Origin of the sequence: Streptomyces sp. NPDC090032 (assembly GCF_044748025.1) — a bacterium.
GTDB lineage: Bacteria > Actinomycetota > Actinomycetes > Streptomycetales > Streptomycetaceae > Streptomyces.
In genome coordinates this window covers 603,889-660,069 of record NZ_JBIVFF010000001.1, presented here as the reverse complement: position 1 = coordinate 660,069, position 56,181 = coordinate 603,889, and the positions used below count along the sequence as shown (strand labels likewise).

Sequence of the window (56,181 nt, the reverse complement as noted above, 5' to 3'; positions counted from 1 at the left end):
GGATAGTCACTGGCCGCGGCGAGCTGCCGGTAGGCGTTCACCATCACGACCGGGTCGTTGTGCTTGACCGAGATCTTGATGTCGCGGAAGCCGTGCTCCTCGAAGAGGGACGCCTCCCACAGCGCCGACTCGACGAGCGCCTCGGGCGTCGCCTTGCCGTACTTCTTCAGCAAACGGGCATCGAGCGAACCCGCGTTCACACCGATACGGATCGGGGTGCCGTGGTCCTTGGCCGCCTGCGCGATCTCCTTGACCTTGTCGTCGAACTGCTTGATGTTGCCCGGGTTCACCCGGACCGCGGCGCAGCCCGCCTCGATGGCCGCGAAGACGTACTTCGGCTGGAAGTGAATGTCAGCGATGACGGGGATCTGCGACTTCCGCGCGATCGTCGCGAGCGCGTCCGCGTCGTCCTGCGTGGGGCACGCCACCCGCACGATCTGGCAGCCGGACGCCGTCAGTTCGGCGATCTGCTGCAGCGTGGCCCCGATGTCCGAGGTCCGTGTCGTCGTCATCGACTGCACGGACACCGGCGCTCCGCCCCCCACGGCCACCGGCCCGACCTGGATCCGCCGACTCGTTCTGCGGTCGGCGATCGGTCGGACCGGCAGCGAAGGGAGCCCCAATGAGACGGGCTCTCCGGAGGTCATGAGCGGTCAGCCCCGATTCCCGGAGACGGTCTCGCGGGCGGCGCGGATGGACTCCTTGAGCGATCCCATCGTGGCGAGGACGGCCGTCGGCTCGTAGCCGCAGTGCGCCATGCAGTTGTTGCAGCGCTCGTCCTTGCCGCGCCCGTAGGCATCCCAGTCGGTCTTCTCGATGAGGTCCTTGTACGTGGTCACGTACCCGTCCGCCATCAGGTAGCAGGGCTTCTGCCAGCCGAAGAGCGAATAGTTCGGGATCGCCCACGCGGTGCACGGGAAGTCGACCTTGCCCTCGAGGAAGTCGAGGAACAGCGGCGAGTGGTTGAGGCGCCAGCGGCGCCTGTTGCCGCCCGCGAAGGCCTTCTTGAAGAGTTCCCGGGTCTGCTCGACGCCCAGGAAGTGCTCCTGGTCGGGCGCCTTCTCGTAGGCGTAGGCGGGCGAGAGCATCATCTCGTCGACCTCGAGGTCGTCATTGAGGTAGTTCAGGACCTCGATGATGTTCTGCGGGGTGTCCGTGTTGAAGAAGGTCGAGTTCGTGGTGACACGGAAGCCCCGCTTCTTGGCTTCCTTGATCGCCTCCACCGCCTCGTCGAAGACACCTTCCTTGGCGACGGATTCGTCGTGGCGCTCGCGCATCCCGTCGATGTGCACCGTGAAGGCGAAGTACGGCGAGGGCTTGAACTTGTCCATCTTCTTGCGCATGAGCAGCGCGTTCGTGCAGAGGAAGACGTACTTCTTCTTCGCCACCAACTGCCGGACGATCTCGTCGATGTGCGGGTGCATGAGCGGCTCGCCGCCGGCGATGGACACCATCGGCGCGCCGGATTCCAGGACGGCGCCCACGGCCTGCGCCACGGGCATCCGCTGCTTGAGCACTCCGGCGGGGTGCTGAATCTTTCCGCAGCCCTCGCACTTGAGGTTGCAGGCGTACAGCGGCTCCAGTTCGACAATGAGCGGGAACTTGTCGCGCTTGCGAACCTTCTGTTCAATGAGGTACGTCGCGACCTTGATGGACTGGCGAAGCGGCATGGCCATCTGGCTCACCTCCGGGGGAGCAGCAAAGAACGGTGCCATTCGAAAAATGCGGGAAGCACGGCACGAAGAACGCGGAAAGCCGATATTCCACCGCGCACCGTGCTGATACGGACGAGTTCATGTTCTGGAGCGTCAACGACCACCCGTACGGCCGCAACCGGGCGCGGGCCCCGCGCGGCCGCCGTGCGCAGCGTGGCCGCTGACTCCATGTCCACGGCGATCGCGCCCGTGGCGAGCAGGTCGCCGCGCTCGTGGCCGCGCACGACATGGTCGGAGCCGGTGAGCGGGCCGGTGTGCACGGTCCGTCCCGGTACCGCCCTGACCAGCTCCTTGACGAGGAGTTCCGTGCCGGTGCACGGCGTCGAGCCGTACGGGTCGCGGGTCTCCTCGGCGACGACCAGGTCGCCCGGGTGCATCCCGGGGGCGAGGCCGGCGCAGAAGCCGGTCGCGACGACGGCCGCGTCGAGCAGGGCGGGGTCCTCCAGGACCCGGGCCACGGCCCGCTCGGCCGCCTTGGGGCCCATGCCCGTACGCAGCACGGTCACGGGGGCCGGTGCTCCGGTGCGGGCTCCTGTGCGCAGGGCGAGGTGCTCGATGCCGAGCGCGCAGGCGACCAGCAGCGGGGCGGTGTCCGGCGGGCGCGGGGCCGCCGGTGATCGGGCCATCAGCTCCCCTTGCCCGGCAGGGACGCCTGGTCGGCGAACGGCTCGCCGTGGACGTACCGGCCCAGTGCGGTCAGCGGGAAGACATGGCGGTAGAGGTGGTAGTTGATCGAGAAGTCCCACGGGAAGCCGGTGCCCGTGAAGTACGGCTCGTCCCAGGTGCCGTCCGCGAGCTGCGTCTCGGTCAGCCAGGCGACTCCTCGCTCGACGGCCTTGGAGTCCCGCTCCCCCGCCGACAGGAGCGCCATCAGCGCCCAGCCGGTCTGCGAGGCGGTGGACACTCCGTGGCCCTTCCAGTTCTCGTCGCGGTAGGAGCGCAGGTCCTCGCCCCAGCCGCCGTCGTCGTTCTGGACGGATTGGAGCCAGGCGACGGCGCGGCGGACCGCGGGGTGCGAGGGGGGCAGCCCGGCGGCGGTCAGAGCCGGCAGCACCGACCCTGTCCCGTATACGTAGTTGACGCCCCAGCGGCCGAACCAGGCGCCGTTCGGCTCCTGTTCGGCGAGCAGCCACTCGATGCCGCGCCGGGTGCGCGGGTCGTTCGACATGCCCTCGACGGCGAGCATCTCCACCACGTGCCCGGTGACGTCCGCGGACGGGGGGTCGATGACCTCGCCGAAGTCGCAGAACGGCAGGCGGTTGGGGAACGGGCTGGTGTTGTCGACGTCGAAGGCGCCCCAGGCGCCGTTCCTCGACTGCATGCCGAGGTTCCAGCGCACGCCCCGCTGGATGGCCTTCTCCATGCGCGCGGTGTCCGGGTGCCGGACGCGGCGCAGGGCGAGGACCACCTCGGCGGTGTCGTCGATGTCGGGGTAGTTGTCGTTGTGGAACTCGAACGCCCAGCCGCCGGAGGCGAGTTGGGGCCTGCGGACGGACCAGTCGCCGGGCCGGTCGATCTGCTCCTGGAGCATCCACTCGGCGGCCTTGACGAGCCGGGGGTGGTCGGCGGGCAGGCCGGCGTCGGCGAGGGCGATGACGGCCAGACAGGTGTCCCACACGGGAGACTGGCAGGCCTCGATCATCCGGGCCCCGTCCTCGCGCCACACGGCGAACCGGTCGAGGGACTCCAACCCCGCCTTCATCACGGGGTGTTCGAGGTCGTATCCGAGCAGGTGGAGGGCGATGACGGAGTACACCGCCGGGGGCTGGATGCCGCCCCAGCAGCCGTCGTTCTCCTGGCGTTCGATGATCCAGCGGGCGGCCGAGTTCATGGCCGCCTTGCGCAGCCTGCGCGGCGCGACCTTGCGGTACAGATGCATCGCCTTGTCGAGCCGCTGGAACGCTCCGTCCCAACTCGCCACCGGAGCAAGGCACTTGGCCGGGTTGGGATTCCTCGCGTCGGTGTGCAGCTCGTCGAGCGGGAAGGGCGCGGGCCGTACCGGGCGCTTCGCGGAGACGACCGTGAGCGGCACGATGGTCTGCCGGGCCCAGCAGCCGAAGTCGTAGATGTTGAGCGGCATCCACTTCGGGAAGTAGATGAGTTCCGGGGGCAGTTCGGGCAGGTCGTCCCACTTCCACCAGCCGAACAGGGCCAGCCAGATGCGGGTGAAGACGCGGCTCGCGGCGACGCCGCCGCGCTCCCGGATCCAGGCGGAGGCCTTCGCCATGTGCGGCTCGTCGGGGGCGTCCCCGGCCAGGCGCAGGGCGACGTACGCCTCGATGGTGGTGGAGAGTTCGCCCGGGCCGCCGTGGAACGTGGCCCAGGTGCCCTCGTCGAGCTGCTCGCCGCGGATGAAGAGCGCGGCGGCGCGGGTGGTCGCCTCGTCCCGGATCCCGAGGAACTGACGCAGCAGAAGGTCCTCGGCGTCCATCGTGACGTTCGTGTCGAGGTCGCCCTTCCACCAGCCCTGTGCGTCCTGCCGGGCGAGCAGGAAGTCAGTGGCGCGCTGGACGGAACGGGTGGCGGCGTCGTGCGTCCCGGCCGCCCCGGGGCTCGTGTCGGTCGATTGGGCAGTGGTGGCCGAGGTCGCGCCGGGAGCTGCCGCTCCGCTGCTTCCGTCGGTCGTCGCTGTCATGGCTTCCCCTTCGTGCAGTGCTCGATCTCTGCTGGGTCCGCCGTCGGCCGATGCCCTGGATGGACACCGGCCGGCGACTGCGAGTCATATGCGGCCGATAGTGATCATCTCTTTCGTACGACGACGAAGTCCGCGAGCGCGACGAACTGCGCCCGCACGTGGTCCTGCATCTGGACCGAGTCCAGGGCCTCGATGGCGACGGCGTACTGCCGGCGCGCCTCCTCGGCGGTCCAGTCGCGGCCGCCGGCTTCCTCGATGAGAGCAGCGCGGGCCGCGAACTCCTCCTCGGAGAAGGTGTCGAAGTCGCTGCTCTTGGCGTCGGCGGCGAGGAGTTCACCGAGCCGCTCGGAAGCGGGTCCGCCCGCGGCGAGCGCGGCGACGACGGGCAGTGACTTCTTGCGCTGGCGCAGATCGCTCCAGGTCTGCTTGCCGGTGGCCTCCGGATCGCCCCAGATGCCGAGCAGGTCGTCGACGGCCTGGAAGGCGAGGCCGAGGTGGTAGCCGTACTTCTCCAGCTGGTCCGCGGTGCGGTCGTCGGCGCCGCCGAGCACGGCGCCGATGGAGGAGGCGCAGGCCAGGAGGGCGCCGGTCTTGTTGCCCTCCATCTCCAGGCACTCCTCGACGGTGACCCGCTCGCGGTGCTCGTAGCTGATGTCCTGCGCCTGCCCGTCGATGAGGGCGCGCGAGGCGGCGGTCAGCCGGCGCGTGGCGCGGCCGGCCTCGACGGTGCCGAGTTCGAGGAGCACCTCGTTGGCGAGGGCGAAGAGGGCGTCGCCGACGAGGATGGCCTGCGCCGGGCCGTGCACCTTCCAGACGGTGTCCCGGTGGCGGCGCTGTTCGTCGCCGTCCATCAGGTCGTCGTGCAGGAGCGAGAAGTTGTGCACCAGCTCGACGGCGACCGCTCCGGGCACACCCACCTCGGGTGCCGAACCCGGGACCTGGGCGGACAGGACGGCGAGCGCGGGCCGTACGGCCTTGCCGCCGTCGCCGTCGGCGGGGTTGCCCTGGGCGTCGATCCAGCCGAAGTGATAGGCGGCGACGGTGTTCATCGGGTGTGCGAGGCGGTCCACGGCGGCCCGCAGCACCGGGGTGGCCAGGGTCCGGCCGCGCTCGAGCAGCGCGGTCACGTCCACCGCGTCGGCGGCCGGTTCGGCCGAGGGCACAGCGGGCACAGGGTCTCCTTTTGTTGCGTCGCCGGGGGCCGGATGGTCCGCCCCCTGGAGATCGAGCTTCATGCCGCCTCCCGGAACAGATGGCCGCGTGGGCGGTCGAGTGCGGCGAGAGCGGCATCGGCGGCGCTGACACCGCTGCGTACCGCGCTTTCCATGGTCGCGGGCCACCCGGTGGCGGTCCACGCGCCGGCCAGGTACAGGCCGGGGGTGTTGGTGCGGGCCGTGGGCCGCAGCGCGCCGACGCCGGGAGCCGGCGCGAAGGTCGCCGTGCGCTCCCGGGTGACGAAGAAGTCGAGTACCTTCGCGCCCCGGGCGGCGGGCAGCAGCCGCTCGAACTCGGGCAGGTAGCGCTCGCGGAGCACGGCGACGGGCTCGTCGATCTCGTCCTGTGCGGCGGACTGGGACACGGCGAGGTACTGCCCCTCGGTGAGTCCCGAGGCTTCCGTGCGGTCGAACACCCACTGCACCGGCGAGCCGAGCGTGGTGAAGAAGGGCCGCTTGAGGACCTTGCGGTCGTAGACGACGTGCAGGTTGAGGATCGGCGCGGTCCCGATGGCGAGCAGCCGCTCGGCGTCGTCGAGCGCGCCGTCGGGCAGCAGGTCGTACGTCTCGCGCTGGGGCACGGCGAGGACGACGGTGTCCGCCACGATCCGCTCTCCGGGAACCTCCACACTCCAACGTCCGTTCTCGGTACGGGAGATGGAGGCGACGCGTGTACGGAGTTCGGTGCGTACGCCCGCGGAGTCGAGCGCCTTGCGGGCGAGGGTGTCGTGGAGTTCACCGAGGGGGACGCGTGCCCAGCCGATGTCGGCCGCGCCCGGTTCGGACAGCAGCCCGGTCTTGAACACCATGGCGGCGAGCCCGAGTGAGGACTCGCCCGCGACGGCGTTCAGAGTGGCGACGCCCACCAGGTCCCAGAGGGCCTCGATGGCGCGCGCCGACTGACCGTGTTCGGCCAGCCAGCTGCCGAAGTCCCGTTCGTCCAGGGCCGGGTCGCCCAGGTCGAGCCCCTTGAGGGCCAGCGCGGCGCGCCCCACGTTGGCGCGCTCGGCGAGCGAGAGATGCGGATACGTGGCGAGGCTCGCGGCGAGATGCAGCGGGACGGGCAGCGCGGTGCGGCGCAGTCTGCCGAGCCGGTTCCTGTCGGCATCCAGGACGGGTACGTCGAGACGTTCCTGCACGGGCGCCAGCGCCGTGCCGTCGATGCGGTCGAGGAACCAGCGGTAGGCGGTGCAGCAGCGCAGGTACACGTGCTGGCCGTTGTCGACGGTGAGGTCGCCGCGCTTGAAGGAGAACGCGAGGCCGCCCAGTCTCGGGCGCCCTTCGAGCAGGGTGACGTCGAGGCCCGCGTCGGCGAGCGCGAGTGCGGCCGTGGTCCCGGCGAGGCCGCCGCCGACGACGACTGCGCTCTGCCGTCCGGTGCCGGTGTCCGCGCCCGGCCCGTCGGGCCGCATGTTCCCGTCGCTCATGCGCCCTCCCCTCCGGCCGTTCCGTCAGTGTGCGCGCGATGGTTGAAAAGCGCACGGCAGGCCGCTGAAGTCATGGACGCCGCTTCGCCGTGGAGGGTTGCCCGCCGTTTCCCGTCGGTGCGGACCGCTCTGTCAGGCGTACTCATCAGACACGCCTCCTGAGGGTCTGCCGGGAGACGCTGCGGGCGTCGAGTCCGGACAGGCCGCGCACGGCGACGTAGGCCTTCTCGCGCCCGGGGAGCGAGACGCGGCCGCGCAGGACGGCCTCGGGCTCGCGCTCGATGCGGTCGAGCAGGCGGCGGTAGATGCCGGCCATGGCGGCGACGCAGGCGCCGCTGCGCCGGTCGAGCAGCGGAAGCAGCCGGTATCCCTCGGCGAACAGGGCGCGGGCGCGGCGCACCTCGAAGTGCACGAGGCCCGCGAAGTCCGAACCCACCGGGGGCGTCGGCGCGTCGAAGCCCGCCGAGCAGCCGAACTTGGCGAGGTCGTCGGCGGGCAGGTAGGTGCGGCCGTCCGCCGCGTCCTCCCGCACGTCGCGCAGGATGTTCGTGAGCTGGAGCGCGAGCCCGAGCGTGTCCGCGTACTCGGAGGCGCGCTCGGCGCCCCGCGCGCCCGGCTCGGTGCCGAAGATGCCGAGGGAGACCCGGCCGATGGCGCCGGCCACGCAGCGGCAGTAGACCTTGAGGTCGTCCCAGGTCTCGTACGTCTCTCCGCGCAGGTCCATCAGGACCCCGTCGATGAGTTCGTCGAGGCCGCCGAGCGGGATCGGGAACCGGTGCGCGGCATGCGCGAGGGCGACGCCCACCGGGTCGGTGTCGTCCTCCGCCACGTCGCCGTCGCGGACCCGGGCGAGCAGTGCCCGGGTGTCGTCGAGCCGCTCGGCCTTGACGTCCGGCGGCAGCGCGCCGTCGCCGATGTCGTCGACGCGGCGCGAGAACGCGTACACCGCCGACATGGCGCGCCGCTTGGCCGTCGGCAGCAGCCTGATGCCGTAGGCGAAGTTGCGTGCCTGTTGTCCGGTCACGGTCTCGCAGTAGCTGTATGCGGCGAGTACCGCTGCCGACACGTGCTGGTCTGACTCCACGGTCCGGCTCACCCCTCTCCTCGCAGAGTCGCTCCCACCTCACGCAGCAACCGGAGCTTGGTGGGCTTGGGCGGTCCAGGAAGTACGTCGTAGGAAACGGCGGCGATCGCGGTGACCGCCGCCTTCCCCCCTGCCACGAACCCGGCAAGCAGCAGCTTCAGCCTGCCGTGGACGCTACCCACGAGGGGGGTGCCTTCATTCAGGAGACCGAGGGCGCGTTCCGCCTCGAACGCGACCAGGGCGCGCACCGATGCGCCCGCCGTGGGTACGGCGAGGTCGGACTCCTGGACGTGGAACTGTTTCATGTCCTCGGCGGGCAGATAGATGCGGCCCTGCCGCAGGTCCTCGCCGACGTCCTGAAGATGTTCGACGATCTGCAGTCCGGTGCACACGGCGTCCGAGAGGCGGATGCGCTCGGGGGTCGCGGTGCCGGTGATCGCGAGGACGAGGCGGCCGACCGGGTTGGCCGAGAGCTCGCAGTAAGCCAGCAGGTCGTCGTACGTCTCGTAGCGCGTGACCAGCTGGTCCTGGCGGTTGGCCTCGATGAGGCCGAGGAAGGGTTCGGGGGTGAGGCCGCGGCGGTGCACGGTGGGCTGCAGGGCGCGCAGGAGGGGGTGACGGGGGGTAGATTCGAACACCCGGTGAAGGTCTGCCTCGAAGGCGTCGAGCAAAGCCAGGCGGTCCCCGTCAGCCCGTTCGGGTGACACGCCCAGGAGGCGGGCGTCGGCGCCGCCGGGAGCGAGGTCTCCGTCACCGATGTCGTCGACGAGGCGGGCGAAGCCGTAGACGGCCATGAGGTCGTCGCGCCAGTCCCGGGGCAGGAAGAAGGGGGCCACCGGAAAATTCTCGTCGGCGGCCTTGTCGAGTGTCGCCCCGGCCGGGGACCCGGCGGACGCTCCCGATGATCCCGTCACCACGCGCTGCCCGGTACCAGGACGGCGAAAGCATCGTGGAGCTGGAGAGTTTCCATAGCCATTGCCGTCACACCTCCCGTTCTACACTGCTGACCCAAAACATCCCATTTCGGACACGCCGCCCAGCCTGACGCGCGGCAGACCGACCCCTGAGTCAGGGTGTCGCGCATTATCGCCCCTTTGCCGCGAATCGGCACCGGTACAGCTTACGTTGTACAACCGGCCCGGCTCCGACGGGGTTTCCCGCAGATCACAACAACACACCGATCGCCCCCAAGATTCCCTGCACGCAAGGAAGTTGACCTTCACTTGACCTCAGCGGGCATCTTCGGCGGGAGTCTTGGACGGAATCAGTTGCCACCTACATGCATATCAAGGCCCCGCCGAAGAGATCCCGGCGGGGCCTTGAGACGCGAAATCGGGTGCAGAGGGTTGCCTGGTGGCCACCCGGACTACTTGCCCGTGAACTTCTCGTACTCCTTGAGTACCTCACCTGTCGGTCCGTCCATACGCAGCTCGCCGCGCTCCAGCCAGAGCACGCGGTCGCAGGTGTCGCGGATCGACTTGTTGTTGTGGCTGACGAGGAAGACCGTGCCGGCCTCCTTGCGCAGCTCGCGGATGCGGGCCTCGGAGCGCTTCTGGAACTTGCGGTCACCCGTGGCCAGGGCCTCGTCGATCATCAGGACGTCGTGGTCCTTGGCCGCCGCGATGGAGAAGCGCAGCCGCGCCGCCATGCCGGAGGAGTACGTGCGCATCGGGAGCGTGATGAAGTCGCCCTTCTCGTTGATGCCCGAGAAGTCGACGATCTCCTGGTAGCGCTCCCGGATCTGCTCGCGGGACATACCCATCGCGAGCCCGCCGAGAATGACGTTCCGCTCGCCCGTCAGGTCGTTCATGAGCGCCGCGTTCACACCGAGGAGCGAGGGCTGGCCGTCGGTGAAGACCTTGCCCTTCTCCGCCGGCAGGAGCCCGGCGATGGCGCGCAGCAGGGTCGACTTGCCGGACCCGTTCGAGCCGATCAGGCCGATCGCCTCGCCGCGGTACGCGGTGAAGGTGACGCCCTTGACGGCGTGCACCTTGCGGACTCCGCGCTCCTCGCCCCGCTTGACTATGCGGCTCAGCGCCGCGGTGGCGCTGCCCTTGCCCGTCTTCGCACCGTTGACGCGGTACACGATGTGCAGCCCGTCCGCGATCACGGTCGGGATGTGTCCCTTGCCTGCGTTCTTGCCCAGGATGTCTTCGTCAGCCACGGCCGTACCGCTCCTCTGCCTTCCAGAAGTAGACGAAGCCGCCGACGGCGACCAGCACGGACCAGCCCGCCGCTACCGCCCACACGTGCGGCGGCAGGTTCGAGGAGCCGTATCCGTCGATGAGCGCGAAGCGCATCAGGTCCATGTAGATGGCGGCCGGGTTCCACTGCAGGAGGTCTGCGACCCACGCGGGCTTGTCGGCCAGCATGATCGGGATGGAGAACATCACGCCGGACGCGTACATCCACGTACGCATCACGAACGGCATCAGCTGCGCCAGGTCCGGGGTCTTCGAGCCCATCCTCGCCATGATCAGCGCGAGTCCGGTGTTGAAGAGGAACTGGAGCGCGAGCACCGGGACGATCAGCAGCCAGGACAGACCCGGGTAGCTGCCGAAGCCGACCGCGACGATGAACAGGACGATCATCGAGAACAGCAGCTGCTGGAGCTGCTGGAGCGCGAACGAGATCGGCAGCGAGGCCCTTGGGAAGTGCAGGGCGCGCACCAGGCCCAGATTGCCCGAGATCGCCCGTACGCCCGCCATCACCGAGCTCTGCGTGAAGGTGAAGACGAAGACGCCCGTGACCAGGAACGGGATGTACACGTCCATCGACATGCCCCGGCTGGCGTGCAGGATGAGGCCGAAGATGAGGTAGTACACGGCCGCGTTCAGCAGCGGCGTCGCCACCTGCCAGAGCTGGCCGAGCTTGGCCTGGCTGTACTGGGCGGTGAGCTTCGCCTGCGAGAAGGCGAGGATGAAGTGACGCCGCCCCCACAGCTGGCCGACGTACTCGAACAGGCTCGGCCTGGCACCACTGACGGTCAGGCCGTACTTGGCGGCCAGGTCGGCCGGGGAGAGCCCCTCATCGGGCGACGGTCGCGCGGTCACCGCGACACCGCCGTCATGCGTTGTCTCACTCACTAGTGGAAACTTTCGTCTTCAAAGTGCGCAGCCGGTCGGGCATAGGCATGAGCCAGGGACCGGGGTACGGGCCGAATGCTCTCAGACACGAGCTTGTCAGATGATGGGAGGTCGGCCCAGTCGGGTCAGGCGCCATACCGTACGCCACTTCATGGGACGCCTGGGGCCGCACGGGCTCGTCCAGCCTTCCTTGAACCCGCCGAACCAGGCCTTCAGCGCAGGTCGGGAGGGGCGGCGGGCGAGCGTGAGGAGCAGCCAGACGCCGAGGTAGACGGGGACGATGAGCGCGGGCAGATTGCGGCGGGCGAGCCAGACCCGGTTCCTGGCGACCATGCGGTGGTAGACCGCGTGCCGGGAAGGAGCCGTGGTCGGGTGGTTCAGCACCATGTCCGAGCGGTAGTCGATCATCCAGCCCGCGTCGAGGGCACGCCAGGCGAGGTCGGTCTCCTCGTGGGCGTAGAAGAACTCGTCGGGCAGGCCGCCGACCTCCGCGATCACGCGGGTGCGCACCGCGTTGGCGCCGCCGAGGAACGTGGTGACGCGCGAGGAGCGCATCGGGTCGGCGGCGCGCAGGCGCGGGACGTGGCGGCGCTGGGTGACGCCGGTCTCCGGGTCGGCGATCCGGAAGCTGATGATGCCCAGCTTCCGGTCCGCCTCGAAGGCCTCGCGGCACAGCTGAGCGGTGTCGGTCTGCGGCAGGAGGCCGTCGTCGTCGAGGAAGAGCAGCACGTCAACGTCGGAGCCCGAGGGCCCGAAGGCCTCGATGCCGACGTTGCGGCCGCCCGGGATGCCGAGGTTCTCGGGCAGTTCGACGGTACGGACACCGGCGGGGACGTCCGGGACCGGGGAGCCGTTGCCGACCACGACCACCTCGACCCGGTCGCCGTCCTGCTTGGCGACGGAGTCGAGGAGGGCGCGCAGCTCCTCGGGGCGGTTGCCCATGGTGATGATCACCGCGCCGACCTTCATCCGCGTACTCACTTCAGCCTGCTCGAAGCCAGGATGGACACCAGGTGCAGCACGGTCTGGAGCAGCGCGATGCCGGCCAGGACCGCCACACCCAGGCGCGTGAAGAACAGGTCGCCGCGGATCTGGTCGACGATCGCGAGGACCAGGATCAGCAGCGACGCCTCGATCCCGAGGATGAGGCGGTGGAACTTCAGCGCGGACGCCGCCTTGCGGGCGAGCGCCATGCCGGAGGCCTTGATCTCGGAGGCGGACTCCTTGACCTGCTCCCGGCCGTTCTGCGCGCGGGCCACGGCGACCAGGTCCGTCTCGGCCTTGATCAGGATGGCGCCGAGCGCGGCAAGCGTGCCGAGGAAGGCCCACAGCCAGTCGATCCGGCCGCTGCCCCAGAGGTCGGCGGCGCGCAGACCGAAGCCGACGAGGACCGCGGCGTCGGTCAGGTACGCGCCGACGCGGTCCATCCAGACGCCGGCGAGCGAATACTGCTTGCGCCACCGGGCGATCTCGCCGTCGACGCAGTCCAGCAGCAGGTACAGCTGGACCGCGACGACGCCGAGGACGGCTCCCCAGATGCCCGGGACGAGCAGCGCGGGGGCCGCGAGGACGCCGCAGACGGTCATCAGGTAGGTCAGCTGGTTAGGCGTGACCTTGGTGTTCACGAGGTGGCGGTCGATGCGCAGCGAGATCTCGCGCATGTAGAGCCGGCCGCCCCAGTGCTCGCCGCTGCGCCGGTCCTTCACACCCGGGGGGTGGACGACCGGGCGCAGCTCAGCTACCGATGGCTTTTGCATAGTCGGCGTAGGCGTCCCTGATCTGGTCGGTGGACAGATTGAGGTGCTCGAGGATCGTGTACCGGCCCGGACGGGTCTGCGGCGCGAACTCCACGACCTGGACGAACTCGTCCACGGTGAAGCCGATCTCCTCGGGGGTCACGGGCAGGCCGTGCCTGCGCAGGACCTCGACCATGTACAGCGACTCCTCGCGCGCTCCACGGAGGAACATCGCGAAGGCCGCGCCCAGGCCGCACTGCTCGCCGTGGCTCGCGGCGCGCTTGGGGAAGAGGAGGTCGAAGGCGTGGTTGATCTCGTGGCAGGCGCCGGAGGCCGGACGGGAGTCGCCCGACACCGACATCGCGATACCGGTGAGGACCAGCCCCTCGGCCAGGACCTGGAGGAACGCGTCGTCCCCCACGCCGCCGGGGTGGCGCAGCACGGCCTCGCCGGCCTGGCGGGCCATGGCGGCGGCCAGGCCGTCGATGTCCTCGTCGCGCTCGCGGGCGGCGAGCTCCCAGTCCGCGATCGCGGAGATGTTGGACAGGGCGTCGCCGATGCCGGAGCGCACGAAGCGGACCGGGGCCTCACGGATGATGTCGAGGTCGATGACGACGGCGATCGGGTTCGGCACACCGTACGAGCCGCGTCCCGCGTCGTTGTCGAGCGTCGCGACCGGCGAGCACAGGCCGTCGTGCGACAGGTTCGTCGCTACGGCGACCAGCGGCAGGCCGACGCGCGCCGCGGCGAACTTGGCGCAGTCGATGATCTTGCCGCCGCCGAGGCCCACGACCGCGTCGTAGCGGCCCTTCTTTATGGCATCGGCGAGCTTGATCGCGTCGTCCAGCGTCCCGCCGCCGACCTCGAACCACTCCGCACGGGGCAGCTGCGGCTCAAGGCGCTTGCGCAGGACGGCGCCCGAGCCACCGCTGATCGCGATGGCCAGGCGTCCGGTGGACGACGAGATCCGCTGGTCGGCAAGGACGGTCGCCAGGTCGTCGATCGCCCCCGCCCGGATGTCGACGACAACCGGCGAGGGGATGAGCCTCGTCAGTACTGGCACGCGATCTCACGTCCCTTGGCGAGGTCGTCGTGGTTGTCGATCTCGACCCACTTCACCTCGCCGATCGGGGCGACGTCGATCCTGAAGCCACGGTTCACGAGCTCCTGGTAACCGTGCTCGTAGAACTGCTGCGGGTCCGTCTCGAAGACGGTCTTGAGCGCGTCGGCGAGCTCGTCGGCCGCCTCGCCCTCGATGAGCGTGACGCCGATGTACTCACCGGTCGCCTCGGCCGGGTCCATCAGCTTGGTGATCTTCGTCATCCCGCCCTCGGGACCGACGACGACCTTCATCTCCTCGTCGGCGAGGGACTTCACCGTGTCGAGGGCGAGGATGATCTTCTTGCCGTCGCCGCGGGCGGCGAGCAGCGTCTTCTCGACGGAGACCGGGTGCACGGTGTCGCCGTTGGCGAGGATCACCGAGTGCTTGATCGCGTCACGGCCGCACCACAGGGAGTAGGCGTTGTTCCACTCCTCGGCCTTGTCGTTGTCGATCAGGGTGATCTTGACGCCGTACTTCTGCTCGAGCGCCTCGCGACGCTCGTAGACGGCTTCCTTGCGGTACCCGACGATGATCGCGACCTCGGTCAGACCGATCTCCGCGAAGTTGCCGAGGGTCAGGTCCAGGACCGTGAGGCTCTCCTCGTCACCCTCGGGCCCGACCGGCACCAGGGCCTTGGGCAGAGTGTCGGTGTAGGGACGCAGACGCCGTCCGGCGCCGGCAGCCAGCACGAGGCCGATCATGCGGGTTCTCCTTCATCGTGTACGGCGGGTGCGCCGCGCCTGTGGGCGGTCACCCAGTAGCGGATGCTCTCGACGAGCACCACCAGTGCCACGGCCACGGCGCATACCGTGAGCGCGAGCGTGAAATCTGTGTTGGTGAGCAGTGCGGCGATCACGGTGACCACCAGCGTCCTGCCCTCGTGCCCGCCGATCGCCCGGACCAGCCAGTGCGGGGGCGCGCCGGTGCCGCCGCGGATGCGGTACACCGTGTCGTAGTGATGGTAGGCGACTGCGGCCACCAGTCCGAAAGCTGCCGGCAACGCTCCGTTTACGTCCGCTTTCGCTGCGATCAGCAGGATCGTGCCGTATTCGGCGGCGCGGAAGACGGGCGGGACAAGCCAGTCGAGGGGGCCCTTGAGAGGGCGCGAGACGGCCGCGGCGGAGGTCAGCGCGTAGACGGCGGCGCCGAGGACGGGCCACCAGCTGCCGTAGTCCGACATCGCCGTGGCGAGTACGAGGACCAGGGCGCCGAGCGCGGCGACGGCGGGGGCCGTGTGACGAGGCACACCGCGCACCACGCGCTGGAGGAGTTCGCTGAGCGGCCCGCTGTCGGAGAGCTCCGCGAGGGCCTGCGCGGCCCGGTCCGTCCGGGTGGCCCGGCGGGTCAGCGAGCGCAGGACGCGGCCGGCCGTGGTGTACGCCGCCGCGAGGGCGCAGCCGATCAGCAGCACGATGAACGTGACGCGGGGCGTCGTCAGCGCGGTGAGTACCGCGATCAGGGCCCAGCGTTCGCCGATCGGCAGCACTATCATCCGGCGCACCCAGACCGTCCACCCGACGCTGTCGAGCTTGTCCGAGAGGGCCGCGGTGGGGCTGGTGTTCGCCGTGGCGTCATGGTTCGCCTCGTTGAAGGAGAAGTCCACGACATGGCGGCAGGTCTGCAGGACCATCGCACCGAGTGCGAGCGCCCACACGTCGTCACCGCCGCGCGCCGCGCCGAGCGCGAGGCCCGCGTAATAGGCGTACTCCTTGGCCCGGTCGAAGGTCGCGTCGAGCCAGGCGCCGAGCGTCGAATACTGCAGGGAGTAACGGGCGAGCTGCCCGTCCGTGCAGTCGAGGACGAAGGAGAAGAGGAGCAGCAGCCCCGCGGCGACGAAGCCGGGGCGCGTGCCGGTGGCCGCGCAGCCCGCCGCGATCAGCGCGGTGACCAGCGAGGCGGTCGTCACCTGGTTAGGGGTGAGACCGCGCCGGGCGCACCAGCGGGCGATGTAGCGGGAGTAGGGGCTGATGCAGTAGGTCGTGAAGAAGCCGTCGCGCGCCTTGACCGCCGTGCGCAACCGGATCGCCTCGTCGTCGACGGCGGCGACCGCCTGGCGCGCTTCGTTGCGGCCTTGCGGGTCGGCGGGCACGGCGGCGACGAGTTCACCGAGATCGGGCCGGTGTACATCGGTGCCGGACGCGCTCAGGCGCTCGGCGACGCGGTCGGCGAGCACGCCGGTCAGGGTGCCGGCCCGCGTGCCGGCGTCCGCCGTGGACGGGGCTTCGGCGCTCTCACGCAGGGCGCCGGTCAGCGCCTCGCGGGCGGCGGGCTGTACGGAAACGGCGCCGGGGACGGCCGAGGCGGCGAAGCGGGGGTCGGTGAGGCCGAGGCGCAGGGCGTGGGTGTGGCCCACGAAGCCCGCGTCGACGAGCGCGACCCGCTGTCCTGCCGGGACCGCGGCGAGCGCCGTCCCTGCCTGGGCGGCGTCCGGGGCGAGCCGCACGTCGAAGCCGAGTGCCCGCAGCTCGCCCTCGAGCGACGACCCGGGTACCGGCTGACCGGTGACGATGGCGGTCGACAGACGAACTCACTCCTTGGATTACCTGCACGCCGGACCAGCGGGCACAGGCGTGGTGGGGGCGCCTCGGGCCGAGAGCGGCCGGGCGGCTCGTCGGCAGAGGCTATCGGATGATGAGAAGCCGACGTTCACCGCCCGTTTACGGCCCGATAAGAGCGGTCTGAGTGTGCGGGACCGCCCGGTCATCATTGTCGATCAAGGCCCCGACCCACAAACTGCCGTTCGCGCGAGGGCCCGGAGCGGCACCTACGGGCACGGCCTAGGGTCTTTCGTCTGGATCAGGCCGGATCAGGGAGCGGGGTCTGGTGGCGTGCATCGCAAGGCGGAGGAGGGACAACGCCGCGAGGTGCGGTGCCAGACCCCCGCGAGCCCGGCATGATCCAAACGGAAGGCCCTAGGGTTGTCGACCATGACATGGCTGATCACAGGCGGAGCGGGCTATATCGGGGCACATGTGGCGCGGGCGATGGCCGGTGCCGGGGAGGACGTGGTCGTCCTCGATGACCTCTCGACCGGGGTGGCGGACCGGCTTCCGTCCGGCATCGTGCTGGTCAGGGGCTCGGCCCTGGACTCCGAGCTGGTGAAGCGGGTGTGCGCGGAGCACGCGGTGACCGGTGTGGTGCATCTCGCGGCCCGCAAGCAGGTCGGCGAGTCGGTGGAGCGGCCCGAGGCCTACTACCGCGACAACGTGGGCGGTCTGGCGGTGCTCCTGGACACGGTCGCCGAGGCCGGTGTGCGGCGCTTCGTCTTCTCCTCGTCCGCGGCCGTGTACGGCAACCCGGATGTGGACCTCATCACGGAGTCCACCCCCTGCGCGCCGATGAGCCCCTACGGCGAGACGAAACTGGCGGGCGAGTGGCTGGTGCGGGCCGTGGGCCGGGCGCACGGCATGGCGACCGTGTGCCTGCGCTACTTCAACGTGGCGGGCGCCGCAGCCCCCGAACTCGCGGACACCGGCGTCTTCAACGTGATCCCGATGGTCTTCGACCGGCTGAGCCGAGACGAGGCCCCCCGGATCTTCGGCGACGACTACCCGACGCCGGACGGCACCTGCGTACGTGACTATCTGCACGTCGCCGATCTCGCCGAGGCTCATCTCGCGGCCGCCCGCCGGCTCACCGAGCCGGGCGCGACGGGCGACCTGACGGTGAACATCGGCTCCGGCGAGGGCGTCTCCGTACGCGAACTGGTCGACGTGATCTCCGAGGTCAGCGGCGACGCGCGCGCGGCAGTCGTCGAACCGCGCCGCGCGGGTGACTCCCCACGTGCGGTGGCCTCCGCGGAACTCGCCGCGAAGGAACTGAACTGGGCGACGAGCCGCGGGGTGCGCGAGATGGTCGAGTCGGCGTGGGCGGGCTGGCTCCTCCGGCACCCCGAGACCGCCGCCAACTGATCCCCGCGACGCCCTGACCTGCATCCATTTCCGCAGGTCAGGGCACATGACAACGGTGTTCAGTGCAGTGTTTGCGGATACCCCCTACCCGTAGTTCACTGTGATCGCGGGGGCGGCCGCGGGGGCGCGCCGACGAACGGACGGAGGGCGGTTTCCATGGGGGCCGGACACGATCACGGGCACAGCCACGCGCCCACGGGCACGGTCTCGGCCGCCCATCTGGGCCGGCTGCGCATCGCGCTCGGCATCACGCTGACGGTGATGGTGGTCGAGATCGTGGGCGGAGTCCTCGCGGACTCGCTCGCCCTGGTCGCGGACGCCGCCCACATGGCGACCGATGCGCTCGGCCTCGGCATGGCGCTCCTGGCCATCCATTTCGCCAACCGCCCCGCGAGCGAACAGCGCACCTTCGGCTTCGCGCGCGCCGAGATCCTGGCCGCGCTCGCCAACTGCCTGCTGCTGCTCGGCGTCGGCGGCTATGTGCTGGTCGAGGCGATCCAGCGGTTCATGGAACCCGCAGATACCGAGGGCGGGCTGACGATCGTCTTCGGCGTGATCGGTCTCGTCGCGAACATGATCTCGCTGTCGATCCTGGTGCGCGGCCAGAAGGAGAGCCTCAATGTGCGCGGCGCCTTCCTCGAAGTGGCCGCCGACGCGCTGGGCTCGCTCGCCGTGATCATCTCGGCGACGGTCATCCTGGCCACCGGCTGGCAGGCCGCCGACCCGATCGCGTCGATCGCCATCGGCATCATGATCGTCCCGCGGACCGTGAAGCTGCTGCGGGAGACACTGAACGTGCTCCTCGAAGCGGCACCGAAGGGCGTAGACATGGCGGAGGTGCGGGCGCACATCGCGGGGCTCCCCGGCGTCCTGGACGTCCACGACCTGCACGCCTGGACGATCACGTCGGGCATGCCCGTCCTGTCCGCGCACGTGGTCGTGAGCTCGGAGGCCCTCAACGCCATCGGCCACGAGAAGATGCTGCACGAACTCCAGGGCTGCCTGGGCGTCCACTTCGACGTCGAGCACTGCACGTTCCAGCTGGAGCCGGTGGGTCACGCGGAGCACGAGGCGAAGCTCTGCCACTGAGTTCCCGCTCTCCCGCGCCGACGACGCTGCGTGCTACGTTGGCCATGGATCTTGAGGAGGTGGGTTGATGACCGTCGTCGCGGTGAGCGCTGCCCTGCGCAGCGACAGGTGCATCCCCATCTTCCGGGCCCACGCCTGACCCTTCCCTCTTGCCCAGCAGGAGTGCGCGTCGGCGAGGCCCTCTCACCCAAGGGTTCAGACCGTTGACCGACAACGCCGTACGTGACGCCTTTTTCGCCCTGCACCACGGACTTCCCCGGCAGGGCCCCGGCTCCGACCCCACCACTTCGCGGCTCCTCTCCTTCGTGGGGCCGTTGCCCGAACGCCCCCGCGTGCTCGATCTGGGCTGCGGCCCCGGCCGCTCCGCGCTGCTCCTGGCCGCCGAGACCGGCGGCGAGGTCACCGCGGTCGACCTCCACGAGCCGTTCCTCGACGAGCTGCGAGCCGCCGCGCAGGCGCGCGGCCTCGCCGACCGGATCCACCCCGTCAACGCCGACATGGGAGAACTCCCCTATCAGGATGGTTCGTTCGATCTGATCTGGGCCGAGAGCTCGGCGTACAGCATCGGCTTCGACACCGCGCTGCGGCGGTGGAAGCGGCTGCTCGCTCCGGGCGGCTCGCTCGTGCTCACCGAGTGCGAGTGGACCGCCGCCGACCCGTCCCCCGAGGCGCGCGCCTTCTGGGAGCCGCACTACGCGCTGCGGACGACCGAGGAGAACGTCCGGGCGTGCACCGGCGCCGGGTACTCCGTGCTCGGCGTCCACCGGCAGCCCGAGTCCGACTGGGAGGAGTACTACGGCCCGCTCGCGCAGCGCGCCGACGCCGCGGACCCGCAGGCACCGGGCATGGCCGAGGCTCTCGCGGGCGCGCGCGCCGAGCTGGCGATGCGGCGCGACCACGGCGAGGACTACGGCTACACCGGCTATGCGCTGCGCCCCGCGGAGTCCTGGCCCACACGGCCGGAGTCGGCCGCCGACGTCACGGCCGTACGTGCCGTGAACGCCACCGCCTTCCCGACCGAGGCGGAGGCCGACCTGGTGGACGCCCTGCGGGCGGACACCGGCGCGTGGCTGCCGGGCCTGTCGTACGTCGCCGAGGCGCCGGACGGCACCGTGGCTGCGTACGCGCTGATCACCCGCTGCCTGGTCGGCGGGGCGCCTGCGGCGGCCCTGGCACCCGTAGCGGTCCTGCCGCGATACCAGCGCGCGGGCGCCGGATCGGCCGTCGTCCGCGCGGTGCTCGACGCTGCACGCGCGCGTGGGGAACGGCTCGTCCTCGTGCTGGGGCACCCGGCGTACTACCCGAAATTCGGCTTCACCCCGGCTTCCGGGTACGGCATCCGGCCCGGGTTCGAGGTGCCGGACGAGGCGATGACGGCGCTCGTCATGGGCGCGCCGGACGGTTCCTGGCAGGTGCCGCAGGGCACGATCACCTACCCGGCCGCTTTCGGCGTCTGACCCTGTGCATGTCCCGCCCGGCTCCCCGGGCGGGACATGCGGGCGCTGCCAAGTGCCGGGACAGTCTGCCCGGTACGGCAGACTTGGGGCTCGAGGACCGAAGCGAAGGATGGGTATGCCGACCACACCTGCCACCGCGGCGAACAGTTCGTCGAACGGCACCGGAGAAGCGATCTTGCTGGAACTCGTGGACGAGGACGGCAGGACGATCGGCACGGCGGAGAAGCTCTCCGCGCATCAGGCGCCCGGAAAGCTGCACAGAGCGTTCTCCGTGTTCCTCTTCGACGAACAGGGCCGGCTGCTGCTCCAGCAGCGCGCGCTCGGCAAGTACCACTCCCCCGGCGTGTGGTCGAACACATGCTGCGGGCACCCGTATCCGGGTGAGGCGCCGTTCGCCGCGGCCGCCCGCAGGACGTTCGAGGAGCTGGGGGTCTCGCCCTCACTGCTCGCGGAGGCGGGGACGGTGCGCTACAACCACCCGGACCCGGACTCGGGCCTCGTGGAGCAGGAGTTCAACCACCTGTTCGTGGGGATGGTCCAGGCGCCGCTGCGGCCGGACCCCTCCGAGGTGGGCGAGACCGTGTTCGTGACGGCCGAGGAGCTGGCCGTGCGGCACGCTCAGGGGCCGTTCTCCGCGTGGTTCATGACCGTGCTCGACGCGGCGCGGCCGGCGATCCGGGAGCTGACGGGGCCGTCCGCCGGCTGGTGAGAGGGCCGCTCAGGCGCCGAAGGGCTTGAGGGGCAGGGCGGCCCAGATCACCTTGCCCCCGCTCGCCGTGTGCTCGACGTCGCACACCCCGCCCGCCTCGCGGGTGACCTCACGCACGAGGAGGAGGCCGCGCCCGCCCGTCTGCCCGTCGGTGGCCTCCAGGGCGGTCGGGCGGTAGGGGTGCTCGTCCTCGACGGAGACGCGCACCCACTCGGCACCGACGGCGACCTCCACCGCGAGGACGGGTGAGAGCAGGGCCGCATGCCGCACGGCGTTGGTGACCAGCTCGGAGACGATGAGCAGCAGCCCCTGAACGAGGTCGTCGGAAGCGGGTACGCCCTGACGGATCAGCAGGTCACGGACGGCGTGCCGGGCCTGCGGCACGGAAGCGTCGACGGCCTGCGCCGTGAAGCGCCAGACCCCCTCGTACGGCAGCGGACTTCCCGCCGGCTGGTCGGGGGGCACTTCCCCAGTGTCTTGAGGACGCGGGCGGGACCCCCACCCCTGGTCGCTCATCGTCCGGTCGCCGCCCTTGCGCTCGATTGTCACCACGCATCGAGTGTTGGGAATCCACTGGTCCATACCGCATGACTGACCAGAAGTCAGCGAGTATCGACGCATTTTGACCGTTGGCGTATGACAGCGTCAGGTGTGCGACTGATCCTGCCGCTCTAGTTCCCTCTTCCATGGCTATTCAGGTTGTACGTGTTTGGACTCGTCATCGGCCGTCATGAGCCCCACGACACGGCGCCCGCCGAGGCCGGTGGCGAGCAGCCCCAGGCCGTCGAAGAGGAGCGCGAGCGAGAAGAAGCAGCCGATCACGTAGCGGCTGCTGCTCGGCCAGTTGCCCAGCACGAGGACGCCGAGCAGGATGCCGAAGGCGCCCTGTACGAGCGTCCAGCCGAAGTGGGGTCCGCGCACCACGATCCCGCCGACCAGCCGGAAGACGCCGCCGGTCAGGAACAGCAGCGCCGCGAACATCGTGAGCGCCTCGGCCGAGCCGTGCGGGTGGCGGATCACCACGACGCCCGCGGCGAGGTTGAGCGCGGCGACGACGACACCCAGCCAGAAGAAGTTGGTGCCTCTCGACTGGATCGCGTGCAGGAGGCCGATGATCCCGCCGATGAGCAGCAGCCAGCCGAAGAGGATCATGGACGTCAGCGTGGCCACGCCGGTGTAGACGAGACCCACGAGCCCCGCGATCACGAGGACGCCGCCGAGTCCCGCGATCCAGCCGAATCCGCGTCGCAGCTTCTTCGGATCGGCCGCCGGGTCGGGCTCTTCGTGGTGGGAGCGTGCGTCTTTGTGGTGAGACCGTGCCATGACGCCTCCTCGCCGGTCGCCCCTTCTTGATCGTACGTTCGAGGCCTGCGGATAGCATCCGGCGCATGTCGCACACATCGCCGCAGCTCACGCACACGGTCACCGACGGCATCGCCACCGTCGTCATCGACCACACCGCCAAACGGAACGCCATGACGGACGGCATGTGGCGCTCGCTCCCGCCGCTGCTCGCCCGGCTGGAGGCTGATCCGGCGGTGCGGGTGCTGGTGCTGACCGGGGCCGGCGGGACGTTCTGCGCGGGCGCCGACATCTCCACGCTCGGCGGCTCGGGGTCGCGGGCGCAGGAGCTCGCGGTCGCGGCCGAGGAGGCGCTCGCGGCCTTCGCCAAGCCGACGCTGGCCGCGGTGCGCGGGTACTGCGTGGGCGGCGGGTGCCAGCTGGCGGCGGCCTGCGACCTGCGGTTCGCGGCCGAGGACGCGCTGTTCGGGGTCACCCCGTCGAAGCTGGGGATCGTGTACCCGGCGGGCTCGACGCACCGCCTCGCCTCCCTGGTGGGTCCCGCGACGGCCAAGTACCTCTTGTTCTCGGGCGAGTTGATCGGTACGGAGCGTGCTCTGCGGACCGGTCTCGTGGACGAGGTGCTCGCCGGGGACGAGCTGGACAAGCGCGTCGCCGAGTTCGCGCGGATCCTCGGTGAGCGCTCGCAGCTGACGCAGGCCGCGGCGAAGGAGTTCGCCGACGGGCGCATGGAGCGGGCCGCGCACTGGGCCGAGCAGGCGCACGGGAGCGGCGACACCGCCGAGGGCGTCGCCGCGTTCCTGGAGCGCAGGAAGCCGCACTTCACCTGGACCACGTCAGGATGACCCGGTTCTTCTGGACCACGTGACGTGGGCTCGGCACTCCTGGACCACGTCAGGGCGACCCGGCCCTCCTGGACCACTTCAGGGTGCAGCGGCTCTCCGGGGCTACGGGCGGGTGAAGCGGCTCTCCGCGCGGGCCTTCTCGACGAGGTGCGCGGGCGCCTTCTCGGGCGAGCCCGCGTCGTAGGGCGGCTGCGGGTCGTACTCGGTGAACAGCTGGACGGTTTGCGCGGCCTCGTCGCCCGCGATCGCGCCGACGAGGGCCAGGCCCATGTCGATGCCGGAGGAGACCCCGGCGGCGGTGACGTACTTGCCGTCGACGACGACCCGTTCGCCCGTCGGCTCGGCGCCGAACTCCTTCAGGGCGTCGAGCGCCAGCCAGTGCGACGTCGCGCGCCGGCCGTCGAGCAGACCGGCCGCGGCGAGGAGCAGGGAACCCGTGCACACGGAGGTCGTCCAGGTGCTGGTGGCGTCGGCGGCGCGCAGCCAGTCGAGCAGCACCTCGTTCTCCATCTGCCGGGTCTGGCCCGGTCCTCCGGGGACGACGACGATGTCCGGGTCGGTCAGCTCCGACAGCGCCCTGTCGGCGGTGATGGCGAGCCGGCCGGTGTCGCTGCGCACGGGTCCGGTCCGCTCGGCGACGAAGGTCAGTTCCGCGTCGGGGATCCTCCCGAGCGTCTCGTAGGGGCCGACGGCGTCGAGCGCGGTGAAGCGGTCGAAGAGGACGATGGCGATCTTCATCGGGTGCCTTTCGGTCGGGGTGTGTCAGGTTGTGCGCGGAGTCGTCCCTGATCGTGAGCGGACCTGGACCTGGGGTGAGTGGAAGCGGCGCCGGTACTCCGCCGGGGGCGCGCCGAGCGCCTTGACGAACGCGCGGCGCATCGCCTCCGGCGTGCCGTACCCACAGGTGCGGGAGATGCCCTCGACGCCGTCGGTGGTGTCCTCCAGGAGGCGCCGCGCCTGTTCCAGACGGACGCGGTCGACGTACCGGCCCGGGGTCATGCCGGTCTCCGCGTGGAAGGCGCGGGCGAAGTGGCGCGGCGAGAGGCGGGCGCGGGAGGCGAGCGACTCGACCGACAGGTCGTCGTCCGGGTGCTCGGTGATCCAGTGCTGGACCTCGCGCAGCGGCTCGCGTCGCGCGGTCTGGGCGGAGAGCTGGGCGCTGAACTGGGCCTGGTTTCCCGGGCGACGCAGGAACACGACGAGGTGCCGGGCGATGGCCAGGGCGGTCTCGCGGCCGTGGTCCTCCTCGACGAGGGCGAGGGCGAGGTCGATGCCCGCGGTGACACCGGCCGAGGTCGCCACGTTCCCGTCGCGTACGTAGATGGGGTCGGGGTCGACCTCGACGGCGGGGTGGTCACGGGCGAGCCGGTCGCAGTACGCCCAGTGGGTGGTCACCCGGCGGCCGTCGAGCAGGCCCGCCGCCGCCAGCAGGATGGCGCCCGTACAGACGGAGACCAGTCGCGGTGCACGCGGGCCGTGCTCCCGCAGCCAGGCGGTCAGGCGCGGATCCGCGCGGCGCGAGCCACGGCCGCCGGGGACGAGGAGCGTGTGCGGGGCGGGCGCGTCGGCGAGTGCGTGGTCGGGGACGAGCGTGAGCCCGCAGGACGTGCGGACCGGCCCGCCGTCGAGGGAGGCGGTGCGGATGCGGTACGCGTCCCCGGGGCGCGTGCCCTGGCAGAGCGCGGCGCCGGCGAAGACCTCTGCCGGGCCGGTCACGTCCAGGCTCTGGACCTCGTCGAACAGCAGGATGAGCACGGTGCGGGCGGCCATGCGGCCAGTCTTCGGGCACAGCACGACGGCCGCAATGACGAGTACCCCACCATTCCTGCCATCGGGCGCCTGACGTGGTGGGAGCGGTTCGGCGAATGGCCCGCGACCCGCGCGTTCCACCCGTACCAACCAGTCGGTAACGTACTCGCATGACGACCTCTCCGGACCCCCGCGCCGCCCGCCGCTGCCACAACATGGTCAACCCGTTCCACTCGATGCACTACTTCTCGCCCGACCTGGGCAAGGAGCTGGGCGCCATCGGGATCACCCACCGCAGCGGGGCGTACTTCGCGGCCCGCGCGGCGGCGATGGGGGCCGTCGGCGCCGGGACCGTGACGGCGACGTTCTACAACTTCAAGCACGAGCTCGTCGCCGAACACGTGCCCGCCGTGTGGGAGACGGCCTCCCCGGAGACGGTCCTCGCGGCACGCGCGCGTGCCGTCGACTCGACGCTGCGCAGGCTCCTGGGCGACGAGATCGTGACCTCCCCGGAGATGGCCGAGGCCGCCACTCTCGCGCTGCGGGCCACGGAGGCCTGCACCCGCCACGCCCGGCCGCTGTACGCCGCCCACGCCGACCTGCCGGTGCCCGAGGAGCCGCACCTCGCGTACTGGCACGCCACCACGCTGCTGCGTGAGCACCGCGGCGACGGGCATCTGGCCGCGCTGCTCGCCGCCGGCCTCGATCCCGTCGAGGCACTGGTGAGCCATGTCGCGACCGGTAAGGGCATGGCCCCGAAGTGGCTGCTCGCCACGCGCGGCTGGACCCGCGAGGAGTTCGACGCGGCCGCCGACCGGCTGCGGGAGCGCAAGGTGCTCGACTCACAGGGCGAGTTGACCGAGAGCGGGGTGGCGCTGCGCCACGATCTGGAGGCGCAGACCGACCGGCTCGACCGCGAGCCGTACGCGCACCTGGGCGAGGCGGGCGTGGCCCGGCTCACGGAGCTGGCGGGCGGATTCATGGGCGCCGCCCTCGCAGCGGGCGCGTTCCCGGCCGACCTGATCGGCAAGACCGCCTGAGCGGACACCCGGCGCCGACAGGTGGTGGGCTGCCCCCCGTTGTCGGCGCCACCTGCCACAATTGCCGCGCACCCTCAGTTGAGAAGGCGGTACGGCATCGTGGCAACACCCAGCGCAGGTCCCATCACGGGGTCCATCGAAGGCAGGATTGCCGAGGAGCTCGGCGTACGGGAGCGGCAGGTGAAGGCCGCCGTCGAGCTGCTCGACGGCGGTTCGACGGTCCCGTTCATCGCGCGCTACCGCAAGGAAGCGACCGAGATGCTCGACGACGCGCAGCTGCGCACGCTCGAGGAGCGGCTGCGCTACCTGCGGGAGCTGGAGGAGCGGCGCGCGGCGGTCCTCGACTCGGTCAGGGAACAGGGCAAGCTGACCGACGAGTTGGCGGCGCAGATCATGGCCGCCGAGACCAAGGCGCGCCTCGAGGACATCTATCTGCCGTTCAAGCCGAAGCGCCGCACCAAGGCGCAGATCGCGCGCGAGGCGGGGCTGGAGCCGCTGGCGGACGGACTGCTCGGGGACCCGACGGTGGAACCGGCCGCAGCAGCGGCCGCGTTCGTCGACGCCGACAAGGGCGTCGCTGACGCGCAGGCCGCGCTCGACGGCGCCCGCGCCATCCTCACCGAGCGCTTCTCCGAGGACGCCGACCTGATCGGCGAGCTGCGTGAGCGCATGTGGGGCCGGGGCCGGCTGGCCGCCAAGGTCCGCGAGGGCAAGGAGGAGGCGGGCGCGAAGTTCGCCGACTACTTCGACTTCTCGGAGCCGTTCACCGCACTGCCCTCCCACCGGATCCTCGCGATGCTCCGCGGCGAGAAGGAGGAGGTCCTCGACCTGACCCTGGAGCCGGAGGAGCCGGGCGACGTCGCCGGCGGGCCTTCCTCGTACGAGCCGATCGTCGCGGACCGGTTCGGGATCAGGAACCAGGGGCGGCCCGGGGACAAGTGGCTGTCCGACACGGTGCGCTGGGCCTGGCGGACCCGCATCCTGGTGCACCTCGGCCTCGATCTGCGGCTGCGGCTGCGCACGGCCGCGGAGGACGAGGCCGTGCAGGTCTTCGCGGCGAACCTGCGGGACCTGCTGCTCGCCGCCCCGGCGGGCACGCGCGCGACGCTGGGCCTCGACCCCGGCTTCCGTACGGGGGTGAAGGTCGCGGTCGTCGACGCGACGGGCAAGGTCGTGGCGACGGACGTCATCCACCCGCACGTGCCCGCGAACCGGTGGGACGAGGCGCTGGCCAAGCTGGCCCGGCTCGCCCAGGAGCACAAGGTCGACCTGATCGCGATCGGGAACGGCACGGCGTCGCGCGAGACCGACAAGCTCGCCGGTGAACTGATCGTCAAGCACCCGGAGTTGGACCTCACCAAGGTGATGGTGTCGGAGGCGGGCGCCTCGGTGTACTCGGCGTCGGCCTTCGCCTCGCAGGAGCTGCCCGACATGGACGTGTCGCTGCGCGGCGCCGTGTCGATCGCCCGCCGTCTCCAGGACCCGCTGGCCGAGCTGGTGAAGATCGACCCGAAGTCGATCGGTGTCGGCCAGTACCAGCACGACCTGTCCGAGGTGAAGCTGTCGCGCTCCCTGGACGCGGTCGTCGAGGACTGTGTGAACGGCGTGGGCGTGGACGTGAACACGGCGTCCGCTCCTCTGCTCGCCCGTGTGTCCGGCATCGGCTCGGGCCTAGCGGAGAACATCGTGGCGCACCGCGACGCGAACGGCCCGTTCACGTCCCGCAAGGGCCTCAAGGACGTGGCCAGGCTGGGCCCGAAGGCGTACGAGCAGTGCGCGGGCTTCCTGCGGATCCGTGGCGGCGACGACCCGCTCGACGCGTCCTCCGTGCACCCGGAGGCGTACCCCGTGGTGCGGCGCATGGTGAAGACGACCGGCGGCGAGGTCGCGTCCCTGATCGGGAACGCGGCGGCGTTGCGCGGGCTGCGGCCGGCCGAGTTCGTGGACGACAAGTTCGGTCTGCCGACGGTCTCGGACATCCTGAAGGAGCTGGAGAAGCCGGGGCGTGACCCGCGTCCCGCCTTCAAGACGGCGACCTTCATGGACGGCGTGGAGAAGATCTCCGACCTGGCCTCCGGGATGGTGCTCGAGGGCGTCGTGACGAATGTGGCGGCGTTCGGCGCGTTCGTGGACGTCGGTGTGCACCAGGACGGGCTGGTGCATGTGTCCGCGATGTCGAAGACGTTCGTGAAGGACCCGCGGGACGTCGTGAAGCCGGGTGACATCGTCAAGGTGAAGGTCCTCGACGTGGACATCCCGCGCAAGCGGATCTCGCTGACACTGCGCCTCGACGACGAGGCGGCGACGGGCGAGCCGGGTGCGGGTGGCGGAGCCGGTGCGGGTGCCGGTGGCGGCCGTCGGGAGCGTGGCGGACGCCCGCCGCAGCAGCGGGGGCAGCAGCGCCAGGGCCAGGCACAGGGAGGTCAGGGCCAGAGCCAGGGTCAGGGCGGCCAGGGCCGACGCCAGCAGGGCCAGGGGCAGCGGCGCGGTGGCGCGTCCGCGCCGGCGCCCGCGAACAGTGAGATGGCCGAGGCGCTGCGCCGCGCGGGCCTGCTCGACCCGAAGGGACGCTGACACACCCGGGGCCGGTCACCACACAGGTGATCGGCCCCGGGCGGCATGCCTGAGCGGCCGGCACCCCACGCGCCATCCGTCAGACCGACAGCTCCGTCACCTTGCCGCCCGCGACCTCGATGCGCCGCTGGGTCCTGACCGCGTCCAGCATGCGGCGGTCATGGGTGACGAGCAGGAGCGTGCCCTCGTACGAGTCGAGCGCCGACTCCAGCTGCTCGATGGCGGGGAGGTCGAGGTGGTTGGTCGGCTCGTCCAGGACGAGCAGGTTGACGCCCCGGCCCTGGAGCAGCGCCAGCGCGGCGCGGGTGCGCTCGCCCGGCGACAGCGTGGCCGCGGACCGCAGGACGTGATCGGCCTTGAGGCCGAACTTCGCGAGCAGGGTGCGCACCTCGGCCGGCTCGGTGTCCGGCACGGCAGCGCAGAACGCGTCGAGCAGCGACTCCGAGCCGTGGAACAGCGCCCGCGCCTGGTCGACCTCGCCGACGACGACACCGGAGCCGAGCGTCGCGTGCCCCGAGTCCAGCGGCACCCGGCCGAGCAACGCGCCGAGCAGCGTCGACTTCCCCGCGCCGTTGGCACCCGTGATCGCGATGCGGTCGGCCCAGTCGATCTGGAGCGAGACGGGACCGAGCGTGAAGTCGCCGCGCCGCACCTCCGCGTCGCGCAGCGTGGCGACGACGGCGCCGGAGCGCGGCGCCGCCGCGATCTCCATGCGCAGCTCCCACTCCTTGCGCGGCTCGTCCACGACGTCGAGCCGCTCGATCATGCGCTGTGTCTGCCGGGCCTTGGCCGCCTGCTTCTCGCTCGACTCGCTGCGGAACTTGCGGCCGATCTTGTCGTTGTCCGTGGCCTTGCGGCGGGCGTTCTTGACGCCCTTGTCCATCCAGCCGCGCTGCATCTGGGCGCGTCCTTCGAGGGCGGCCTTCTTGTCGGCGTACTCGTCGAACTCGTCGCGCGCGTGCCGGCGGGCGACCTCGCGCTCCTCCAGGTACGCCTCGTATCCGCCGCCGTAGAGGTTGATCTCCTGCTGGGCCAGGTCGAGCTCCAGGACCTTGGTGACCGTGCGGGTCAGGAACTCGCGGTCGTGACTGACGACGACCGTCCCGGCGCGCAGCCCGCGCACGAAGGACTCCAGGCGCTCCAGGCCGTCCAGGTCGAGGTCGTTGGTCGGCTCGTCTAGCAGGAACACGTCGTAACGGGACAGCAGCAGCGAGGCGAGGCCCGCGCGGGCGGCCTGGCCGCCGGAGAGCGAGGTCATCTCCTGGTCGAGGCCGACGCCGAGGCCGAGGGAGCCGGTGATCTCCTCGGCGCGCTCGTCGAGGTCGGCGCCGCCGAGGTCGAGCCAGCGCTCCAGGCTGACGGAGTACGCGTCGTCGGCCCCCGGCGCACCGTCGACCAGGGCCTGGGTGGCCTCGTCCATGGCGCGCTGCGCGGCGTCGACGCCGGTGCGCCGGGCGAGGAACTCGCGCACGGTCTCGCCGGGGCGGCGCTCCGGCTCCTGGGGCAGGTGCCCCACGGTCGCGCCGGGCGGCGAGAGCCGCAGCTCGCCCTGCTCGGGGGTGTCGAGGCCGGCGAGGAGCTTGAGGAGCGTGGACTTCCCCGCGCCGTTGGCGCCGACGAGCCCGATCACGTCTCCGGGCGCGACCACGAGGTCGAGCCCGGAGAACAGGGACCGGTCGCCGTGCCCGGCGGCGAGGTTCTTGGCTACGAGAGTGGCAGTCATCAGACCGCCGATTTTAGCGATCGGACGGACCGCCCACGCCCGCCGCTCCCCAGCTGCGGAAGCCCCGTCACCGGGCCATGGACGCGACCAGCACGCTCCCCGTGGTGCGGGCCACGACGAACGACTCTCCCCTGACCGCCTTCGGGTCGAGGGCGATGCAGTGGCGGCCCGGTTCGAGCACGGCGTCGAAGACGTCCTGGGCGTGGGTGCGGTAGAGCCGGTCGAGGCGGTAAGCGGTGAGACGGACCCGGCAGGTGGAGGTGACTTCGAGGCCCGCCTCCCCGTCGGCGGCGACGAGGCGCGTGAGGCGGCGTTGCTGGGCCGCTCGGCGGTCCAGGGCGCTCTCGATCTGGGCGACGAGGAGCGGAATGATCGGGGCGAGCCCGTCCACGTACGCGGTCTCGGCGCCCGCGCGCTCGAACTGTTCGCGCACCGCGGCCCGGTCGGACTCGCTCACGGCGCGGCCGAAGGCGACGGCTCCGTAGGTGCGCAGCTCTTCGGGCGGCACACCGGCCGCGTCCTGGGTGATCTCGGCGCCGATGCCGATGGTGCGCAGCGCGGCGGCGAGTCTGGCGAGGACGGCGACGCGGGCCCCGATGAGCAGGACGCGGCGGGCCGGAGCCGGCTCCGCACCGGCGTCGAGCAGCGGCCGCAGGGCCTCGCGGTAGGCGGCGCCGTGGAAGTGGAAGGGGCCGATGCCGTGGTAGCCGTTGAGTTCCAGGTCGGCGCGTTCCTCGGTCTGCCAGGCGAAGTCGCGCCAGATGACGTCGGGCCCGTCCGCCTCGATGACGGCGGTGACGGCCCCGCATTCGAGGCCCTCGCACTCCGGGCACCCGTAGATGACGTAGCGGCCGTCGGGCAGCGGCGCGTCCGCTTCGAGGAGCAGGCTGCGGACGTGGGCCGTGAAGATCGCAGGCGGGATGTCGGAGGCGAGCGGGGAGACGGCGTCGAGGTCGGAGAGCTGGAACAGCAGCGGCGAGCCGTTCACGATGAAGTCCAGGAAGTCCCGGTGGACTTGGTAGTCCCCGTTCGTGAGAACTCCACCGGCGCGCATGGCCGGTGCCAGGCCGAAGGTCGCGTACTCGGCAGACATGTCCTGAGTATTCCCACCCAAGACCTGATGTGAGCACGGCATGACGCATTCCGCTACGGTCCGCTCGTGGACAGTGACGCGAGCAACGATGTGATCGTGGTCGGCGGCGGGGTCATCGGCCTGACGACGGCTCTTGAACTCGTACGTAGGGGACGGCGCGTGCGGGTCTGGACGCGGGATCCCACCTCCCTGACGACGTCGGCGGTCGCGGGCGCGCTGTGGTGGCCGTACAGGATCGCCCCGGTGGAGCGGGTGAGCGACTGGTCGCTGCGGTCCCTGCGCGTGTACGAGGAGTTGGCGGCGCGGCCCGGTCCGGCGGGCGTGCGTATGGCGGAGGGCGTGCAGGCCGACACCTTGCTCAAGGGTCTGGGGCCGTGGGCGGACGGGGTGGCGGGGCTTCGGCCGGCGACCGCGGCGGAGTACGGGGGTGGCGCGGGCCTGTGGGCACGGGTTCCGCTGGTGGACATGCGGGTGCACCTGGAGTGGCTGAAGGAGCGCTTCGTGGCGGCGGGCGGGCGCGTGGAGACGCGGGAGGTCACGGACCTCGCGGAGGCGGGCTCACAGGCGGCTGTCGTGGTGAACTGCACGGGCATCGCCGCCCGCACGCTCGTACCGGACGATGCCGTACGCCCCCTGCGCGGGCAGCTCGTCCTCGTGGAGAACCCGGGCGTGGACACGTGGTTCGTCGGCGGCGGCGACTCCCCCGACACTTCCACGTACTTCTTTCCGCAGCCCGGCCGGCTGATCCTCGGCGGCACGGCACAGGAGGACATGTGGTCGCTCGAAACCGATCCCGCCGTGGCGGAGGCGATCGTGGCGCGGTGTGCGAGGGTGCGGCCCGAGATCGCGGGGGCGCGGGTCATCGGGCACCGGGTGGGGCTGCGTCCGACGCGGCCCGAGGTGCGGGTCGAGCGTGAACGGGCTCCGTGGGGCGGGGTGTTGGTGCACAACTACGGGCACGGCGGGGCCGGTGTGACGGTCGCGTGGGGCTGCGCTCAGGAGGCGGCCGGGCTCGCCGTCTCCTGAGCGGTTTCGACCGCGCGACAGCAGGTCAGCCGATCGGGTCGCCCTCCCGCTCCGTGCCCTGGCCCGGCCCGATCCGGATCTCGAAGTCGCCGTCGTACTGCTCGTGGCCGGCGATGACGGCGGCCTCCACGGCCTCGGTGCCCATGTCGCCGCGGACGATGAGGGGGTCGTGGCGCAGGTCCCTCATGAGGGCCACGCACATGCCGATCATGACGAGGGTGAAGGGCGCGGCGACGAGGATCGTCAGGTTCTGCAGGCCCGTCAGCGCGTTGCCCGAGCCGTTGCCGATGAGGAGCATGACGGCGGCGACGGCGCCGGTGACGACGCCCCAGAAGATGACCACGAAGCGGCCGGGTTCGAGGGCGCCCTTCTGCGAGAGCGTGCCCATCACGATGGACGCCGCGTCGGCGCCGGACACGAAGAAGATCCCCACGAGGATCATCACGAGCAGGCTCGTCGCGGTGGCGATGGGGAACTCGTGGAGCACGCCGAAGAGTTGGGCCTCGGGGGTGGTCGCGCCGCCGAGTGCGCCGCCCTCCTTCAGACTCATCGCCGTGCCGCCGAAGACCGCGAACCAGATGAGGCTGACGGTGCTCGGCACGAGGATGACGCCGCCGACGAACTGCCGGATCGTACGGCCCTTGCTGATGCGGGCGATGAACATGCCGACGAACGGCGTCCAGGAGATCCACCACGCCCAGTAGAAGACCGTCCAGCTGCCCAGCCAGGCCGCGACGCCCTTGCCGCTGGACGCCTCGGTCCTGCCGATGAGCTGCGGCAGGTCACCGAGGTAGGCGCCCAGCGAGGTGGGCACCAGGTCGAGGACGAGGATCGTCGGCCCGGCGATGAACACGAACACGACCAGGATCAGCGCCAGGACCATGTTGATGTTGGACAGCCACTGGATGCCCTTCTCGACCCCGGACACCGCCGAGGCGACGAAGGCGACGGTGAGGACCGCGATGATCGTGACGAGGAGGCCCGTGCTCGCCTTGTCCATCCAGTCGAGAACCTCGAATCCGCTGCCGATCTGCAGGGCGCCGAGGCCGAGGGACGCGGCGGAGCCGAAGAGCGTGGCGAAGATCGCGATGATGTCGATGACGCGTCCCCAGGCGCCGTTCGCGTGCCGCTCGCCGATCAGCGGTACGAAGACGGAGCTGATGGTCTGCCGGCGGCGGCGCCTGAACGTGCTGTAGGCGATGGCCAGTCCGACGACGGCGTAGATCGCCCAGGGGTGCAGCGTCCAGTGGAAGAGGGTCGTGGCCATGGAGGTCTCCATGGCCTGGGCGGAGTCGACGGGCTGGGTGCCCGGCGGGTGCCTCGTGTAGTGCGCGAGGGGCTCGCTGACTCCGTAGAACATCAGGCCGATGCCCATGCCGGCGCTGAACATCATGGCGACCCAGGAGACGGTCCTGAACTCGGGCGTCTCGCCCTCATCGCCCAGCGTGATCTTCCCGTACCGGCTGATCGCCAGCCAGAGCGCGAAGACCACGAACCCGGACGCGGCCAGCATGAACGCCCAACCGCCGTTGTGGATCAGCCCTTTGAGGAGGCGCGTCGAGACGTCCTCGAGGGAGTCGGTGGCGACGGAGCCCCAGATGACGAACGCCACGGTGAGTGCGGCTGTCACGCCGAACACCACCCGGTCGGTCGCCGGACTCCGTCGCCCCGTCGCCTCCGCGGCAGGTTTGATTTCGGGATTATTCACCCCTCAGGGCCTACCACAGATGAGGTGAATGCCCCGGGTTCAGCAGGTGGTGTCGGGCTGCCCCTCGATGAGGTGGTACGGAGCACGCGCGTCGAGGAGCAGTGTCACGAGCGCCCTTTCGGACTGGCGCAGCGGCACGAACACCCCTTCCCCTGCCCGGTCCTTGCGCACGGCGATCCCGTGCAGCGCCAGCTTGTCCTTGACGGACGCGTACTGCGCGGCGTCGAGGCGGTAGCCGCACGGCGGGTTCTGGATGATCTCCGCGGGCTCGGCCGGGTCGTTGTCCGCGCCGCCGACGTAGACGGGTCCGCGGTCGCGGTAGCCGGCCACGCGGGCGGCGCCGGTGGCCGCCTCGATCCTGCCGCGGTGCTGGTCGGTGAACGTGAACAGGCCGCCGAGCGCGGAGAGTTGGGACGAGACCCGGCGCCGGTTGTTGAGTGCGGGGTCGGCCTTCTCCGCGTCGGTCCGAGGGTCGACGCGGCTCTCGATGAGCAGTCCGACCGCGTGCTTCACGCCGGAGACGTTGCGCAGGATGCGCTCCTGCCCGTCCCCCGCGGTCTGCTTGACGGGCTCACCGGTCACCGGGTCGGTCCAGATGCCGTACGTGCCGGTGGAGTAGCCGCCCGCGTTGGCGGCGGGACGGGCGTACTCCGTGGAGAGCGTGTGCGCCTCGTCGTGGACCTGGGTGTCGGTGTTGAGGTTGCGCGGCCAGAGGTCGAAGAGGTCCTTGTCGTAGAACTTGGGTGTGGCGCCGTACTCGTGGAGGTCGTAGATCACGTCGGGCTTGCGGTCGCGGATGACGGCGGCCATGGCGCGCGCCTCGGCGGTCTCCAGGGCGATGTGGTCGCGGTTGATGTCGACGCCGTCGGAGTTGCCGCGGGTGTTCGCGGCGCGGCCGTCGGGATTGGCTGTGGGCACGACGAGCAGGGTGGTGCGGGACAGGAAGGCCCGCGTCTTGTTGTCCTTGGCGTAGGCGAGGTCGCGGATCGTGGTGAGACACGCCTCGCGGCCGGACGGTTCGTCGCCGTGCTGGCTGCAGATGAGCAGCACGGTGTTCGCGGTCCGGTGCCCGCCGATGCGGACGAGCTGGACGGGCCGGCCCTGCTTGGTGGTGCCCGCCCTTGCGACGGAGACGCGGTCACTGCCCTTGTCGACCGCCGCGAGGAAGTCCTGCTCCTCGGGCTGACCGGTCCAGTGGGCTCCGTCGCTCTGCTCGAAACCGGTCCGCGGTGGGGCGGCCGAGGCCTGGGCCGGGGCCGTGAGCAGGGGCGCGGCGAGCGCGGCCGCCGTCGCGGCCAGGGCGAGGCTGCGGATACGGGGTGTCGTCGGAAGCGGTGTCATCGAGCGCTGCCTCCCGGGACGGGGCGGAACGGACGAGGGTCGGCCAGGCGCTCGGGCGCGGACGTGCGCGGCGCGTTGGCGTGGATGCCGGCCGTGGCGGACGCGAACGCGTGGGCACCGCCGACGAGCGGGACACGCGCGGACGTCCTGGACAGGTCGACGGTGAGCGTCGGCTTGGTCGACGGCGGGTCGACGAGGTCCTTGTCGGTGCCCGCGACGATCAGCGCGAGGCGGTGACCCGCCGGCACGACGTGGTCGCTCGGGGCCAGGTCGAGGGTGATCGTGTACGGCTTGCCCGGGGTGAGCGGCTTGCCCGTACGGTCGGACGCGTAGTTGCCGAGGTCGGCCCAGCCGCGGCTGAAGACGGTCCGGTCGACGTCGGCCGTCTTGGCCTCGGTCCGCAGGAAGCAGGAGCTGTCGCCGGCCGTGCTCGCGCCCCAGCAGGTGCGGTCGGTGAGCGTGGTGATGCCCTCGCCGGCGTCGGCGTAGTCGCGGATGGTGGCCGGGCCGAGGTCGACGAGGACGGCCGAGAGGTGCGCGGTCGTGGTCGACGGGGTGGCGGTGACGGTGACCTTCGACGAGCCGGACAGGCGCAGGTCCTTGCCGAGCGGCTCGGTGATGAACCCGGCCTTGTCGGGCGTCGACTTGTCGATCTGCGCGGCCCAGTCGGTCTCGCTCAGCTTCGGGTCGTCGGTGAACGTCTCGGTGCCCGAACCCTGCTTCAGGCCGAGCGTGCCGACACCGGCGGCGCTGCCCTTGGCGGGGCTCAGACGCACGGAGTCGGTGGTGCGGGGCGGCCAGACGCGGTCGGTGGTCCAGTGGTCGGGGGTGCGCTCGATGTCGGCCATCGGCTCGCGGTCCACGCCGTTGTCGTAGCCGAGGAGTTCGTGGTCGAACCAGCGGTGGAGGGTGTCGACCCAGGCGCCGCGGCGGGAGTCGAAGGGGTCGACGTGGCCGGTCTGCGCGAGCCAGATCTTACGGTCGACGCCCGCCTTCGCGAGGGCGTCCCACCACTGGCCGAAGTGCTTGGCGCGGACGTTCAGGTCCTGCATGCCGTGCACGACGAAGACGCTGGCCTTGACCTTGTCGGCGTCGGGCACGTAGTTCCGCTCGTCCCACAGGCCGGTCCAGTCGCCGGTCCTGGGCGCTTCGTCGACAAGTCGCTTCTGCACGGCGGCGCAGCGGGCGCGGGCCTCGGGGCTCTCGACGTAGTCGGACAGCCACTCGGGTCCGCTGTCGTACAGGGGCGCGCCCTGCTGGAAGTAGTAGTCGTACCAGGAGGAGATGCCGCCGATCGGGACGATCGTCTTCAGGCCCTCGACGCCGGTCGCGGCGACGCCGTTGGCGATGGTGGCGTCGTAGCTCTTGCCGATCATGCCGGTTCTGCCGTTGGTCCAGCCGGCCTTGGCGCGTTCGGTGCCCGTGCGGGTGGTGTAGCCCTTGCCGCGGCCGTTCAGCCAGTCGACGACGGCCTTGCCGGACTGGATGTCGGAGCGGCCGCCGACGTCGACACAGCCGTCGGAGCGGTTGGTCCCGGCGAGGTCGACGGCGACGAAGGCGTAGCCGCGCGGCACGAAGTAGTTGTCGTAGTACAGCGGGAACTGGACGACGTTCCCGTGCTCGTCGTACGTCTTCAGCTGGCTCTCGTTGCCGCGGCCGCAGCAGGAGTAGTACGGGCTCGCATCCATGATCACGGGGACTTTGCGGCCCTGCTGGGCGGGTTCACGCGGCCGGATGATGTCGACGGCGACCCGGTCGGTCTTCCCGTCGCCGTCGCCGTCGAGCCGGGTGTCGACCCAGACGGATTCGCGGATGGCCTTGTCGTACGAGTAGACGGGCTTCGACTCGCGGGGCGTTGCGCTCTGGGCGGCCCCGGGAGAGACGAGGACGGCAAGGAGGGCAGCGGTGGCCGCTGTCGCGAGCGTCCTCCACAGGGGGCGCGTGCGTCTCTCTGGTATCGGCATGGGGCGGAAGTTACCCCGGTGAACTCCCTTGCAAAAGAGGGCAGTCCTCGGCAATGAAGGCGCGATGACAGGCTGGGCGACAGGCACGATGAAAGGTCCATGGGACGGATTGGCACATGTCGGCCGAATGGCGATCGTGTGACAGGTGGGGCCATGGACATGACCGGGGCGGGAGGGGCTGAATAGGGTCGGCAACAACCTTCACGGCCCTACGACTTGGAGCTTTCGTGTACCGCAGACTCATCGCCCCGGGCGCACTGGCGGCCGCTCTCATGCTGGCGATCCCGGCATCGGCGGCGGACTTCGAACCTGGGGCTCCGGGCATCGGCGACCCCTATTACCCGGACTACGGGAACGGCGGCTACGACGTCTCCCACTACGACCTGCGCCTGAAGTACCAGCCGAAGACGGACCTCCTGGAGGGCACGGCGACGATCCTCGCCACGTCCACGCAGGACCTCTCACGCTTCAACCTGGACTTCGGCCTCAAGGTCAGCGAGGTCCTCGTCAACGGCAAGAAGGCCAAGTTCGCCACGTCCGGCGTGGAGGAGCTCGAGGTCACTCCGCCCGCGGGCCTGCCCAAGGGATCGTCGTTCAACGTCGTGGTCCGCTACGCGGGCAAGCCGTCCGAGGTGAAGCTGTACGGCTTCACGTCCTGGCAGCGGACCCCGGACGGCGGCATCGGTGCCAACGAGCCGGAGTCCGCGGCCTGGTGGTTCCCGTCGAACGACCACCCGCGCGACAAGGCGACGTACGACGTGTCGGTGGCCGTGCCGGACGGGACGCAGGCGATCTCCAACGGCGTGCTCCAGTCGCAGGCGTCGAAGCTCGGCTGGACGCGCTTCAACTGGCGTTCCAACAAGCCGCAGGCGACGTATCTCACCACGCTCGCCGTCGGCAAGTTCGACATCACGACGGACAAGACGTCGGACGGCCTGCCGGTCGTGAACGCGTACAGCAAGGACCTGGGCGACAACTACGGCGCTGCGCGCGCGAGTGTCGAGCGGACCACCGAGGTCGCCGAGTGGCTGGAGACGAAGTTCGGGAAGTACCCGTTCAACGCGCTCGGCGGGTACGTCCCGAACGTGCCGTCCAGCTTCGCCCTGGAGACGCAGACGCGGCCGTTCTACAGCCCGAAGCAGTTCGCGAACGGGTCGAACGTGTCGGTGGTCGTGCACGAGCTGGCGCACCAGTGGTACGGCGACAGCGTCTCCGTCGACGGCTGGAAGGACATCTGGATCAACGAGGGTTTCGCCCGCTACAGCCAGTGGCTGTGGTCGGAGAAGGAGGGCGAGGGCACGGCGCAGGAGCTGGCGGACTACACGTACGCGCAGCACCCGGCCGACGACGCGTTCTGGCAGGTCAAGCCGGGTGACCCGGGCGCGGAGAACCAGTTCGACATCGCCGTGTACGACCGGGGGGCGCTGGCCATCCAGGCGCTGCGCAACGAGGTCGGCGAGAAGAAGTTCGCCGCGATCCTCAAGGGGTGGCCGCAGGAGCACGCGTACGGGAACGCGAAGGTCGCCGACTTCGTGAAGTTCGCCGAGAAGGTCTCGGGCAAGCCGCTCGCGGCGCTCTTCGACACGTGGCTCTACCAGCCGTCGAAGCCGGGCACGTCCGCGGCGCAGCGGGACCGGGTCGCGCGGGCGGGGGTGGCGCCGGCGCAGCCGAAGTCGTGGAAGCAGATCGCGGCGACGGACTCGGTGCACGACCACTGACGCGGCGGTCGCCTTTCAGCGGGCGCGGGCGGCTTCGGCGGCTCGCGCCCGTCTGGCCATCGGCAGATAGCGCAGGCGCTGCGGCAGGAGTGGCACCACGCGTCGCACGACCGCGCCGAACCGTCGCAGCCTGCGCTCCTGGACCGGGGTCCACGGCAGGCCGATGGCCTCGCGCGCGTCGGACGGCATGAGTCCGATCGTGAGGAAGCGGCGGAAGCGGGCGAGCGGGGGCAGCAGCAGCGGCCACAGTGCGCGCAGCGCGAGCCTGACCGGCAGCGGCCCGCGGTCGGGCGGCGGGACCGGTGCGTCGACGGCGACGAGTTCGCGTACGACGGCCGTCAGCTCGATCTCGTCGGCCAGGACCTTGCGGTAGTAGGGCCAGAACTCCTCGACGGTCTGCGGCATGTCGCGGTCGTGCAGGCCGAGGATCCGGCCGATCTGGAGCCACTCCGCGTAGAGCCGGCGTTCCTGCGCCTCGGTGAAGGGGCGGCGGCCGAGATAGCGCTGGGCCTGCTGGTAGACGGGGAAGCCGGTGGCATGGACCCATGCGTAGTTCGCGGGAGTCAGCGCGTGGTAGCCGCGGCCGCGGGTGTCGGTGCCGCGGATGGTCCGGTGGAGCTGCCGCAGGCGGCGGCCCTCCTGTGCGGCGGCGTCACCGCCGTAGACCCACAGCATCACCGAGCGCAGGGAGCGCTCGCCGCGGCCCCAGGGGTCCGTGCGGAACACGGAGTGCTCGTCGACGCCCGCGCCGACGGCCGGGTGGGCGACCTGAAGGGTGAGCGCCGCCGGGAGGGCGAGCAGGGAGCGCACCTCACCGGCGATGTCCCACAGGATCCCGCCGGGCGGAGGCGGCTCCGGATCGGGCTCGTGCTGCTTCATACGGCTCCCCAGCGTTCCCGGGCGATACGTGATCCAGTATGCGACCCCGGGCTCCTGAAGTGCTGCTCAGGGGTGTGCCATGCCGCCCTGCGACTCACTGCCCAACCGGTACGCCAGGTCGGACGCGAGCTCGGAGACACAGGTGCGCAGGTCCGTCTCGGCGGCGGCGACCGGGCCGCGCGGCCCGCCGGCGAGATCCGCGCGGGGCCGGACGGGAGCGCACTGGCAGGTCTGAGGCAGTTGCTCGCTCCCCGGGGCGGCCGCCTCCTGATCCTTGGCCCACCGCCGCGCCCGGCCTAGGACCTCCGCCGCGAACAGGGCCGCGGATGCGCCGAGTCGACCCACCTTGAGGTGGAATTCCAGGGGCAGGGGTACGAGGGCCATGCCATGGGCCTACCCGACCGCCCGCCACTCTCAACGTGCGGCTGTGTCCCCGTGGTCGTACACCGTCACCGCGATGCCCAACGGCAAGGTGGCGTCACCTCGGAGATACGTGATCTCCGACATGACGCCACCGTAGGTGCTGCCACTGACCGTGGGGGGCCGGCGTTATGCGCCGTCGGTCAGCTTGGTCAGTTCCTCGGTCTCCAGACGCGTGATGCGGCGGCGGGCGCCGAACCAGCCGGCGACGAGCAGGACCGCGATGACCGGGATCAGCATCAGGGTCTTGCGGCCCGTGTCCGGGTCGTTCCACATGAGGCCGAGCACGAGCAGCAGGAAGACGATCGTGACGATCTCGGTGACCGGGGACCAGGGCAGGCGGAACGACGGCCGCTTGATCAGGCCCTGCTTGGCCCGCCGGACGAACGCCAGGTGGGCGACCATGATCATGATCCAGGTGCCGATGATGCCGATCGAGGAGACCTCGATGACGATCTCGAAGGCGTCGTGCGGCAGGAGGTAGTTGAGGCCGACACCCAGGACGCCGACACCGGCGGTGAGCAGGATGCCGCCGTACGGCACCTGGCTGCGGTTCATGCGGGCGGTGAACTTGGGGGCCGAGCCCGACATCGCCATGGAGCGCAGGATGCGGCCCGTGGAGTAGAGGCCCGAGTTGAGGCTGGACATGGCCGCGGTGAGCACGACCAGGTTCATGATGTCGCCGATGCCGCCGACGCCCAGCTTGCTGAACAGGGTGACGAACGGGCTCTCGTTCGACGAGTACACCGAGGACGGCAGCAGCAGTGCGAGCAGCACCACCGAGCCGCAGTAGAAGAGGCCGACGCGCCACATGATCGAGTTCACCGCGCGCGGGACGACCTTCTGCGGGTCGGCGGTCTCGCCCGCCGCGACACCCACCAGCTCCAGGGCGGCGTACGCGAAGACGACACCCTGCATGACGAGGATGACCGACATCGTGCCGCTCGGCATGAACCCGCCGTGGTCCGTGATCATGCTCAGGCCCGGGGTCCGGCCGTCGACCGGGTGCTGCGTGGCGATCAGGAAGATGCCGACGAACAGGAAGGCGACGAGCGTGGCCACCTTGATGATCGCGAACCAGAACTCCATCTCGCCGAAGTACTTCACCGAGATCAGGTTCACGCCGAGCACGACCGCTAGGGCGATCAGGGCGAGCACCCACTGCGGAATCGTCGTGAAGGCGCTCCAGTACTGGGTGTACAGGGCGATCGCAGTGATGTCCGCGATGCCCGTCATCGACCAGTTCAGGAAGTACATCCAGCCGGCGACGTAGGCGCCCTTCTCGCCGAGGAACTCGCGCGCGTACGACACGAAGGAACCCGAGGACGGCCGGTACACGACCATCTCGCCGAGGGCGCGCACGACCAGGTACGCGAAGACTCCGCAGACGAGGTACGCGACGGCGAGCGCGGGGCCCGCCGAGTGGAGGCGGCCGCCCGCTCCGAGGAACAGTCCGGTACCGATCGCTCCACCGATCGCGATCATGTTGACGTGGCGGGCCTTGAGGTCCTTGCTGTAGCCGGCGTCACCCGCGTCGGCGGGCGCCTGGGACGCATCTGTGCGGGATGCGTCCAGAGCCGTGTTGGCGGCTTCCTTGCTCACGTGGGGGGATCCCTCTGTGGTGCCCGGATCGCTCCGGGGTCCGGATGTGCTGCAGCCCGCGACATCCCTGACATGGCGCGGGGCGACTGTGCACCTTCCCCCACGAGCCAGGGGGCACGCGATGGCAGAGATCACATAGCGGGACTTCTCACATGATGATCAACCCCTGTACAGCGGATTCAGCGAGGCGTATAAGCGCTCGCTCATGCCCCAACCGCCCCTTCATGCCCGCCTTTTCCGCTGCACCGCGCTTTCACAACATTGGTGTGTCAGCAATACTGTTGAACCTGCCCGGTGCGGAACCGGAGCGGGGCGGACGCGGGACCCGAGAAGCGAGGCGCAGCATGACGACGGACACCGCGGAGCCGACGCTCACGGTCGACGAACTGGCCGCGCGAGCGGGCGTCACCGTCCGTACGATCCGCTTCTACAGCACGAAGGGCCTCCTCCCGCCGCCCGTGATCGGGCCGCGCCGGGTCGGCCACTACGGCCGGGACCACCTCTCGCGGCTCGCGCTCATCGAGGAGCTCCAGCACCAGGGCATGACGCTCTCCGCGATCGAGCGGTATCTGGAGCAGCTGCCCGCGGACCTGAGCGCGCACGATCTGGCGATCCACCGCGCGCTGGTCGCGAGCTGGGCCCCGGACGCGGAGGAGGACGTCGCGCGGGCCGAGCTGGAGCGCCGGGCCGGGCGAGCCCTGTCCGGGGAGGATCTGGACCGGCTGGCCGCGATGGGGGTCGTCGCGTACCTGGAGGACCGCGACACCTTCCGCGTGGACCCCGGTCTGCTGCGGCTCGGGGTGGAGCTGCTCGGGGTGCCGATCGCGCACGAGACGATCCTCGCGGCGCGCACCGTCCTCATGGAGCACACCCGGGACGCCGCCCAGGAGCTGACACGGCTGTTCCGCGACGAGGTGTGGGGGCCCTACCGGGAGCGGGAGCCGAACCCCGAGGACCCCGCGCACGTGGCGGCGATGAAGTCCTTGTCGGCCCATATGCAGCCGATGGTGGTGCAGGCGCTGGTCACGGCGTTCCAGCGGTCGCTCAAGGAGCAGCTTCGCGAGGCGTTCCGCGCCGAGGGCTGCCCCCCGGCGCGGAACCCCGCAACCGTCAGGCGTCGGTGAAGGTCTCGCCCTTCTCCGCCTTCTCGACGAGCAGCGCGGTCGGCTGGAAGCGCTCGCCGTAGCGCTCGGCGAGCTCGCGCGCGCGGGCCACGAAGCCGGGCAGGCCTCCCTCGTAGCCGTTGATGTACTGGAGCACGCCGCCGGTCCAGCCGGGGAAGCCGATGCCGAAGATGGAGCCGATGTTGGCGTCCGCGACCGAGGTCAGGACGCCCTCCTCCAGGAGGCGCACGGTGTCGAGCGCCTCGGAGAAGAGCATGCGCTCCTGCATGTCCTTGAACGGGATCTCGTACCCGGGCTTGGTGAAGTGCTCGCGCAGGCCCGGCCACAGACCGGCGCGCTTGCCGTCCACGTACTCGTAGAAACCGGCGCCGCCGCTGCGTCCGGGGCGGTCGAACTCCTCGACCATGCGGTCGATGACGACGTCCGAGGGGTGGCCGGCCCAGGTGCCGCCCGCTTCCTCGACGGCCCGCTTGGTCTCGTTACGGATCTTGCGGGGCAGGGTCAGCGTCAGCTCGTCCATCAGGGACAGGACCTTGGCCGGGTAGCCGGCCTGGGCGGCGGCCTGCTCGACGGACGCGGGCTCGATGCCCTCGGCGACCATCGCGACGCCCTCGTTGATGAAGTGCCCGATGACACGCGAGGTGAAGAACCCGCGCGAGTCGTTCACGACGATCGGCGTCTTGCTGATCTGGCGGACCAGGTCGAAGGCGCGGGCCAGCGCCTCGTCGCCGCTGCGCTCGCCCTTGATGATCTCCACGAGCGGCATCTTGTCGACGGGCGAGAAGAAGTGCAGCCCGATGAAGTCCTCGGGCCGCTCGACGCCCTCGGCGAGGAGGGTGATCGGCAGGGTCGAGGTGTTGGAGCACAGCAGCGCGTCGGGCTCGATGACGTGCTGGATCTCCTTGAACACCTTGTGCTTGAGCGCCGGGTCCTCGAAGACGGCCTCGATCACGGCGTCGCAGCCGGCGAGGTCCTGCGGATCGGCGGTGGGCGTGATGCGGGCGAGGAGCGCGTCCGCCTTCTCCTGCGTGGTGCGGCCGCGCGAGACTGCCTTGGCGCAGAGCTTCTCGGAGTAGCCCTTGCCCAGGGCGGCGGCGTCGGCGGTCACGTCCTTGAGGACGACCTCGATGCCGGCGCGGGCGCACGAGTAGGCGATGCCCGCGCCCATCATCCCGGCGCCGAGGACGGCGACCTTGCGGACGGTGCGCTTCTCGATGCCCTTGGGCCGGTTCGCGCCCGAGTTCACCGCCTGGAGGTCGAAGAAGAACGCCTGGATCATGTTCTTCGCGATCTGGCCGGTCACCAGCTCGGTGAAGTAGCGCGCCTCGATGGTCAGCGCCGTCTCGAAGTCGACCTGGGAGCCCTCGACGGCCGCGGCGAGGATGTTGCGCGGGGCCGGGTAGGGGGCGCCGTTCGTCTGCTTCTTGAGGTTGGCCGGGAAGGCGGGCAGGTTCGCCGCGAACTTCGGGTTGGCCGGGGTGCCGCCCGGGATGCGGTAGCCGGGCTTGTCCCAGGGCTGCTGCGACTCGGGGTTGGCGTCGATGAAGGCGCGCGCCTGGGCGAGCATCTCCTCGGGGGTGGCCGCCACCTCGTGGACGAGGCCGTTCTCCAGGGCGCGCTTCGGGGTGTACTGGGTGCCCTGGAGGAGCACCTTCAGCAGGGCGTCGGTGATGCCCATGAGCCGTACGGTGCGCGTGACGCCGCCGCCCGCGGGGAGCAGGCCGAGCGTGACCTCCGGGAGGCCGATCTTGGAGCCGGGCGCGTCGAGGGCGATGCGGTGGTGGGAGGCGAGCGCGATCTCGTAACCGCCGCCCAGGGCCGCGCCGTTGATCGCCGCGACGACGGGCTTGCCGAGCGTCTCGATGCGGCGCAGGGACTTCTTGATGCCGGTGCCGGTCTCGAACGCCTGCTGGGCGTTCTTTGGGCCGACCTTCATCATGTCCTTCAGGTCACCGCCCGCGAAGAACGTCTTCTTGGCGGAGGTGTAGACGATGCCGCGGATCGAGTCCTTCTCGGCCTCGGCGCGGTCGGCGATCGCGGCGATGGAGTCCTTGAACGCCTGGTTCATCGTGTTCGCGGACTGGTTGGGGTCGTCGAGGACGAGGGTGACGATTCCGGTCTCGTCCTGTTCCCAGCGGATGGTGGTGCTCTCGGTCATTTCTGCTGCTCCGTAGATGCCAGTGCGGGAAAGGACGGGGGTCAGAGTCGCTCGACGATCGTGGCGATGCCCATGCCGCCGCCGACGCACAGCGTGGCGAGGCCGTAGCGCTTGTCCTGGCGCTCCAGTTCGTCGATGAGCGTGCCGAGGATCATCGCGCCGGTGGCGCCGAGCGGGTGGCCGAGCGCGATGGCGCCGCCGTTGACGTTGACCTTGTCGAGGGAGAGGCCCATGTCCTTGACGAAGCGCAGGACGACGGCGGCGAAGGCCTCGTTGATCTCGACGAGGTCGATGTCGTCGATGGTCAGACCCGCCTTGGCGAGGGCCTTGCGGGTGGCGGGCGCGGGACCGGTGAGCATGATGGTGGGCTCGGAACCGGAGACGGCCGCGGAGACGATCCGCGCGCGCGGGGTCAGGCCGTGCCGCTCACCGACCTCCTTGGTGCCGATGGCGACGAGGGAGGCGCCGTCGACGATGCCGGAGGAGTTGCCCGCGTGGTGGACGTGGTCGATCTTCTCGACCCAGTGGTACTTCTGCAGCGCGACGGCGTCGAAGCCGCCGAGGTCGCCGATGTCCGCGAACGACGGCTTCAGCTTGGCGAGCGAGTCGGCGGTCGTGCCGGGGCGCAGGAACTCGTCGTGGTCGAGGACGGTCAGGCCGCTGCGGTCCGTGACGGGCACGACGGAGCGGGCGAAGCGGCCGTCCTTCACGGCGGCGGCCGCGCGCTCCTGGGAGAGGGCCGCGTACTCGTCGACGTCGCGCCGCGAGAAGCCCTCGATGGTCGCGATCAGATCCGCGCCGATGCCCTGCGGCACGAAGCCCGTCTCGTAGTTGGTCATCGGGTCGGCGAACCAGGCGCCGCCGTCCGAGGCCATCGGGACGCGCGACATCGACTCGACGCCGCCCGCGAGGACGAGGTCCTCCCAGCCCGAACGGACCTTCATGGCCGCCAGGTTGACCGCTTCGAGGCCCGACGCACAGAAGCGGTTCTCCTGCACACCGGCCACCGTGTCCGGGAGCCCGGCCGCGATGGCCGCGATCCGCGCGATGTCGGAGCCCTGGTCGCCGACCGGGCCGACGACGCCGAGCACGATGTCGTCGATGGCGGCGGGGTCGAGGTCCGGGAAGCGCCGCTGGACCTCGTGGATCAGTCCGACGACGAGGTCGATCGGCTTGGTGCCGTGCAGGGCGCCGTTCGCCTTGCCGCGTCCGCGCGGGGTGCGGATCGCGTCGTACACGTACGCTTCGGTGCTCACTCGCTTGCCTTTCAATGAGGGTGGGCCGGGCAATGAGGGTGGGCCGGGCCGGGGGTTCGGTGGGCCGGCGGGTCCGTGGGGGGTCAGCCGAGCAGCGAGCGCCCGATGATCTCCTTCATGATCTCCGTCGTGCCGCCGTAGATCGTCTGGATGCGTCCGTCGGTGAAGGCCTTGGCGACGCGGTACTCCGTCATGTAGCCGTAGCCGCCGTGGAGTTGGAGGCAGCGGTCGGCCACGCGCTTCTGGAGCTCGGTGGCCCACCACTTGGCCATCGAGGCGTGCACCGCGTCGAGTTCGCCGTTCGAGTGGTCGACGATGCAGCGGTCCAGGAAGGTCCGGGTGACGGCGCACTCGGTGGCCATCTCGGCTATCTCGAACCGGATGTGCTGGAGCTTGGCGAGCGGGCGGCCGAAGGCCTCGCGCTCCTTGACGTACGTCGTGGTGATCTCCAGGAGGTGCTCCGCGGCGGCGATCCCGGCGACGGCGATGCCCATGCGCTCCTGCGCGAGGTTCGTCATCAGGTGGACGAAGGCCCCGTTGAGCTCGCCGAGGAGATTCTCCTTCGGGACGCGGACGTCGTTGAAGAAGAGCTCGGCCGTGTCCTGGGCCTTCTGGCCGATCTTGTCGAGGTTGCGGCCGCGCTCGAAGCCCTCCATGCCGCGCTCGACGACCAGGAGGGACAGGCCGTGGGCGCCGCCCTCGGGCGTCGTCTTCGCGACGACGATCACGAGGTCGGCGAGGATCCCGTTCGAGATGAACGTCTTGGAGCCGTTGAGCACCCAGTGGTCGCCGCGGTCCTCGGCCGTGGTGCGGATGCCCTGAAGGTCGGATCCGGCGCCCGGCTCGGTCATCGCGATGGCCGTGATCAGGGAGCCGTCGCAGAAACCGGGCAGCCAGCGGCGCTTCTGCTCGTCCGTGGCCAGCGAGGTCAGATACGGCCCGATGATGTCGTTGTGGAGTCCGATCGCGAGGCCGGCGGCTCCCGCGCGGGTGAACTCCTCGGCGATGACGGCGCTGTAGCGGAAGTCGGCGTTGCCGCCGCCCCCGTACTCCTCGGGCACGGCGAGCCCGAGGAGGCCCTGGCGGCCGGCCGCGAGCCAGGCCTCGCGCGAGACGATGCCGTCCTTCTCCCACTGCTCGTAGTGCGGGGTGACCTCCTTGGCGAGGAAGGTGCGGACGGTCTCGCGGAACGCGTCGTGCTCCGCGGTGAAGATCTGCCGTTCCATTGCCATCGTGATGCCCTCCCTACAGCCAGCTCTTGACGGTCTCGACCAGCCGGGCGGGCTCGGGGCCGACCGGGATGACGTTCAGCATGGTGACGCCCGCGGCGCGGAAGGCCTCGACACGCTCACGCACGTAGCTCTCGGGCCCGCACAGGCTCATCAGCTCGCAGAACTCGTCCGGGACGGCGGCCTCGGCCTCCTTCTTCTTCCCCGAGAGGTAGAGCTCCTGGATGAGCTTGGCCTCCTTCTCGTAGCCGTAGGCCACGGCGAGGTCGTTGTAGAAGTTCTTGCCGACGGCGCCCATGCCACCCACGTACAGGGCGATGTTGGGGCGGGCGAGATCACGCGCGGCCGCCGCGTCCTCACCGATGGCGAGCAGGCCGCCGGCGACGACCTGGAGCGGTCCGAGCCCGGGGTCGCGCTTCGCGGCGCCCTCGGCGAGCGAGGTGCCCCACACCTGCTGGGCCTTCTCCGGGATGAACAGGGTGGGCAGCCAGCCGTCGGCGATCTCGGCGGTCATCCGCACGTTCGCCGGGCCCAGCGAGGCGACGTACAGCGGGACTTCGGGGCGTACGGGCTTGGCGAGGATCTTCAGGGGCTTGCCGAGCCTGCCGCCCTTCTCCGCGGGCAGGGGCATGTCCGTGATGCCGTGGTGGTCGATGACCTCGCGGCGCAGGATGCGGCGGGTCAGCTCGATGGCCTCGCGGGTGCGGCCGAGCGGCTTGTCGTACGCCTTGCCGTGCCAGCCCTCGACGACCTGCGGGCCCGACGCGCCCAGGCCGATGACGGCGCGGCCCCCCGAGACCGCGTCGAGTCCGGCGGCGGTCTGGGCGATGAGAGCGGGGGTGCGCGAGTAGACGTTCAGGATCCCGGCGCCGATCTTCATGCGCTCGGTGCGGGCGGCGAGATAGCCCATGATCGTGGGCGAGTCGAAGCCGTAGGCCTCCGCGACCCAGACGGCGTCGAGTCCCGCCGACTCGAGCGCGGCGGCGTCGTCGGCCGCCTGACGGGGGTCGGCCGCGTAGGCCAGGGGTGCGGACAGCTCCATCAGTTCTCTTCCTTCGTCAGGCTCGGTACGTCCCAGTCGCGGGCCACTGCGGCGGTGTCGGCGCCCGGCTGCGCGGGGCCGCTGCGGACGGCGGTGGGGGTATCGGAGAAGCGGGGTGCGGGGGCGGGCTGGGTGATGCCGCCGTGGTCGGTGAAGGTGCCGCGCGCGGCCAGGTGGGGGTGGCCGGGCGCCTCGCGCAGGGACAGGACCGGCGCCACGCACGCGTCGGACCCCTCGAAGACGGCGGTCCACTCCTCGCGGGTACGGGTCTTGAAGCGGGCGGCGACGGCGTCGCGCAGCTCGCCCCAGCGGGCGAGGTCCTTGCGGGCGGGGGCCGTGTCCCCGATGCCGAGGAGCGCGATGAACTCGTCGTAGAACTGCTGCTCGAGGGCGCCGACCGCCATGTACTGCCCGTCGGAGGTCTCGTACGTCCCGTAGAACGGGCAGCCGCCGTCGAGGAGGTTGCTGCCGCGCCGGTCCTGCCAGCCGCCGGCCGCCAGCATGCCGTGGATCATCGCTGCCAGATGCGAGGCGCCGTCGACGATCGCGGCGTCCACGACCTGGCCCGCGCCGGTGTCGCGCGCGCGGTGGAGGGCCGCGAGGATGCCGACGACGAGGTAGAGCGAGCCGCCCGCGTAGTCCCCGACGAGGTTCACGGGGACGGTCGGCGGCTCGTCGGGCTTGCCGATCATGCCGAGGGTGCCGGTGAGGGCGATGTACGCGATGTCGTGCCCGGCGCGCTGCGCGAGGGGGCCGTCCTGGCCCCAGCCGGTCATGCGTCCGTAGATGAGGCGGGGGTTGCGGGCGTGGCAGGCGTCGGGGCCGACGCCGAGGCGCTCTGCGACCCCGGGCCGGTAGCCCTCGATGAGGACGTCCGCCTTGTCGACGAGGTCGAGGACGCGCGCGGGGCCGTCCTGCGCCTTGAGGTCGATGATCACGGAGCGTTTGTTGCGGTTGGTGATGTCGTACTCGGGGTTGACCGCGAGCCCGGCGCCTCCGGGGCGGTCCACGCGCACGACATCGGCGCCCAGGTCGGCGAGGAGCATCGCGGCGAACGGACCCGGGCCGATGCCCGCCAGTTCGACCACGCGCACCCCGGCGAGCGGGCCGCTGTCCGTCATCCCTGCCACTGCCATGGAGCCCCCAGCACTGTGACACAACTGATGTAACACCAGCGATGCTAAGAACGTGTTCCACTCAGCACAACCCCTGGCGAGCAAGCGCTTAGTAATTTACGACGCGGTGCTCCGGTGTCGCCAGGAGGCGCGTATGGATTCGGGGCACTCGGCCCAAGGAAGTTCTCCGTGGCACCCGGCGTTCCGGGAGCAGGCGGGGCCCCTGAACCTCCGTCGCCCCCTCACGCTAGCCTCGGCCACCGACAACGGCGCGGGGCACAGGGCTGAGGGGTGTCATGACCAGGCAGGACAGCGGGCACGGCAGGGAACGGGACATGCGGGACAGGCCCGGCAGAGCCGACAGGGCAGGCCGCGAGTACGACATCGTGCTCTTCGGCGCGACCGGATTCGCCGGCGCGCTGACCGCCGAGTATCTGGCGGCGCACGCGCCCGAGGGACTGCGGTGGGCCGTCGCGGGGCGCGACACGGGGAAGCTGGAGCGGCTGCGCGAGCGCCTCACGGCGATCGATCCCGCGTGCGCCGTACTACCGCTGGTCCGCGCCGACGTCGCCGACCCGGCGTCCCTGCGCGCCCTCGCGGCACGCACGCGCGTGGTGGCCACGACCGTCGGCCCGTACGTGACCTACGGCCAGGATCTGGTGGCCGCGTGCGCCGAGGAGGGCACCGACTACACGGACCTGTGCGGCGAGCCCGAGTTCGTCGACGTCACGTTCGTGCGGCACGACGCCCGCGCGCGGGAGACCGGGGCGCGCCTCGTCCACGCGTGCGGCTTCGACTCGATACCGCACGACCTGGGCGTGCGCTTCACGGTGGGGCAGCTCCCCGAGGGCGTGCCGCTGCGCATCGACGGGTTCGTACGGTCGAACGCGACGTTCTCGGGCGGCACGTTCGCGTCCGCGCTGACGCAGTTCTCGCGGGGCCGGCAGATGCTGGCCGCGCAGCAGGACCGGCGGCGCCACCAGCCCCGCCTGGTCGGCCGCAGGGCGTACGCGCCGACGGGCGCGCCCCGTTACGCGAAGGAGGTCGACGCGTGGGCGCTGCCGCTCCCGACGATCGACCCGCAGGTCGTCCAGCGGTCCGCGCGGGCGCTGGAGCGCTACGGCCCCGACTTCCGCTACCGGCACTACGCGGCGGTGCGGCACCTGCCCGTCGTGTTCGGCGGCGTCGCGGCGACGGGCGCGCTGTTCGCCGCGGCCCAACTGCCGCCCGCGCGCCGGTGGCTGTCCGGACGGCTCAAGCCGGGTGACGGTCCGGACGAGGCGCGGCGTGCGGCGAGCTGGTTCTCGGTGCGCTTCGTCGGCGAGGGCGGCGGCCGCCGGGTGTTCACGGAGGTCTCGGGCGGGGACCCCGGCTACGACGAGACGGCGAAAATGCTCGGCGAGTCCGCGATGTGCCTGGCGCTCGACGACCTGCCCGAGACCTCGGGCCAGGTCACGACGGCCGTCGCGATGGGCGACGCCCTGACGACGCGCCTGCGGGAGGCCGGCATCACGTTCCGGGTGGCCGCGACGCGGTAGCGGGGGACCACGCGCGCGTGGACACGGCACGTGACTACGCGCGCGTGGCGCCGTCCTGGGCCTCCGCCAGGGCCCGCCTGCACAGCGCGTCGGCTCTGCGGGTCGTCTCCGGCTGGCGGTACTCCGGCGTGAGGTGCAGGGTGTGGGCGCACGCGGTGTCGAGGCTCGTGCGGTGGCCGACGGAGACGTAGACGGGTTTGACGCCGTCCCGGGTGCGCAGCGCCCGGCCGACCTCCTCGTCGCCGTCCAGCAGGGAAGCCGTGCTGCCGCGCGGCGCGTCCGGTTCCTCGTGCGTGAAGGTGAACGGGTTCTTCGCGACGCCGATCGTGGGCAGCCCCGTCAGAACCCCGAGGTGGCTGGCGAGGCCGAAACGGCGCGGGTGCGCCACTCCGTACCCGTCGCAGACGACAAGCCCGGGGCGGGAGTTGAGGCCCTCCAGTGCGGCGACCACGGTAGGGATCTCACGGAAGGCCAGCAGGCCTGGCACGTACGGGAAGGAGATCCGTCCGACGGCGGTGGACTCCTCGACGACTTCGAGGGTCGCCGCGTCGAGCACGACGGCCGCCGCCGCGACGAGGTCACGCTCGTCGTCGTAGGCCACGTCGACGCCGGTGACGAGTCCGGTCCCGGGCGGGGGCCCCGGCTCGTCGAGGACGACGTGGGCGCGCAGTGCGTCCTGGACCGCGCGGGCGGAGCGCTCGTCGGCGGGCCGGTCGGCGAGGATCCGGAGGATCTGTTCGTGGCTCATGGTGGCGCCCACCATAGAGCGGGGCCGACGGGCCGCGGGTAGCCTGGCGATCATGTTTGTACTTGAGCTGACCTACACGGCCCCGGTCGAGCGCGTCGACGCGCTTCACGCAGCGCACATCGCCTGGCTCGACGAGCAGTACGAAGCCGGTGTCTTCATCGCCTCCGGCCGCAAGAACCCGCGCGACGGCGGGATCATCCTCGCCGTCGGGGACGACCGCGCGCAGATCGAGAAGATCACGGCGGCCGACCCCTTCGTCACCGGCGACGTGTGCGAGTACCGCATCACGGAGTTCATCGCGAGGAAGACGGCACCCGAACTGGAGCGCTTCCGGCAGGAGTTGGCCGGCTAGCTGGATCCGGCCCGGGTCACCGTTCGAGCCGGGCGATGCGTCCCTTCTCGCCCGAGGCCCAGCAGGCGCCGTCGTGGGTGCAGTCCGCCGTGTCGTACGAGCCCGTGTCGACGGTGCGCCAGGTGCGCCCCGCGTCGAGGGTGAGGTCGGTCCCCGTGGGGCCGACGGCGAGGGCGCTCGTACGGCTGTGCGGGAGCCAGGTGACGCCCGAGCGGTAGGCGGGGACCGGCGCCGCGGACGCCGTCCAGGTGCGGCCGCCGTCGCGCGTCGTGGCCGAGGCCCTCGGGGACGCCTGGTCCGCGCGGTAGTCGCCGCCGACCGCGATGCCGTGCGTACGGTCGCGGAACGCGAGGCCGAAGACGCCGCGTGCCGGGTCGCCCGCCGGGATCGGGGAGTCGGTCGCCCGCCAGGTCAGGCCACGGTCCGACGAGTGCAGCACGCGTGCGCGTGCGGCCCCGCCCGTGGCCAGCCACACGTCGCGCGGACCGGAGCTGACCAGGCACTGGCCGCTCGCCGCGAAGCCGGCCTCGCCCTCCTGCGCCGCGGGCATGCCGGCGCTGGGCAGGACGTCCCAGGAGCGTCCTCCGTCGCGCGTGGACAGGATCCGGTACTTGCCGTCCACGGGGTCACTCATCGCGAGGCCGTGGCGCGCGTCGAAGAACGTCAGGCAGTCGTAGAACGCCTTCGGGTCCGGGTTGCGGAAGGACTCGGTCCAGGTGGCCCCGCCGTCGTCCGTGCGGAAGACCCGCGAGGCGTCGCCCTCGCCGATCGCGAGGACGACCGCGCGCCGGCTGTCGAAGGCCTCGATGTCGCGGAACTCCAGTGCGCCCGCGCCGGGCGGCGACACGTTCCGCCAGTGGGAGCCGCCGTCCGAGGTGCGAAGGACCGTGCCCTTGGTCCCCGCGACCCAGGCGGCATCGCGGCTCACCGCGGCCAGTCCCCGGAACCGCGCGTCGGTGCCGCTGTCCTTCACATCCCAATGGGACGCCGTTGGCGTCTCCTGCGGCCCCGCCTGTGTGTGCCCGCCTGCGGCCTGCGCCGGACCCACCGGAGTGAACGCGAGGGCGAGTGCCGCCCCGGCCAGCCCCATGGACACCATGCGTCTCGACTTCCCCATGCCCCTCATGGCGGGCGAAGCTAGCCCACTCCCCCGGCCCCGTCCAGATGGCCGGCACACCGGACCGACAGGGACCGGTGACACAGGTCACTCACCTTTCCCCGGCCGTTCGGTGCACGGATTCCCTCGTTCCGCCGTCTCTTCAAGTGGCGGGGAGTCCTACCCGTCACCCCACCCGTCGTTCGACTTGCCGTCCGACCAGCCGTCCGAGCTGTTGCCCAACCGCCGTCCGAGCTGTTGCCCGAACCGCCGTCCGTTCAGCCGTCACAAGGGAGCAGGCGTTGTCCACCGTCATCGAGCAAGCCGTAGAGGCCCGTCTCGTCGCCGCCGCGCCGCGGATGTCGACCATTCCCGCGACGTTGCGCTACGCCATGCGGGACCCCTTCGCCGTGCGCATGTCGTTCCCGGCACCGGCCACGCTCGAAGGCGTCGACGTGAGCTGGACGTTCGCCCGTGAGCTGCTCTCGGCCGGGGTACGGGAGCCGGTCGGTGCGGGCGACGTCCGGGTGCGGCCGTACGGCTTCGACCGCACGGTCCTGGAGTTCCACGCCCACGAAGGCACCGCGATCGTGCACGTCCGGACGGGCGAACTGCGCCGCTTCCTCAACAGCACGGCGGCGCTGGTGCCGGTGGGCGACGAGCATCTGCACGTGGACCTGGACAGCGACCTCGCGGAGCTGATGCGGGACGCGCACTGACCAACACCACCTCCGGGCTCAACTCCCGTTGCCGAGTAGGGTGTTGAGCTCCCCGTAGTCGAGTCCGCCGGCCAGGCTCCCGTACGTTCCCTCGGTGAGCAGTTCCCGGGCCGCCCTGCGCACGAGGGCGTGCGCGGCCTGCGCGATGCCCGCGCCGACGCTGATACGGGCGACCCCGAGCGCGGCGAACTCGGCCACGGACGGCGCCCCGGGCCACGCCATCACGTTGAGCGGCCCCTCGATACCGGCGGCAAGCGCCTTCACGGTCACCGGGTCGACGGCCCCGGGCACGAAAATCCCGTCCGCTCCCGCCGCGAGGTAGGCAGCGGCCCGCTCCAGCGTCGCCGCGAGCCGCGCCCGCGGCTCTCCCACGCCCATCAGATACGTGTCGATGCGGGCGTTCACGAACAGGGCCACGCCCTCCGCGTCCGCCGCGGCGCGGGCCACCGCGATCCGCTCCGCCTGCGCCTCCACGGGCCGCAGCGGGGCGCTCCCGCCGTGCCAGGCGTCCTCGATGTTGACGCCCACCGCTCCGGCGTCGAGGACGGCGCGCACGGTGACGGCGACGTCCTGGGCCGCGTCCGCGTAGCCGCTCTCGATGTCGGCGGTCACCGGCACGTCCACGGCGGCGGCGATCCGCGCGACGGCGTCGAACGCCTCGTCCCTGCCGAGCCGGTCCCCGTCGGCCACGCCCAGGTCCCAGGACAGCCCGGCGCTGGTGGTGGCGACGGCCGCGGCTCCGGCGTGCGCGACGATGCGCGCACTCGCGACGTCCCAGGCGTTGGGCAGGACGAGCGGGCGGCCGGCGACGTGCTGCGAGCGGAAGGCCAGTGCCTGGTCATTCAGGTGCGTACGGTTCGTCATGCCGCACAGCCAACCATCCGGGGCCTGCACGCAGCTGGCGAGAATCCGACACGTACGTGTGACAGGCGGCGGGGGCCTCGCTCAGCCCCCGCCGCCCCCGCCGTCCGAGGCCCGCGACGCCTCCGCCGCCCTGACGGCCGCGGCGAGCGCGGCGCGGATGTCGCCCAGGGTCTGCCGCAGCTCGGGAGAGATGCCGCCGGCGCGCGCGGTGAGCTGGTCGAGCCGGAGCTTGTGCGTGCGCCTGGCCTTGCCGGGGATCAGCTTGCGGAGCTTGCCCGTGGCGGCGAGCACCGCGAGTGCCGCGTCGTCCTCGTCCACCCTGCCGACCGGCCCTCCTCCCTCCAGCGCGCCGAGCACCTCGGCCCGCAGCACCTCGACGTAACCGGCGCGCTCCAGGCCGTACCGGGTCACGGGGAAGAGTCCGAGGACGCGCTTGCGCTCGGCCGACAGGTAGCCCTCGGAGGCGAGTTGGCGGCGCACGGTGTCGAGGGTGGTGCGGGAGCGGTAGCCGATCCAGGTGCGCCAGCCGCGCGGCCTCGACTCCTCGGCGAGCTCCATGAGTTCGTCGAGGACGGGGTCACCGGTGCGCGCGTCGAAGACAGGGGTCACGACCCCGTCCACGTCGCTGATGATGCGGCGCCGGGCCAGCTCGACGAGCGCCGCGGCGCGGACGGCGAGCTCGATGTCGGGGGCGCCGGAGACCCTGCCCTTCTCCGTGTCGAATCCCAGCAGGAAGAGCCGGGCGGGCAGCGAGAGCGAGCCGTGGGGCACGGGGGCCTCCTCCTGGAGGG

General features: G+C 71.1%; 50 protein-coding genes (2 of these 50 cut by a window edge). 13 read left to right on the top strand and 37 right to left on the bottom strand.

The features are described 5' to 3' along the window. The 16 genes from ispG to ACIPWY_RS02790 form a co-directional block, all read right to left on the bottom strand. Window positions 1-647 carry the 5' portion of a flavodoxin-dependent (E)-4-hydroxy-3-methylbut-2-enyl-diphosphate synthase gene (gene ispG, locus ACIPWY_RS02865; protein WP_362901894.1) on the bottom strand. 520 nt of this gene lie to the left of the window's left edge, so the window shows 647 of its 1,167 coding nt (coding positions 1-647); the start codon lies at window positions 645-647; its stop codon lies beyond the left edge, outside the window. Window positions 648-653: 6 nt separating this feature from the next. Continuing rightward, entirely contained in the window at window positions 654-1,676 is a 1,023-nt protein-coding gene (gene hpnH / locus ACIPWY_RS02860; protein WP_362901892.1) for an adenosyl-hopene transferase HpnH, read from the bottom strand. Window positions 1,677-1,681: 5 nt separating this feature from the next. Next, window positions 1,682-2,341, bottom strand: a complete 660-nt coding sequence (locus ACIPWY_RS02855) for a 1-hydroxy-2-methyl-2-butenyl 4-diphosphate reductase (RefSeq protein WP_362901890.1) — start codon at window positions 2,339-2,341, stop codon at window positions 1,682-1,684. Next, entirely contained in the window at window positions 2,341-4,350 is a 2,010-nt protein-coding gene (shc, locus tag ACIPWY_RS02850) for a squalene--hopene cyclase (RefSeq protein WP_362901888.1), read from the bottom strand. Before shc ends, ACIPWY_RS02855 begins: the two co-directional genes overlap by 1 nt. Before the next feature lie 104 nt (window positions 4,351-4,454). Beyond that, on the bottom strand, window positions 4,455-5,585 hold the full coding sequence (locus ACIPWY_RS02845; protein WP_362901886.1) for a polyprenyl synthetase family protein: 1,131 nt from the start codon (window positions 5,583-5,585) through the stop codon (window positions 4,455-4,457). Continuing rightward, window positions 5,582-6,991, bottom strand: coding sequence for a hydroxysqualene dehydroxylase HpnE (gene hpnE / locus ACIPWY_RS02840; RefSeq protein WP_393704411.1), 1,410 nt, complete (start codon window positions 6,989-6,991; stop codon window positions 5,582-5,584). Before hpnE ends, ACIPWY_RS02845 begins: the two co-directional genes overlap by 4 nt. Beyond that, window positions 6,988-7,137 (bottom strand): DUF6380 family protein, encoded by a 150-nt coding sequence (locus ACIPWY_RS02835; protein ID WP_362901882.1) that lies wholly within the window; start codon window positions 7,135-7,137, stop codon window positions 6,988-6,990. Before ACIPWY_RS02835 ends, hpnE begins: the two co-directional genes overlap by 4 nt. Continuing rightward, window positions 7,137-8,087 carry a presqualene diphosphate synthase HpnD gene (hpnD, locus tag ACIPWY_RS02830; RefSeq protein WP_362901880.1) on the bottom strand — a complete coding sequence of 317 codons (951 nt, stop codon included), beginning with the start codon at window positions 8,085-8,087 and terminating at the stop codon, window positions 7,137-7,139. Before hpnD ends, ACIPWY_RS02835 begins: the two co-directional genes overlap by 1 nt. Then, window positions 8,084-8,989, bottom strand: coding sequence for a squalene synthase HpnC (gene hpnC, locus ACIPWY_RS02825; protein ID WP_362902087.1), 906 nt, complete (start codon window positions 8,987-8,989; stop codon window positions 8,084-8,086). Before hpnC ends, hpnD begins: the two co-directional genes overlap by 4 nt. A gap of 452 nt (window positions 8,990-9,441) precedes the next feature. Next, complete coding sequence (locus ACIPWY_RS02820; RefSeq protein WP_362901878.1) at window positions 9,442-10,239, bottom strand: ABC transporter ATP-binding protein; 798 nt, start codon at window positions 10,237-10,239, stop codon at window positions 9,442-9,444. Then, on the bottom strand, window positions 10,232-11,161 hold the full coding sequence (locus ACIPWY_RS02815) for an ABC transporter permease (RefSeq protein WP_362901876.1): 930 nt from the start codon (window positions 11,159-11,161) through the stop codon (window positions 10,232-10,234). The genes ACIPWY_RS02820 and ACIPWY_RS02815 overlap by 8 nt, the downstream gene beginning before the upstream one ends. Window positions 11,162-11,257: 96 nt before the next feature. Beyond that, a complete protein-coding gene (locus tag ACIPWY_RS02810; protein WP_362902085.1) occupies window positions 11,258-12,130 on the bottom strand; it encodes a glycosyltransferase in 873 nt (290 codons plus the stop codon). Window positions 12,131-12,138: 8 nt separating this feature from the next. Further along, window positions 12,139-12,918 carry a CDP-alcohol phosphatidyltransferase family protein gene (locus tag ACIPWY_RS02805; RefSeq protein ID WP_362901874.1) on the bottom strand — a complete coding sequence of 260 codons (780 nt, stop codon included), beginning with the start codon at window positions 12,916-12,918 and terminating at the stop codon, window positions 12,139-12,141. Continuing rightward, on the bottom strand, window positions 12,896-13,960 hold the full coding sequence (locus ACIPWY_RS02800; protein WP_393704406.1) for an iron-containing alcohol dehydrogenase family protein: 1,065 nt from the start codon (window positions 13,958-13,960) through the stop codon (window positions 12,896-12,898). The genes ACIPWY_RS02805 and ACIPWY_RS02800 overlap by 23 nt, the downstream gene beginning before the upstream one ends. After that, window positions 13,948-14,700 carry a sugar phosphate nucleotidyltransferase gene (locus tag ACIPWY_RS02795; protein WP_100591690.1) on the bottom strand — a complete coding sequence of 251 codons (753 nt, stop codon included), beginning with the start codon at window positions 14,698-14,700 and terminating at the stop codon, window positions 13,948-13,950. The genes ACIPWY_RS02800 and ACIPWY_RS02795 overlap by 13 nt, the downstream gene beginning before the upstream one ends. Further along, window positions 14,697-16,520, bottom strand: coding sequence for a DUF5941 domain-containing protein (locus tag ACIPWY_RS02790; protein WP_362902083.1), 1,824 nt, complete (start codon window positions 16,518-16,520; stop codon window positions 14,697-14,699). The genes ACIPWY_RS02795 and ACIPWY_RS02790 overlap by 4 nt, the downstream gene beginning before the upstream one ends. Before the next feature lie 406 nt (window positions 16,521-16,926). Between ACIPWY_RS02790 and galE the strand changes: the two genes are divergently transcribed. From galE to idi, 4 genes are all read left to right on the top strand, one after another. Continuing rightward, window positions 16,927-17,910 (top strand): UDP-glucose 4-epimerase GalE, encoded by a 984-nt coding sequence (gene galE, locus ACIPWY_RS02785; RefSeq protein WP_362901873.1) that lies wholly within the window; start codon window positions 16,927-16,929, stop codon window positions 17,908-17,910. A gap of 156 nt (window positions 17,911-18,066) precedes the next feature. Further along, window positions 18,067-18,999 carry a cation diffusion facilitator family transporter gene (locus tag ACIPWY_RS02780; protein ID WP_393704403.1) on the top strand — a complete coding sequence of 311 codons (933 nt, stop codon included), beginning with the start codon at window positions 18,067-18,069 and terminating at the stop codon, window positions 18,997-18,999. 203 nt (window positions 19,000-19,202) lie between these two features. Further along, the gene (locus ACIPWY_RS02775) at window positions 19,203-20,456 is read left to right on the top strand and encodes a bifunctional class I SAM-dependent methyltransferase/N-acetyltransferase (protein WP_393704401.1); all 1,254 of its coding nucleotides are present in this window, start codon (window positions 19,203-19,205) and stop codon (window positions 20,454-20,456) included. A gap of 115 nt (window positions 20,457-20,571) precedes the next feature. Continuing rightward, window positions 20,572-21,165, top strand: a complete 594-nt coding sequence (gene idi, locus ACIPWY_RS02770) for an isopentenyl-diphosphate Delta-isomerase (RefSeq protein ID WP_362901869.1) — start codon at window positions 20,572-20,574, stop codon at window positions 21,163-21,165. Window positions 21,166-21,174: 9 nt separating this feature from the next. On the opposite strand, the gene ACIPWY_RS02765 is transcribed toward idi, so the two are convergent. Then, a complete protein-coding gene (locus ACIPWY_RS02765) occupies window positions 21,175-21,681 on the bottom strand; it encodes an ATP-binding protein (protein ID WP_362902081.1) in 507 nt (168 codons plus the stop codon). Between the two features lie 174 nt (window positions 21,682-21,855). Next, window positions 21,856-22,488 carry an HdeD family acid-resistance protein gene (locus ACIPWY_RS02760; RefSeq protein ID WP_362901868.1) on the bottom strand — a complete coding sequence of 211 codons (633 nt, stop codon included), beginning with the start codon at window positions 22,486-22,488 and terminating at the stop codon, window positions 21,856-21,858. Window positions 22,489-22,553: 65 nt separating this feature from the next. Here ACIPWY_RS02760 and ACIPWY_RS02755 point away from each other — a divergent pair, with 65 nt between their 5' ends. Next, on the top strand, window positions 22,554-23,312 hold the full coding sequence (locus ACIPWY_RS02755; protein WP_362901867.1) for an enoyl-CoA hydratase/isomerase family protein: 759 nt from the start codon (window positions 22,554-22,556) through the stop codon (window positions 23,310-23,312). Window positions 23,313-23,414: 102 nt separating this feature from the next. On the opposite strand, the gene ACIPWY_RS02750 is transcribed toward ACIPWY_RS02755, so the two are convergent. Together ACIPWY_RS02750 and ACIPWY_RS02745 are read right to left on the bottom strand one after the other, a co-directional pair. Then, window positions 23,415-24,050, bottom strand: a complete 636-nt coding sequence (locus tag ACIPWY_RS02750) for a DJ-1/PfpI family protein (RefSeq protein WP_362901865.1) — start codon at window positions 24,048-24,050, stop codon at window positions 23,415-23,417. Window positions 24,051-24,074: 24 nt separating this feature from the next. Further along, window positions 24,075-25,082 (bottom strand): GlxA family transcriptional regulator, encoded by a 1,008-nt coding sequence (locus ACIPWY_RS02745; protein WP_362901863.1) that lies wholly within the window; start codon window positions 25,080-25,082, stop codon window positions 24,075-24,077. Window positions 25,083-25,231: 149 nt separating this feature from the next. On the opposite strand from ACIPWY_RS02745, the gene ACIPWY_RS02740 reads away from it, so the two are divergent. Both ACIPWY_RS02740 and ACIPWY_RS02735 read left to right on the top strand, forming a co-directional pair. Continuing rightward, a complete protein-coding gene (locus tag ACIPWY_RS02740) occupies window positions 25,232-26,101 on the top strand; it encodes an SCO6745 family protein (protein WP_393704397.1) in 870 nt (289 codons plus the stop codon). A 99-nt stretch (window positions 26,102-26,200) separates the two neighbouring features. Continuing rightward, the gene (locus ACIPWY_RS02735) at window positions 26,201-28,675 is read left to right on the top strand and encodes a Tex family protein (RefSeq protein WP_393704394.1); all 2,475 of its coding nucleotides are present in this window, start codon (window positions 26,201-26,203) and stop codon (window positions 28,673-28,675) included. 79 nt (window positions 28,676-28,754) lie between these two features. Here ACIPWY_RS02735 and ACIPWY_RS02730 read toward each other — a convergent pair whose 3' ends face one another. Both ACIPWY_RS02730 and ACIPWY_RS02725 read right to left on the bottom strand, forming a co-directional pair. Continuing rightward, window positions 28,755-30,398, bottom strand: coding sequence for an ABC-F family ATP-binding cassette domain-containing protein (locus ACIPWY_RS02730; RefSeq protein WP_362901857.1), 1,644 nt, complete (start codon window positions 30,396-30,398; stop codon window positions 28,755-28,757). Window positions 30,399-30,465: 67 nt separating this feature from the next. Next, the gene (locus ACIPWY_RS02725; RefSeq protein ID WP_393704392.1) at window positions 30,466-31,491 is read right to left on the bottom strand and encodes an oxidoreductase; all 1,026 of its coding nucleotides are present in this window, start codon (window positions 31,489-31,491) and stop codon (window positions 30,466-30,468) included. 66 nt (window positions 31,492-31,557) lie between these two features. Here ACIPWY_RS02725 and ACIPWY_RS02720 point away from each other — a divergent pair, with 66 nt between their 5' ends. Further along, complete coding sequence (locus ACIPWY_RS02720; RefSeq protein ID WP_401532067.1) at window positions 31,558-32,517, top strand: FAD-dependent oxidoreductase; 960 nt, start codon at window positions 31,558-31,560, stop codon at window positions 32,515-32,517. Window positions 32,518-32,542: 25 nt separating this feature from the next. On the opposite strand, the gene ACIPWY_RS02715 is transcribed toward ACIPWY_RS02720, so the two are convergent. The 3 genes from ACIPWY_RS02715 to ACIPWY_RS02705 form a co-directional block, all read right to left on the bottom strand. Continuing rightward, on the bottom strand, window positions 32,543-34,156 hold the full coding sequence (locus tag ACIPWY_RS02715) for a BCCT family transporter (RefSeq protein WP_362902080.1): 1,614 nt from the start codon (window positions 34,154-34,156) through the stop codon (window positions 32,543-32,545). Window positions 34,157-34,264: 108 nt separating this feature from the next. Continuing rightward, on the bottom strand, window positions 34,265-35,566 hold the full coding sequence (locus ACIPWY_RS02710; protein WP_401532066.1) for a M14 family metallocarboxypeptidase: 1,302 nt from the start codon (window positions 35,564-35,566) through the stop codon (window positions 34,265-34,267). Continuing rightward, window positions 35,563-37,530: a Xaa-Pro dipeptidyl-peptidase gene (locus ACIPWY_RS02705; RefSeq protein WP_401532065.1), complete on the bottom strand. Its 1,968-nt coding sequence runs from the start codon at window positions 37,528-37,530 to the stop codon at window positions 35,563-35,565. Before ACIPWY_RS02705 ends, ACIPWY_RS02710 begins: the two co-directional genes overlap by 4 nt. A 227-nt stretch (window positions 37,531-37,757) precedes the next feature. Here ACIPWY_RS02705 and ACIPWY_RS02700 point away from each other — a divergent pair, with 227 nt between their 5' ends. Continuing rightward, window positions 37,758-39,248, top strand: a complete 1,491-nt coding sequence (locus ACIPWY_RS02700) for a M1 family metallopeptidase (protein WP_401532064.1) — start codon at window positions 37,758-37,760, stop codon at window positions 39,246-39,248. A gap of 15 nt (window positions 39,249-39,263) precedes the next feature. Here the strand turns inward: ACIPWY_RS02700 and ACIPWY_RS02695 are convergent, their stop codons facing one another. From ACIPWY_RS02695 to ACIPWY_RS02685, 3 genes are all read right to left on the bottom strand, one after another. Then, window positions 39,264-40,127, bottom strand: coding sequence for an oxygenase MpaB family protein (locus ACIPWY_RS02695; RefSeq protein WP_362901847.1), 864 nt, complete (start codon window positions 40,125-40,127; stop codon window positions 39,264-39,266). 66 nt (window positions 40,128-40,193) lie between these two features. Beyond that, window positions 40,194-40,511 (bottom strand): hypothetical protein, encoded by a 318-nt coding sequence (locus tag ACIPWY_RS02690; protein WP_362901845.1) that lies wholly within the window; start codon window positions 40,509-40,511, stop codon window positions 40,194-40,196. 165 nt (window positions 40,512-40,676) lie between these two features. Next, entirely contained in the window at window positions 40,677-42,149 is a 1,473-nt protein-coding gene (locus tag ACIPWY_RS02685) for an amino acid permease (protein WP_362901843.1), read from the bottom strand. Between the two features lie 344 nt (window positions 42,150-42,493). On the opposite strand from ACIPWY_RS02685, the gene ACIPWY_RS02680 reads away from it, so the two are divergent. Beyond that, complete coding sequence (locus ACIPWY_RS02680) at window positions 42,494-43,273, top strand: MerR family transcriptional regulator (protein ID WP_362901841.1); 780 nt, start codon at window positions 42,494-42,496, stop codon at window positions 43,271-43,273. Here ACIPWY_RS02680 and ACIPWY_RS02675 read toward each other — a convergent pair. The 5 genes from ACIPWY_RS02675 to ACIPWY_RS02655 all read right to left on the bottom strand — a co-directional run bounded on the left by ACIPWY_RS02675 (window position 43,260) and on the right by ACIPWY_RS02655 (window position 50,094). Then, window positions 43,260-45,431, bottom strand: a complete 2,172-nt coding sequence (locus ACIPWY_RS02675) for a 3-hydroxyacyl-CoA dehydrogenase NAD-binding domain-containing protein (protein WP_393704379.1) — start codon at window positions 45,429-45,431, stop codon at window positions 43,260-43,262. The genes ACIPWY_RS02680 and ACIPWY_RS02675 overlap by 14 nt on opposite strands. Before the next feature lie 41 nt (window positions 45,432-45,472). Beyond that, a complete protein-coding gene (locus ACIPWY_RS02670) occupies window positions 45,473-46,687 on the bottom strand; it encodes an acetyl-CoA C-acetyltransferase (RefSeq protein WP_362901837.1) in 1,215 nt (404 codons plus the stop codon). An 83-nt stretch (window positions 46,688-46,770) separates the two neighbouring features. After that, window positions 46,771-47,913, bottom strand: coding sequence for an acyl-CoA dehydrogenase family protein (locus tag ACIPWY_RS02665; protein ID WP_362902078.1), 1,143 nt, complete (start codon window positions 47,911-47,913; stop codon window positions 46,771-46,773). A gap of 19 nt (window positions 47,914-47,932) precedes the next feature. Further along, a complete protein-coding gene (locus ACIPWY_RS02660) occupies window positions 47,933-48,958 on the bottom strand; it encodes an LLM class F420-dependent oxidoreductase (RefSeq protein ID WP_393704377.1) in 1,026 nt (341 codons plus the stop codon). Beyond that, window positions 48,958-50,094 carry a CaiB/BaiF CoA-transferase family protein gene (locus ACIPWY_RS02655; protein WP_362901833.1) on the bottom strand — a complete coding sequence of 379 codons (1,137 nt, stop codon included), beginning with the start codon at window positions 50,092-50,094 and terminating at the stop codon, window positions 48,958-48,960. Before ACIPWY_RS02655 ends, ACIPWY_RS02660 begins: the two co-directional genes overlap by 1 nt. A gap of 314 nt (window positions 50,095-50,408) precedes the next feature. On the opposite strand from ACIPWY_RS02655, the gene ACIPWY_RS02650 reads away from it, so the two are divergent. Further along, window positions 50,409-51,611, top strand: a complete 1,203-nt coding sequence (locus ACIPWY_RS02650; protein WP_362902076.1) for a saccharopine dehydrogenase NADP-binding domain-containing protein — start codon at window positions 50,409-50,411, stop codon at window positions 51,609-51,611. A gap of 34 nt (window positions 51,612-51,645) precedes the next feature. Here the strand turns inward: ACIPWY_RS02650 and ACIPWY_RS02645 are convergent, their stop codons facing one another. Then, window positions 51,646-52,359 (bottom strand): endonuclease V, encoded by a 714-nt coding sequence (locus ACIPWY_RS02645; RefSeq protein ID WP_362901832.1) that lies wholly within the window; start codon window positions 52,357-52,359, stop codon window positions 51,646-51,648. 52 nt (window positions 52,360-52,411) lie between these two features. Here ACIPWY_RS02645 and ACIPWY_RS02640 point away from each other — a divergent pair, with 52 nt between their 5' ends. After that, a complete protein-coding gene (locus ACIPWY_RS02640) occupies window positions 52,412-52,711 on the top strand; it encodes a YciI family protein (protein WP_362901830.1) in 300 nt (99 codons plus the stop codon). Between the two features lie 16 nt (window positions 52,712-52,727). On the opposite strand, the gene ACIPWY_RS02635 is transcribed toward ACIPWY_RS02640, so the two are convergent. Beyond that, window positions 52,728-53,828, bottom strand: a complete 1,101-nt coding sequence (locus ACIPWY_RS02635; protein WP_362901828.1) for an oxidoreductase — start codon at window positions 53,826-53,828, stop codon at window positions 52,728-52,730. 281 nt (window positions 53,829-54,109) lie between these two features. Between ACIPWY_RS02635 and ACIPWY_RS02630 the strand changes: the two genes are divergently transcribed. Beyond that, window positions 54,110-54,526 (top strand): SsgA family sporulation/cell division regulator, encoded by a 417-nt coding sequence (locus tag ACIPWY_RS02630; RefSeq protein WP_362901826.1) that lies wholly within the window; start codon window positions 54,110-54,112, stop codon window positions 54,524-54,526. 18 nt (window positions 54,527-54,544) lie between these two features. On the opposite strand, the gene ACIPWY_RS02625 is transcribed toward ACIPWY_RS02630, so the two are convergent. Both ACIPWY_RS02625 and ACIPWY_RS02620 read right to left on the bottom strand, forming a co-directional pair. Further along, the gene (locus ACIPWY_RS02625; protein WP_393704374.1) at window positions 54,545-55,390 is read right to left on the bottom strand and encodes an isocitrate lyase/phosphoenolpyruvate mutase family protein; all 846 of its coding nucleotides are present in this window, start codon (window positions 55,388-55,390) and stop codon (window positions 54,545-54,547) included. Window positions 55,391-55,471: 81 nt separating this feature from the next. Next, window positions 55,472-56,181, bottom strand: the 3' portion of a protein-coding gene (locus ACIPWY_RS02620; RefSeq protein WP_393704372.1) for a GPP34 family phosphoprotein. Its footprint extends 16 nt past the window's final position; 710 of the gene's 726 nt are visible here — the last part of the coding sequence; its start codon lies off the right edge, out of view — the gene reads right to left on this strand; it ends in the stop codon at window positions 55,472-55,474.

What these genes read in the sequence shown, in the direction of transcription:
- hpnH (WP_362901892.1), bottom strand. Translation starts at nt 1,676, where the DNA reads ATGGCCATGCCGCTTCGCCAGTCCATCAAGGTCGCGACGTACCTCATT.
- ACIPWY_RS02855 (WP_362901890.1), bottom strand. Translation starts at nt 2,341, where the DNA reads ATGGCCCGATCACCGGCGGCCCCGCGCCCGCCGGACACCGCCCCGCTG.
- shc (WP_362901888.1), bottom strand. Translation starts at nt 4,350, where the DNA reads ATGACAGCGACGACCGACGGAAGCAGCGGAGCGGCAGCTCCCGGCGCG.
- ACIPWY_RS02845 (WP_362901886.1), bottom strand. Translation starts at nt 5,585, where the DNA reads ATGAAGCTCGATCTCCAGGGGGCGGACCATCCGGCCCCCGGCGACGCA.
- hpnE (WP_393704411.1), bottom strand. Translation starts at nt 6,991, where the DNA reads ATGAGCGACGGGAACATGCGGCCCGACGGGCCGGGCGCGGACACCGGC.
- ACIPWY_RS02835 (WP_362901882.1), bottom strand. Translation starts at nt 7,137, where the DNA reads ATGAGTACGCCTGACAGAGCGGTCCGCACCGACGGGAAACGGCGGGCA.
- ACIPWY_RS02810 (WP_362902085.1), bottom strand. Translation starts at nt 12,130, where the DNA reads ATGAAGGTCGGCGCGGTGATCATCACCATGGGCAACCGCCCCGAGGAG.
- ACIPWY_RS02805 (WP_362901874.1), bottom strand. Translation starts at nt 12,918, where the DNA reads ATGCAAAAGCCATCGGTAGCTGAGCTGCGCCCGGTCGTCCACCCCCCG.
- ACIPWY_RS02795 (WP_100591690.1), bottom strand. Translation starts at nt 14,700, where the DNA reads ATGATCGGCCTCGTGCTGGCTGCCGGCGCCGGACGGCGTCTGCGTCCC.
- galE (WP_362901873.1), top strand. Translation starts at nt 16,927, where the DNA reads ATGACATGGCTGATCACAGGCGGAGCGGGCTATATCGGGGCACATGTG.
- ACIPWY_RS02780 (WP_393704403.1), top strand. Translation starts at nt 18,067, where the DNA reads ATGGGGGCCGGACACGATCACGGGCACAGCCACGCGCCCACGGGCACG.
- idi (WP_362901869.1), top strand. Translation starts at nt 20,572, where the DNA reads ATGCCGACCACACCTGCCACCGCGGCGAACAGTTCGTCGAACGGCACC.
- ACIPWY_RS02765 (WP_362902081.1), bottom strand. Translation starts at nt 21,681, where the DNA reads ATGAGCGACCAGGGGTGGGGGTCCCGCCCGCGTCCTCAAGACACTGGG.
- ACIPWY_RS02760 (WP_362901868.1), bottom strand. Translation starts at nt 22,488, where the DNA reads ATGGCACGGTCTCACCACAAAGACGCACGCTCCCACCACGAAGAGCCC.
- ACIPWY_RS02755 (WP_362901867.1), top strand. Translation starts at nt 22,554, where the DNA reads ATGTCGCACACATCGCCGCAGCTCACGCACACGGTCACCGACGGCATC.
- ACIPWY_RS02750 (WP_362901865.1), bottom strand. Translation starts at nt 24,050, where the DNA reads ATGAAGATCGCCATCGTCCTCTTCGACCGCTTCACCGCGCTCGACGCC.
- ACIPWY_RS02745 (WP_362901863.1), bottom strand. Translation starts at nt 25,082, where the DNA reads ATGGCCGCCCGCACCGTGCTCATCCTGCTGTTCGACGAGGTCCAGAGC.
- ACIPWY_RS02740 (WP_393704397.1), top strand. Translation starts at nt 25,232, where the DNA reads ATGACGACCTCTCCGGACCCCCGCGCCGCCCGCCGCTGCCACAACATG.
- ACIPWY_RS02730 (WP_362901857.1), bottom strand. Translation starts at nt 30,398, where the DNA reads ATGACTGCCACTCTCGTAGCCAAGAACCTCGCCGCCGGGCACGGCGAC.
- ACIPWY_RS02725 (WP_393704392.1), bottom strand. Translation starts at nt 31,491, where the DNA reads ATGTCTGCCGAGTACGCGACCTTCGGCCTGGCACCGGCCATGCGCGCC.
- ACIPWY_RS02710 (WP_401532066.1), bottom strand. Translation starts at nt 35,566, where the DNA reads ATGACACCGCTTCCGACGACACCCCGTATCCGCAGCCTCGCCCTGGCC.
- ACIPWY_RS02705 (WP_401532065.1), bottom strand. Translation starts at nt 37,530, where the DNA reads ATGCCGATACCAGAGAGACGCACGCGCCCCCTGTGGAGGACGCTCGCG.
- ACIPWY_RS02695 (WP_362901847.1), bottom strand. Translation starts at nt 40,127, where the DNA reads ATGAAGCAGCACGAGCCCGATCCGGAGCCGCCTCCGCCCGGCGGGATC.
- ACIPWY_RS02690 (WP_362901845.1), bottom strand. Translation starts at nt 40,511, where the DNA reads ATGGCCCTCGTACCCCTGCCCCTGGAATTCCACCTCAAGGTGGGTCGA.
- ACIPWY_RS02680 (WP_362901841.1), top strand. Translation starts at nt 42,494, where the DNA reads ATGACGACGGACACCGCGGAGCCGACGCTCACGGTCGACGAACTGGCC.
- ACIPWY_RS02675 (WP_393704379.1), bottom strand. Translation starts at nt 45,431, where the DNA reads ATGACCGAGAGCACCACCATCCGCTGGGAACAGGACGAGACCGGAATC.
- ACIPWY_RS02665 (WP_362902078.1), bottom strand. Translation starts at nt 47,913, where the DNA reads ATGGAACGGCAGATCTTCACCGCGGAGCACGACGCGTTCCGCGAGACC.
- ACIPWY_RS02660 (WP_393704377.1), bottom strand. Translation starts at nt 48,958, where the DNA reads ATGGAGCTGTCCGCACCCCTGGCCTACGCGGCCGACCCCCGTCAGGCG.
- ACIPWY_RS02655 (WP_362901833.1), bottom strand. Translation starts at nt 50,094, where the DNA reads ATGGCAGTGGCAGGGATGACGGACAGCGGCCCGCTCGCCGGGGTGCGC.
- ACIPWY_RS02650 (WP_362902076.1), top strand. Translation starts at nt 50,409, where the DNA reads ATGCGGGACAGGCCCGGCAGAGCCGACAGGGCAGGCCGCGAGTACGAC.
- ACIPWY_RS02645 (WP_362901832.1), bottom strand. Translation starts at nt 52,359, where the DNA reads ATGAGCCACGAACAGATCCTCCGGATCCTCGCCGACCGGCCCGCCGAC.
- ACIPWY_RS02640 (WP_362901830.1), top strand. Translation starts at nt 52,412, where the DNA reads ATGTTTGTACTTGAGCTGACCTACACGGCCCCGGTCGAGCGCGTCGAC.
- ACIPWY_RS02635 (WP_362901828.1), bottom strand. Translation starts at nt 53,828, where the DNA reads ATGGGGAAGTCGAGACGCATGGTGTCCATGGGGCTGGCCGGGGCGGCA.
- ACIPWY_RS02625 (WP_393704374.1), bottom strand. Translation starts at nt 55,390, where the DNA reads ATGACGAACCGTACGCACCTGAATGACCAGGCACTGGCCTTCCGCTCG.